The sequence below is a fragment of the Lutispora sp. QWL-02 genome (genome assembly GCF_058315355.1).
Genome location: NZ_CM177762.1, coordinates 2,537,097 through 2,594,767, shown reverse-complemented (window position 1 = coordinate 2,594,767; position 57,671 = coordinate 2,537,097). Strand labels below are relative to the sequence as shown.

The window sequence follows — 57,671 nt, the reverse complement described above, 5'->3', positions numbered from 1 at the left end:
ATATGGGTATATACTTTTGTTTTATTTGCTACTCTTAAATCCGAAATAGTATTGGCAGAAGAAAATATTTTATATCCTATACCGCCAATATCAATTACCACATGATCTTCTTTTGTCTCTGCTATAATACCGTTTAAATAATCAAACATTTTTTTGCTCCTTTATAACTTAAATAAACTAGAAAACCTTGAGGAATTGCCGTGACATATTGCTACAGCAAGTGCATCGGCTACATCATCAGGTTTTGGCGTTTCATTCAAACGCAAAAGCATTTTAACCATTTGCTGTATTTGTTTCTTATCAGCTCTTCCATAACCTACTATTGCTTGTTTTACCTGCAAAGGGGTGTATTCAAAAATTGGTATGCCCAAAATAGAGGCGGCCAATATAGCTATCCCCCTGGCATGTCCTACTGTAAGAGCAGTCTTTATGTTCTTGTTAAAAAACAATTCTTCTATAGCATAGGCATCAGGTTTATATTTATTTAACAGTAAGCTCAATCCGTTATATAGACAAGTAAGGCGATCAGGCATTGGTACATAGGATTCTGTGGTCAAAGCTCCGTAATCTATTATTTTATATTTATTGCCTTCCAGGTCCAGTATTCCATAACCTAATATCGCTATTCCAGGGTCAATGCCCATAATTATCAAGCAAAACACATCCAATCCAAACATATATTCGTTATGAATACTATAACCTTTTTCTGAAAAAAAATAAAGCAGGAAAATCGCTGCCCCATTTTTATAAAGCATACAAGCTGTAAGCAAATTAACTTTGCCTACTATTAATTGCTAAATCCTTCCAATTTCTGTTCCATGTCATCCTCGGTATCTGCAACTATACCGCTTTGCAGCATTATCTGGTCTTCAGGCGTTAGTGTATCAATAATAATATCTGTCTTTTCTTTCAATATTTTTTCACCATTATCATTGTAGACATAAATAGCTATATATTCACCTTCTATGCCAATAATGAAATGCCTGGGACAATAAGTCTCAATATCCTTGGTCAGAGTGATAAAATCTTCATCTATACCTGCCAGGCTCCAGCCGGTATTATTCTTCATAAATTCTTCTTCGCTCAATCCTGTAAATGCAGGTGGCAAATTTATTGTTTTCTCAATTTTATGACCACATATCGTAAATGATGTAACATAATTGATTTTATGATGCTCATTCAGTACAAAATCTTCTTCAATTGCAATCTCGTTTGCATTTATGACATTATCAACATCAACCTTAGTAAAGTTTTTTAAACTTTCTGGAACTTTCAAGTTTTCATTGATTTTATTAAAGCTATTTGCTTCATTTTCTGTGCCCATGTTTATATAGTAGCTTATGGAAAAAGCAATAAAAAGCATTAGTCCCATTATAAATACGATAAACTTTTTCTTCCCTTTTCTTTTATCTTCAAACATAAGTATAACCTCCATACTATTATGGAGGTTATTATTGCCATAATTTTATATTTTATACATTAAAAAGCTATTATCTACTCCTCATCAGGCAGCTCAGCATTATGGTAAACGTCCTGCACGTCGTCGTTGTCGTCGAACATGTCAAGCATCTTGTTAATCTTTTTAGCATCTTCTGCATCAGTAACAGATACAATATTCTGAGGGATCATAGTCACTTCTGCAGATACCATGGGTACCCCTTCCTTTTCGAGCTGCAGCCTTACATCGGAAAAGGCTGCAGGATCAGTTATTATCTCATAGGAATCTTCTTCTGCCGAAAAATCCTCTGCGCCGGCTTCTAATGCTTTCATCATCAGTTCTTCTTCATCAATACTATCTGACCTCTCTACAATTATAAGGCCTTTTTTATCGAACATCCAGCCTACACAACCGGCATTTCCCATACTGCCTCCATTTTTATCAAATATATGCCTTACATCGCCTGCGGTTCTATTTCTATTTTCTGTTAGAGTATTTACAATTACAGCTACTCCTCCAGAGGCATAGCCTTCATAAATTATCTCTTCATAGTTCACATCGCCTAATTCACCCGAGCCGCGTTTTATTGCCCTATTTATTGTATCATTGGGCATATTACAACTTTTTGCTTTTGCTATAACATCACGCAGTTTACCATTACTATCAGGATCAGCCCCGGCTTTCGCCGCTATAGATATTTCCTTTCCCAGTTTGGTAAATATTTTTCCTCTCGCTGCATCTGCTTTACCTTTTTTATGCTTAATATTCGCCCATTTTGAATGACCTGACATAAAAATCCTCCTCTCATGAATTCACAAAAATAATCCTACCATATCTAAACTAGATGTGTAAACGTTAAACACTCGCCCTTTTGTACATCTTGGGCATGTTTCTCTTATGTTTACTTGCATTATGCATTGCATCCACTCTATTTTTGATAGAAGCATCAGCTTCGCCATTTGCAATATAATCATCAAGCTCTTTATAGCTCATTTTCATCTCATCTTCATCAGTTTGATTCTCCCATAAGCCTGCAGTAGGAGCTTTATAGATAAGCTCATCAGGAACGCCTAAATATTTCGCCAGCTCATATATTTCGCTTTTTACAAAGTCGGCAATAGGCATTATATCTACACCGCTATCTCCATGCTTGGTAAAGTATCCAATAGTTAATTCGCTTTTGTTGGTAGGACCTACGACCAGGTAATTGTTTTTCCCCGCATAATAATACAAAGTCACCATGCGAAGCCTTGATTTAATATTACCCAACAAAAGCCTCGAATCAGATTGATCAGAACCGATTGACTTTGACAATATATCATATACAGGGTCTAATAAAACTCTTTCGAGCCTTAATTCCAGCTTTTCAGCGGCTAATCTTGCATCCTCTTCATCCTTTGGATTGCTATGGCAAGGAAGAATCAAGCACAGCGTGTCTTCAGGAAAGGCCCTCTTGCATAAAGCCGCGGCAACGGCAGAGTCAATGCCTCCTGATAAGCCCAAAACCACACCCTTTGCTTTTGCAGCAAATACAGTCTCTCTAAGCCATGAACAGATCTCATTGCACTGCTTATCTATATTTTTCACATAAATCCCTCCAAAATAAAAGCATGTTACATTTATAATATCATTGCAAATTATTGATGTAAATTAATTCTCATGTATATTGTAACCCTTTAATCAAAACCTATATTAACAGTCTCATTATAAGATGAAGCTTATAGTGCTATGTGAACCTCAGATATTATCCATCGGGTAAAAGCACTTCACAAATAAAGGGAGGCATAACAATGAAATTCAAATCAAAAACAGCTCTTACCATAATAGGCTTTATTGCCGGAATAGTCAATGGCCTCTGCGGATCAGGCGGAGGAACCATTCTGGTGCCTTCACTGGTATTCTTAAGCAAGGTTAAAGACCATAGTGCTCATGCCACAGCCATTGCAGTCATATTGCCCCTTACAATCATCAGTTCTTTTATATATGTGAAATCCGGCATAATAGATGTTGACACTACGCTTAAAGTGACAATAGGCTCCGTAACAGGAGCTTATATAGGCTCAAAGCTTCTGAATAAGCTTCCCATAAATATCTTGCGAAAGCTATTTGGAATATTTATGATTATAGCTGCGATAAGGATGGTGATCTAATGGCTAAAGTATTAATAGGCATTGCCGCTGGTGTTATCGGAGGTATGGGAATAGGAGGAGGCACAATTTTGATTCCCGGAATTATTTTTCTGCTTAAAATAGAGCAGCAGACAGCTCAAAGCATAAACTTGCTCTCCTTCATTCCTGCAGCAACCCTAGCAGTGTTTATTCATAATAAAAATAAAAATATAGAAAAAAGCATCCTTGTTCCACTGATCGTGTCAGGTATGCTGGGTGCTGTTATAGGCGCTGTTATTGCCGTGAGATTAAATCCATCATTGCTGAAGAAGTCATTTTCGGGCTTCTTATTCATTATGGGCCTGTATGAGATATTTTCAAAAAAGCATTAAAATTGCATCTTCGCCTAAATACATCGCTCTGTAGTCTCTTATTGCTTAAAGCACATAATTTTTAACCTTTGCTGATGTAACGGCATCAAATTCTCCTTTTATGTATATGCCGTCATCCTTATATTCCTTATGCAATATTTTACCGTTATCATGCAAATAAGCTATTAAGGAACCCTCATTATAAGGAACCAACAATTCCAGGGTTTGAGAATTTTTATTTACATAGTACTCAATTCTATCTAAGAGCTTTTCTAAATTAATTTTATTTTTGGCGGAAATATTTATCACATCAGACTCAAACATCGCGTCTTTATTGTATACTTCGCTTCCGGATATGATTTTATCTAATTTATTTATTGCTAATATAGAAGGCTTACTATCTGCCTTTAAATCTTTCATTACACCATTTACAATATCAATCTGTTCTTCGTAGTTTTCATTGCTTCCATCGACCACATGAACAAGTAAATCTGCATAAGTAACTTCCTCTAAAGTTGATTTAAATGCAACCACCAACTCATGGGGCAACTTTTTAATAAAGCCTACAGTATCTGATACAACTATTTCCTGCCCGCTATTAAGACATACTCTTTTGACTGTGGGATCTAAGGTGGCAAATAATTGATCTTCAACATAAACCTCTGAATTGGATAAAGAGTTTAACAAAGTGGATTTACCTGCATTAGTATAGCCGACCAAACATACATGAAATATATTGCCTGCTCTGCTTTCTCTCCTTAAATCTCTATGTTTTTTAATCTCTGCTACTTCAATTTCAAGTTCGCGCACTCTTTCTCTTATTCTTCTTCTATCTATCTCAAGCTTTTTTTCACCGGGTCCTCTTGTCCCAATACCGCCTCCCGTTCTGGACATCTGTACACCAAATCCTATTAATCTTGGCATCATATATTTAAGCTGCGCAAGTTCTACTTGCAGCTTTCCTTCTTTTGATTTTGCCCTTTTTGCAAATATATCTAATATTATTTGTGTTCTATCTATGACCCTTACTCCAAGCTCTCGCTCCAAATTTCTAATTTGAGCCCCGGATAATTCTTCATCAAAAACTACCAAATTTGCTTCTCTTTTCTGAATTTCCATTTTTATTTCTTCAAGTTTCCCTTTTCCAATCAGAAAGGCACTGTCAATGCTAGTCCTATTTTGTGCAATCCTGCAAACCTGAATGCCACCTGCAGTATTCAAAAGTTCCTCCAGTTCATCTAAATCCTCTATACCGTTTATTCCGACAAGAATGGCCTTCTCCTCATCTTCACATATGTTTACCGTTGTATTCTTTTCTTCCTTGAAATCCGACTCTATCCCGCTTATCAATTCTACTGCATTAATAGAAAGAAGCTTATTTATAGAATATGGCCCTACCTGTATTGCATTATAATCTGACTCCTCTTTTGCCAGATATGCAATATAAGCATCCTTGGGGGAGCCGTCTGATACACCTATGCCCACAATCAAATCCAGTTTTATTGCTTTAAGGGCTGAAGTATCCATATCAGACAGCATACCATGTCCATTTGGATGAGTATGTATGCATCTTATTCCGCTTAAACTTTCCTTAGACCTTCTTTCTGTATACTCTTTTAGCATTGCGGAGGCATAATCCCCAATTACCGCATCTATAATCTCACCCTTTCTATTTATGTAAATAGCGACTTCCCTTTGGGTCTCTCCGGTTATTTCACATATGATGTCCAATATATCACTTGATATTATCGAGCTGTTTTCAATGATTTCCCCTTTAATAGAATCCAGCCTCTTCAGAATGGTCTTTCTTATATAATTTCTATCCAAAGCTTATCTCCACCTTTGCAATTTCATCAGCAATATAATATTTATAATCTCTGATAATCCAAATATTATTTAATATAATTAGATTTGTCAAGTATGAGTCTTTATAGTATAAAATTTCAATGATTTGACTAATATTAAAAGGACTACAACTTACTGAATAGAGGTATTTGAAAAAAGACAACTTTTCTGCCATAATAAAATTATTAGAAGCTTTAAATAGGGAGTGACGCTATGATAAAATTTTCTGAAATATATAAGATGTTCAGCTATACAAAATTATTAGCAATTTTGTTAATAATAATGATAACATTTTTTATTTTTTCATCCATATATACCGTAAAAGAGGGAGAAGTAGGAGTTTTACGGACCTTTGGAAGAGTAACGGACTTTACTAAGCCCGGATTACACTTAAAGTTTCCATATCCGGTTCAGGATATAGATGTAATGAATGTGAGCAGATCAAACCTGATTGAAGTAGGCTTTAAAGATGCTCAGAACGCAAAGCGAAATTCTCAAAACCATGAATCTCAATTAGTTACCGGTGATGATGGAATTATTCTAGTGGATCTGCTTGTGGAATGGAGAATAAGCGATCCCTATGCTTATCTTTTCAAGGTTAAAGACCCTGAAAGCATATTAAAAAACTCCATTCTTTCTTCTTTACAGTCTGCAGCAAGTAAATCTACAGTAGATTCAATATTATCCGATGGAAAAACAATTTTACAGAATGATATAAAAAAAGATATTGAGAAAAATATATCCGGTTATAATTTGGGCATAGAATTATTAAGTGTAAAAATCCTTGATGCAAAGCCGACCGAGGAGATTAAACCTGCCTTTGACGCTGTTTTTGATGCTATTGAGCAAAAAAATATTCTAATCAATAAAGCTGAAGAGTATAGAAATCAAAAAGTTCCGGCAGCTGAAGGTGAAGCGAATAAAATGATAAAAGAAGCCGAAGCTTATAAAGAGGAAAGAATAAATAAAGCTAAAGCGGAAACGGATAGCTTCAATTCCATATATAAAGAATATAAAATGAGCAAAGAAGTAACAAAATCCCGCATGCTTATAGAAGCTCTTGAAGAGATACTGCCAGGAGCTAATATATATATAATGGATACAAAAAATGGGACTTTGAATAATATCCCCACCGAAGAAATAAAAGGAGAAAAGTGATGAGTCAGTTTAATAGCCTAAATGTAAAGAAAAAAGACACTAAATTAATTGCGCTGCTAAAGAAGGTATCTATATTGATTGCCATGGTAGCAGTTGTCCTGACTGTTTTTTTCAACGCACTCATAGTGCAAGAGGATGAAATTGTTTTTATAAGGAGCTTCGGTAAAACAATCAGAATAATTGATAAACCTGGTTTATATTTTAAAATCCCTTTTGTAAATAGTACCTCCACTATCTCAAAAAAGATATTTTGTTATGATTCCCAAAGCTCAAAATTTGTGACCAAGGATAATAAGAATCTCTTATTTGAAAATTATACTCTATGGAAGATAAATGATGCAAAAACTTTCATAGATACATTGCAATCAATTGGGTATGCAGAAGCCAAAATTGAAAATTCTGTCTATACATCTATGCGAGCAAAGCTAATAAACATTGATTATGCCGATATCATTAAGAATATTAATGCCAACGGCGTTAGCCAAGCAATACTGGAAAATGTTAAAGATGAATTAAAGCCTTACGGGATAGAAGTAATCGACATCAGATCAAAAAATATATACTTGCCTCAGGAGAGCCAAGATGCAGTATATTCAAGAATGAAATCTGAAAAAGAAAAAATTGCAGCACAACATCTAAGCTTAGGCGAAAAAGAAGCAACACAGATAAGAGCCGAAACAGATAAGGAAGTAAAAATTATTATTTCTAAAGCTCAGTCTGAGTCTGAAAGAATAAGGGGCTCAGCCGATGCAGAGGCTGCAAAAATATACGCCAATAGTTATAATAAGGACCCTGAATTTTATAAATTCATGCGGACGTTAGAGTCTTATAAAAAAACTCTGATAAATAAGCCGACAATAATAATCCCTATTGATTCACCCTTTGCCAAATACCTAATCGGAAAATATAAATAAATCTCTTATTTGGGACTCAGGATTAAGAACTCAGAGAACATGAAATACCATAGGCAGCTTTATCAGAAGTCATTTTCCAAAAAATAAAAAAAAGACCCGGCGACGACCTACTCTCCCGGGACCCTGCGGTCCAAGTACCATCGGCACTAGAGAGCTTAACTTCTGTGTTCGGCATGGGAACAGGTGTGGCCTCTCTGTTATTGTCACCGGATAATTTGCTATGGGGTATTCCTTTTGGGTCAGCCTCTAGTCTCTGGCTTCTGGCCTCTAGATTAGGGCATTCCCTTGGGGTCTTTTTTTCTAGCTAGCAGCCAGTGGCTAGTAGCTAGCGGCTCGCAGCTTAAGGCTGCGTGCACCTTCAAAACTACACAATATCTGAGCTTTGTTTGTCTGAAGAATATTTTTAGATCAAGCCCTCGACCTATTAGTATCGGTCAGCTGCATACATTGCTGTACTTACACCTCCGACCTATCTACCACGTGGTCTACATGGGGTCTTACCAGATTACTCTGTGGGAAATCTCATCTTGAAGCCGGCTTCGCGCTTAGATGCCTTCAGCGCTTATCCGTTCCGAACTTAGCTACTCAGCTATGCCCTTGGCAGGACAACTGATACACCAGAGGTTCGTCCATCCCGGTCCTCTCGTACTAAGGACAGATCTCCTCAAATTTCCTGCGCCCGCGACGGATAGGGACCGAACTGTCTCACGACGTTCTGAACCCAGCTCGCGTGCCGCTTTAATGGGCGAACAGCCCAACCCTTGGGACCTACTCCAGCCCCAGGATGCGACGAGCCGACATCGAGGTGCCAAACCTCCCCGTCGATGTGGACTCTTGGGGGAGATAAGCCTGTTATCCCCGAGGTAGCTTTTATCCGTTGAGCGATGGCCCTTCCACTCGGTACCACCGGATCACTAAGCCCTACTTTCGTATCTGCTCGAGTTGTCTCTCTTGCAGTTAAGCTCCCTTTTGCCTTTGCACTCTGCGAATGATTTCCAACCATTCTGAGGGAACCTTTGGACGCCTCCGTTACTCTTTGGGAGGCGACCGCCCCAGTCAAACTGCCCGCCTGGCTATGTCCCATGACCAGTTATATGGCCACTGGTTAGAATTTCAGTATCTCAAGAGTGGTATCCCAACGGTGACTCCATTAAGACTGGCGTCTTAATTTCTCAGTCTCCCACCTATCCTGTACATGAAATACCGAAACCCAATGCCAAGCTACAGTAAAGCTCTACGGGGTCTTTCCGTCCAATCGCGGGTAACTAGCATCTTCACTAGTACTACAATTTCGCCGAGCGCGTTGTCGAGACAGTGCCCAAGTCGTTACGCCATTCGTGCGGGTCAGAACTTACCTGACAAGGAATTTCGCTACCTTAGGACCGTTATAGTTACGGCCGCCGTTTACTGGGGCTTAAGTTCATACCTTCGCTTGCGCTAAGCATTCCCCTTAACCTTCCAGCACCGGGCAGGCGTCAGCCCCTATACTTCATCTTTCGATTTAGCAGAGACCTGTGTTTTTGCTAAACAGTCGCTTGGGCCTTTTCACTGCGACTCTATCTCTAGAGTACCCCTTCTCCCGAAGTTACGGGGTTATTTTGCCGAGTTCCTTAACAACGCTTCTCTCGCTCGTCTTAGGATTCTCTCCTCATCTACCTGTGTCGGTTTGCGGTACGGGCACCTAGTTTCTCGTTAGCAGCTTTTCTTGACAGTGTGAAATCAGATGCTTCGTTACTTGGATTTCACTCCCCTTTACACATCAGCCTTATGACATACGGTCTTTCCTGTATGTCAGCCTTTGTGCTTGGACACGGATTACCAACACCGTGCTCATCTTATCCTCCTGCGTCACTGCTTCCTTCATGCGATTCTAGGTGGTATCGGAATGTCAACCGATTGTCCATCGGATACGCTATACGCCTCTCCTTAGGTCCCGACTTACCCTGAGCGGACGAACCTTCCTCAGGAATCCTTAGATTTTCGACGGTTAAGATTCTCACTTAACTTTCGCTACTTATACCAGCATTCTCTCTTCTATGCAGTCCACTACTCCTTTCGGTATAGCTTCAGCCTACATAGAATGCTCCCCTACCCATGTTTCCATGCCATAGCTTCGGTACCAAACTTTAGCCCCGGACATTTTCGGCGCATGACCACTTGACCAGTGAGCTATTACGCACTCTTTCAATGAGTGGCTGCTTCTAAGCCAACATCCTGGTTGTCTGTGTAGTCACACATCCTTTTCCACTTAGTTTGGATTTGGGGACCTTAGCTGATGGTCTGGGCTCTTTCCCTTTTGACCACGGATCTTATCATTCGTAGTCTGACTCCCAATGAGCAAATCTTCGGCATTCGGAGTTTGATAGGGTTCGGTAACCTTAAAAGCCCCTAGCCCATTCAGTGCTCTACCTCCGAGATTCTCCATTGAGGCTAGCCCTAAAGCTATTTCGGGGAGAACCAGCTATCTCCGAGTTCGATTGGAATTTCTCCGCTATCCACAGCTCATCCCCCGTTTTTTCAACAACGGTGAGTTCGGGCCTCCATTGAATTTTACTTCAACTTCACCCTGTCCATGGATAGGTCACCCGGTTTCGGGTCTGCAATAGCTAACTTTACGCCCTATTAAGGCTCGCTTTCGCTTCGGCTTCAGACCAAAAGTCCTTAACCTCGCTAGCCATCGCAACTCGCTGGTCCGTTCTACAAAAAGTACGCGGTCACACTTAAATGTGCTCCCACCGATTGTAAGCATACGGTTTCAGGTTCTTTTTCACTCCCCTCCCGGGGTTCTTTTCACCTTTCCCTCACGGTACTGTGCGCTATCGGTCACCAGGTAGTATTTAGCCTTGGGAGGTGGGCCTCCCGTCTTCCCACTAGGTTTCTCGTTCCTCGTGGTACTCTGGATTCCGGCTTCCATATTTCCCTTTTCGCCTACAGGATTTTTACCTTCTGCGATTGAGCTTTCCAGCTCTATTCGGCTAAGGGTCTTATGGTTTATGCCGGTCCTAACCCCAAAGTGGTTTCCCTCTTTGGTTTGGGCTCTTCCCCGTTCGCTCGCCGCTACTTAGGGAATCGATGTTTCTTTCTTTTCCTCGGGGTACTTAGATGTTTCAGTTCCCCCGGTGTCCCTTCATACAGCTATTTTATTGACTGTATGATACCTAAGCATTACCTTAGGTGAGTTTCCTCATTCGGAGATCTGTGGGTCATGGCCTATTTGCGGCTTACCACAGCTTTTCGCAGCTTGTCACGTCCTTCTTCGGCTCCTGGTGCCAAGGCATCCACCATATGCTCTTATTAGCTTGATCAGTGTTTTTCCTCAGCTTTAGTAGTAGTACAGTATCTACATACTGTTACCTCTTCTTTTCTCAGTATTGTGCAGTTTTCAAGGTGCATGGCGAGCTTCGCTCGCAAGCTTCTGGCTTCTTGCCTCTTGCTTCTGGCATTTTGCCAGCGGCTAGTGGCTAGCGGCCAGTGGCTGAAAGTCCAATGGACTTTCAAAACTAATCAGTATCAGATATAATGTATTCTCTTGGGTAGTTATATTGGGTCAGCTTCTAGCTTCTGGCCTCTTGCTTCTGGCATTTAGGTATTCCTCTTGGGTCTGCCTTGTTTGCCAGCGGCTAGTGGCTAGCAGCCAGTGGCTAGTCCATCGACCATAGGATTATGAGAGTGTTACTTCTCATGTGCTCCTTAGAAAGGAGGTGATCCAGCCGCACCTTCCGATACGGCTACCTTGTTACGACTTCACCCCAGTCATTGGCTTCACCTTCGACGGCTCTCTCCTTGCGGTTAAGTCACCGGCTTCGGGTGCTTCCAACTCCCATGGTGTGACGGGCGGTGTGTACAAGGCCCGGGAACGTATTCACCGCGACATGCTGATTCGCGATTACTAGCAACTCCGACTTCATGTTCTCGGGTTGCAGAGAACAATCTGAACTGGGAGTATTTTTTAGGGATTTGCTTGCCATCACTGGTTTGCTTCCCGTTGTTATACCCATTGTAGCACGTGTGTAGCCCAGAACATAAGGGGCATGATGATTTGACGTCATCCCCACCTTCCTCCGAATTGTCTCCGGCAGTCTACTTAGAGTGCTCAACCAAATGTTAGCAACTAAGTATAGGGGTTGCGCTCGTTGCGGGACTTAACCCAACATCTCACGACACGAGCTGACGACAACCATGCACCACCTGTCTTCCTGTCCCGAAGGATTTCATCCCATTACGGATTATGCAGGAGATGTCAAGTTCTGGTAAGGTTCTTCGCGTTGCTTCGAATTAAACCACATGCTCCGCTGCTTGTGCGGGCCCCCGTCAATTCCTTTGAGTTTCAACCTTGCGGCCGTACTCCCCAGGCGGGATACTTATTGCGTTTACTGCGGCACGGAAGGGGTCGATACCTCCCACACCTAGTATCCATAGTTTACAGCGTGGACTACCAGGGTATCTAATCCTGTTTGCTCCCCACGCTTTCGCGCCTCAGCGTCAGTTATCGTCCAGAAAGCCGCCTTCGCCACTGGTGTTCCTCCTAATATCTACGCATTTCACCGCTACACTAGGAATTCCGCTTTCCTCTCCGACACTCGAGCCCATCAGTTTCATATGCAATCCCCAAGTTGAGCCTGGGGGTTTCACATCTGACTTAACAGGCCGCCTACGCGCCCTTTACGCCCAGTAATTCCGGACAACGCTCGCCACCTACGTATTACCGCGGCTGCTGGCACGTAGTTAGCCGTGGCTTCCTCTTTTGGTACCGTCATTATCGTCCCAAAAGACAGGAGTTTACAATCCGAAAACCTTCGTCCTCCACGCGGCGTTGCTGCATCAGAGTTTCCTCCATTGTGCAATATTCCCCACTGCTGCCTCCCGTAGGAGTCTGGACCGTGTCTCAGTTCCAGTGTGGCCGTTCATCCTCTCAGATCGGCTACTGATCGTCGCCTTGGTAGGCTTCTACCCCACCAACTAGCTAATCAGGCGCGGGCCCATCTTAAAGCGGATTTCTCCTTTGATTACAAAGTCATGCGACTTTCTAATGTTATGCGGTATTAGCACCGATTTCTCGGTGTTATCCCCCTCTTTAAGGCAGGTTGCCCACGTGTTACTCACCCGTCCGCCACTAAAATACGTCAATAGTAAACTACTTCCGCATTTCCGTTCGACTTGCATGTGTTAGGCACGCCGCCAGCGTTCGTCCTGAGCCAGGATCAAACTCTCTAATTAATATCTTAAAATCATTATTTCTAATGCTTTTATACATAAATAGTTGTTCAATCCTACTCAAAAGAATTACATTCTTCATATCTAATACTGTTTAGTTTTCAAAGTCCATTTTACCGTCGGCTCATCGTGCCGACCTTTCCTATATTATCACGCATCAAACGAGATGTCAATATATTTTTTGTCTTTTAATCTTCAAAAGGATTTTTTGTCGGTACTAAATTCAAGAATTTGTCACTGCTTCCCTGCGGCAAATTTATATAGCTTTCGGGAACATCTCCTACAATAATCGTTTCTGAAACGGGTACATTAGTAGAAACATCAATTTTATCCCCCGCAAAAGGAATTATTATTTGAACTTTTGTATCTACCTTTAAATAAATCTTTAATCTTGTCTGGTTTATCCCGGCTTCAGAAAACTCTGTTATGAAATTTACGTTTACAGAGCCCGCAGGCTGAATTTTAATATTAAACCTTGGACCAAAATCAGCAAAAAGTTGGCTGCCCATAACATTACCGATTGGAATTGAGAGATCCCTTGCTGTAATATTTTCGAGCTCATTTTGTATAGATATGGAGGTTTCTACAGCTAATCGGTTCATTTCAATAGCGTTTGCCTGTACCATAGTCACCTTTCCCATATTGTCAGTTTTTATAATTAACAGATTTCCGAAACTATCCATTTCTATCTTCTTGCTCACTGCATCATTGATTGCTTGAGTCGCAAACAATCTCGCCTTTATCTCTGACATTACAATAATCTTGGGCCTAATATTATTTTCTACATATATATAAAAAGATAACATTAAAATAAAGGTTATTAATGCAAAGAAGAATACTCTTCTCTTCTTCCTAAGTGCATGGTTGTTATACCACCTCATTTTTACACCACCATATTTCAAAATTTATTATTTTCATAATTAATATATGAAGGATGTGGTTTGTTCAATGTTTTATTTATTTTTTTAGCTTTAGAACTATTTCCCTTTGAATTCGTCAAATTACCATATGCAAAGCCTTATTTGATAACATTATATCAGTATGATATAATTGGTCTATTAAATAATCCCCTAGGGTCCCTGCTAATCTACTGAGGAGGTATAATATGAGTACCGATGGTAATAAACAAAATACGAATAAGCGTAAGAAGAAAAATAAAAATAAGTCTTTAAACAAAATATTGAAAGTTATAGTTATAGTTCTGCTATTGGCTATTTTTATTGGCACCGGAGCTGCTTTAGGCACTGCTTATGCATGGATAAAAAGTGCTGAACCTCTGGACACAAAAGAGGTATTTAACCTTGATCAAACCTCTTATATAGTTGATGAAAAGGACCGAGTCATCGATAAGCTTCACGCTAATGAAAACAGAAGCATCGTGACTCTTGACCAAATTCCTAAAAATCTTCAAAACGCTTTTATTGCTATTGAGGATAAAAGATTTTACAAGCATAATGGCATTGATCCTCAGCGCATGGTTGGATCGCTCATCGAAGACATAAAGCTCGGCAAACTAGCGCATGGTGCAAGTACTATTACTCAACAGCTCATAAAAAATGTTTATCTTACACAAGATAAACAATGGAAGCGTAAGGTAGTAGAGATGTATTATGCTATACAATTGGAACGTCAATTCACAAAGGACCAAATTCTGGAGGCATACCTTAATACTATTGGATTAGGCGGTAATAATATAGCAGGCGTAAAAGAAGGCGCTCTATATTATTTCGCTAAAGATCTAAAGGACCTTAGTCTGGCGGAGTCAGCTGTAATAGCAGGAATTACCAATTTACCCTCAGCTTATTCACCATATTTAAATTATGATAAATCAATGAAGCGTAAGAACTTAATTCTTGGTGAAATGCTTAAACAAAATATGATTTCAAAAGATGAATATGACAAGGCTATTATTGAAGAGATTAAGCTGGCCAAAGCCGAAAAAGAAGTAGATACTACTTATTTTGCTGATATGGTTATTAAAGATGTTACTCAAGCTTTACAAGATAAATTGGGCTATACAAAAGAGGAAGCCAACAGAAAAGTATTTAACGGCGGATTGAAGATTGTTGCAACAATTGATACTGATTTGCAAAATATCTTAGAAGAATCATTCAACAATCCGGATTTGTTCCCTAAATCAAGTGAAGATGAAAATAACATTTTGCAGCCTCAAGCTGCAATGGTAATTTTAGACAATAAGACAGGCGAAATTAAAGCGGTTATGGGCGGAAGAGATCCAAAAGTAAGAAGGGGGCTGAACAGAGCAAATTCTGATCAGACTCAACGCCAGCCGGGGTCGGCTATAAAGCCGTTAGCTGTGTATGCGCCTGCATTGGATAACGGTTATACTACAGGAACTGTAATAGATGATGCTCCTGTTACATTTGGAACTTATTCTCCAAGAAACTATGACAGAAAGTTCAACGGCTTAGTTACCGTAAGAGAAGCAATTCAACGTTCTCTTAATGTAGTAGCTGTAAAAATTGTACAAGATATTGGAGTGGAACGTTCATATGAATACCTCCAGAAATTCGGTATTACAACATTAGACAAGACAAATGATAAAAACCTTCCTGCTTTAGCTTTGGGCGGTATGACAAAAGGTCTTAAACCCCTTGAATTAGCAGCTGCTTACAATGTTTTTGCCAATAAAGGTGTATATGTTAAACCTATCTCCTTCACCAAGGTATACGACAGATATGGTAATATATTGCTGGACAACGCTCCAGAGAAGCACAGAGTAATAAGTGAACAAGTAGCATATCTTATGGTAGACATAATGAAGGGTGTTGTAAAAGGAGGCACAGGAGGAAGTGCGGCGTTAGCAAATATGCCTGTTGCCGGAAAAACCGGTACGACCTCTGAGCAAAAAGATGCATGGTTTGTTGGCTATACTCCTTATTATACTGCTGCAGTTTGGATAGGCCATGATATGCCAAAGAAAATGAGCTTTACAGGAGGTTCTTACCCTGCTAGGCTATGGAAATCAGTTATGCAGACAATACACAAAGACTTGCCAAGGAAAGACTTTGAAAGACCGGATGGCTTAGTATCTGTACAGATATGCACTGAGTCGGGCAAAAGGCCGTCCGAGCTGTGCGCACTGGATCCAAGGGGCTCCACAATACGTTCAGAATTATTTGTAAAAGGAACAGAGCCGTCTGAGGACAGCATATGTGATATACATGTAATTAAGGATGTATGCATTGAGTCTAATAAACTGGCATCAGAGTATTGTCCTCCTGCTTCCATACAGTCAAAAGTTTTTATACAAAGGCCTGAATCATTAGATCCTAATAACGCTATGCCTGCTGACTATATATATGAAGCACCAACTTCAATATGTGATATACACAAAACTTTTATGCCGAATGAAGGCGATGACTATGAAATAGACAATGATGCAGGGGAAAGCGATAGCAGCGGCAGTGATGATTATTAATTGAGCAAAGATTGTTTTAAAGAGAAGCCAATTTAGGCTTCTCTTTATTCATGCAGAAGCATCCTTGCAGTTCAATCGTGCTTTTTCATAATATTTGCGCTTATCTTCTCTTCAATATCTGATCTTATTTCATTTTCGCCTTCCTGTTCCATGTTGAGAAAAGCTTTGTTGACACGATAATAATTGTTCTGTTTCATACAATTCACCTCAAACTAATATGGTAAACTTAGCTCGCACAAGCTTTGCTTTTTCAGGTATATGATCCAAAGGCTTACTTTTTGTTGCCATCCAAGAAAAATATGAAATTAGTATTATTATTAATACAATGAATAAAAATCGTAACCTTATCATATTTCACCTCAAGTCGCTTCTAATATTAGTATTAATAATTTATTTATAATAATTCATTAATCCAAAAAAAGAAAAGTCTCTAAAAAAATCTCAGAAACTTCCTTTATAAAGGTTAAATTATTATAAATATTAAGTTATTCTTTTTCTTAGCTTGTCGAGAATTTTTTTCTCTATCCGTGATACCTGAACTTGAGATATTCCCAACATATTAGCCACCTGACATTGGGTGTTTTCGCTGAAATATCTAAGCATTATTATCTGTCTCTCTCTAGGTTCCAAAGTAGCAAGAACTTCTCTCAGCGCTATCTTGTCTATTAAATCTATATCCTCCAGACTCTCATTTTGAATTTTATCAATAAGCAAAACCGGTGAACCATCATCCTGATAAATAACCTCCTGCAAGGATTGAGTAGAATTGATAGAATCCATAGCGACGATCAAATCTTCTGCAGGTATATCAAGTTCAGCTGCTAATTCAGATACTGTCGGCTCTCTGCCAAAGTTCTTTTCTATATTTTCTTTATAGGCATTAGCTTTTATAGCAATCTCCTTGATGCTTCTGCTTACTTTTATTAATCCATCATCTCGCAAAAATCTTTTAATTTCACCTATTATCATAGGTATGGCATATGTAGAAAATCTCACATTATATGAGCTGTCAAATTTTTTTATCGCTTTTAGCAGGCCTATGCTGCCGATCTGCACCAGATCTTCATATTCGCAGCCCCTGTTTAAAAATCTCTTCACAACACTGCGCACCAAGCCTAAATTTTGCGATACTATATAGTTTTCAGCACTTGTATCTCCGCTCTGGGCTTTTAAAATAATATCTATTATGGCTTCTTGAGAAAGCTCTGACCAATCCATAAGATACTCCTTCAGTCTTTTTTAAAGTTTTTTCTCATTATGATGGTTGTACCCTTCCCGGGCTCGGACAATATGCTAACCTCATCCATAAATGTTTCCATAACAGTAAAGCCCATACCTGATCTTTCCAGCTCCGGCTTGCTGGTATATAAAGGTTGTCTCGCCATCTCAATATCCTCTATTCCCTTGCCTTTATCACTTATTTCAATTTCTACCATATTATCAATTATCCTGCAGATTATTGTCACGTATCCCTGTTCATATTCGTAACCATGTATTATACAATTGGTTACAGCCTCAGACACGGCGGTTTTAATTTCTGATATTTCCTCAATAGTCGGATCTAGCTGAGCTGCAAAGGCAGCTACTACTGATCTTGCAAAGCTTTCGTTTTGCGATTTGCTTAGAAACTCAAGTTTCATTTCATTGTCAACTCTCATTAAATTACGCTCCTTTACAGTTTTTCTATGGCAGTTTTTTTATTGTCAAAGCTAGGTATGATTCTTTTGAGACCGCAGATTTCGTAGATTCTCTTTATCTGAGGCTTCATCGATGCTATACCTACCTTCCCTCCGTTAGAGGCTATGAACTTATATCTCCCGATTATGACACCAATCCCTGAGCTGTCCATAAAATTGAGATGACTCATATCAAACAAAATATTTTTAGGATTTTTAGCCAAAATTTCATCATCGATTTCATCCCTGGCGTAGCTTGAGCTATGATGGTCTAACTCACCATTAAGCTTTATAATCAATATATTATTGAGTGTCTCAAAGTTAACTTGCATTATTTTCCCCCCATTACCATAGTAGTATTATTATTCTTTACTCAACTTTTTTTTCCTTCAACGAAAAATGTAATATTTTGTATTGTTCATAATTTTAGTCACTTTTTTTTATTTCTTTCTAAAAAAATGAAACCTTAATCTATTTTTGTCGTATAAATACATGAAAACATTGTGAATTATTTTGAAAGCTATGTGTTATACTTGATTTAGATGAGGAGTGATTTGAGTGAATATTCTTATATTTTCAGTTTCTATTGGAAACGGCCACGACCAGGTAGCTCATACCATCAGAAATGAATTTATATCTGCTGACCCCGAGAACAGTGTAAAAATTATTAATACGATAAGTCTGATCAGTCCACTGCTTGATAAGGTGATATTGGACAGTTATCTTAATATATTAAAATTCTATCCAAAGGCCTGGGGTAAAATTTATGAGAAAACCAATAAGCTGGATCCTATAATAGATATTAATGAAATAGCAAATAAGCTGGTTACAGTATGGTTTAAGAAGCCTACTGTGAATTTTGAACCTGATGTAATTTTCTGTACCCATAGTTTTCCTGCTTCAATTATTTCCAATCTAAAGGAGAAGAAAATTATTAATTGTCCTCTTATCACTATTATTACAGATTATAATATACATTCCTCATACATTAATGAACATACGGATTATTATGTTATTCCTCACGAAAGTCTTATATATGCAATGAAGGATTTCGGGGTCCCTTCGAACAAAGTATTGCCTTTGGGCATACCTATAAGAAGAGAGTTTTCTTTTACCATGGATAGAAAAAAGCTCGTTGAAGATTTAAAACTCGCAGACAAAAAAACCATTCTTGTTATGGGAGGCGGCTTAGGATTAGGTTCAATAAATAGAATAGTCAAAGAACTGGATAGAAAGCTCAGCAATATACAGATTATTGCCGTTGCGGGGCGCAACGAAAGATTGGAAGTAAAGCTTAAAAACCTGGATACAAAAAACCTGCTTGTTGTCTATGGCTTTGCAAATAATATGCATGAACTCATAGAAGTGTCTGACCTGGTTATAACTAAACCGGGCGGCGTTACTACGGCAGAAGTTCTATCCAGGGAAAAGCCCTTAATAATATTTTCTCCCATTCCCGGACAAGAATCCGATAATGCAGAATTTCTCTTAAATAGCGGTGTTGCCGCGACCACATCCGATGTGGGAAAGATACCGCCATTGATCAACCAAATATTAAATCATGAAGTAAGGATTGAAAGCATGAAGAAATTATCCTCATGCCTTAAAAAGCCCTATTCGGCTGTAGATATGGTAAATTTCGTAACAAAAACCTACAAAAAATAATTAGATTGGAACCATCTAAAAAAATTTGGAAGAGCGTAAAATATTATTGCATTTTATATTTTTATAACCTATAATGTTATTGAAATTGAATAGGTCTAGAATAAATCGCTCTGCAAAAGCCTCTACTTATTGCATCGAAGTTTAGGCTTTTTTTTAATTCTAAATAATAGCTTGGAAAGGAAGTGTTAATCAAGTTGTATAAATTAGATCAGGCAAAAACACCTTTATTAGACGCACTAATGGAATATGTTAATAATAATACAGTTCCATTTCATGTTCCTGGCCACAAAAAAGGTCAAGGTATGTGGAGTGAATTTAAAAGCTTCGTTGGAGCAAACGTATTATCAATGGATGTAACCGTTTTTAAACAGGTAGATAGCCTTCATAAGCCTACAGGCGCAATAAAAGCAGCACAGGAGCTTGCTGCAGACGCCTACAACACGGACTATACATTCTTTTCTATTCATGGCACTTCAGGAGCTATACAAGCTATGATTATGAGCGTTGTTGGACCGGGGGATAAAATAATTATACCTCGCAATGTTCATAAATCTGTAACTGCAGGTATAATATTAAGCGGCGCATCTCCAGTATACATGCAGCCTGAAATTGATCATACTGTTGGGGTTGCACTCAATGTTACGACGGAAACTGTTGAAAATGCTTTGGAAGAAAACCCTGATGCAAAAGCAGTATTGATTGTAAACCCGACATATTATGGGGTTTCTACAGATATAGAAAAAATCGTAAATATAGTTCATAGTTATAATATTCCTTTAATAGTTGATGAAGCTCATGGACCACATTTGCATTTTAATAGCAAACTTCCTATTTCTGCTGTAGATGCAGGAGCAGATATATGCTCACAGAGTACTCACAAGATAATTGGCTCTATGACTCAAAGTTCTTTGCTCCATGTTAAAAAAGGTTTTGTAGATGTAAACAGAGTCAAGACAGTTTTGAGCCTGCTTCAAACTACGAGCCCTTCATATATTCTTTTAGCATCTCTTGATGCGGCAAGAAAACAAATGGTCATGGACGGCAAGGAGCTTTTAGACAAAACTATTGAATTGGCTAATTATGCTAGGGAAAGCATTAATTCTATTGAAGGGTACTATTGTTTTGGTGAAGAGGTATTGAGCAAAAAAGGTGCTTATGCTTTTGATCCTACAAAGGTTACCATTACTTGTAAGGACTTAGGTTTAAGCGGTTATGAACTGGAACGTATATTAGCTGAGAAATATTATATTCAACCTGAAATGTCAGATTTATATAATGTGCTGTGCGTATTTTCTCTAGGAGATACTGAAGAAAGCGTTGACAAGCTCATCAATGCTCTAAAAGAAATTAGCGATGTTCAATGTTGCTCATTAAGAAGAAAGATTGAAATTATCGATGTTCCTGATATACCGGAGCAGGTATTGACTCCTAGGGATGCTTTCAACAGCATGACAGTTTCTGTTCCATTACCTGACAGCATGGGCCAGATAAGTGCAGAGTTTTTGATGGCATACCCTCCAGGTATACCTATACTATGTCCCGGAGAAATGATTACAAAGGATATCATTGACTATGTCAAAGCTTTGAAAGAAGCTAATCTCTATGTTCAAGGGACCGAAGATCCCGAAGTAAATTATATTAAGGTAGTCAGCGATTTAAATATTTTCAATATAAATGAGTAGAGGTTTTGCAATGCAAAACCTCTACTCATTTATATTATTGTGCTCAATTCTACTCCAGACCTTTTCCCAAATTTCTTTATGTACATGCTTTGATTCTTTTTCTCCATTTACTACAATATAATTATATTTATCTGCTAAATATAGGTAAGATTGCTTTACTTTATCCAAAAAGCTATAGTCTCTTTCGTATACATCTCTTCTTTCTTCATGTTTTCTGGTACTTGAAGTCTGTGAAGATATATCTATCAATACAACTAAGTCCGGTTGGGGCAGTTTGCTTTCCAATTCAAGCATCCAGTTCAGTTCCAGATCGTTTGCCAAGCCATATGCAAGACCTGATGGAATATATCTGTCTACAACTAAAAAATCACTTTGCTCCAAGATATTTAGAAGGGATTCGGCTTTTTCATAGCGATTTGCAGCATAGAGCAACTGCCTGACCTGAGGACTGAAATTCCTTCGGCCTTCCAGAAAAAGCTGAATCTCTTTTCCCAAAGGAGTATCAACATCGTGAAAATGCATATATTCAGCCTTATAGCCTAATTCTCTGAGCTTTTTTACAAACAACCTTGACTGAGTTCCTTTTCCTGATTGATCCATACCTTCAAATACGATTAATATCCCTTTACTCTTCAATTTATCCTCCATCACATGTCAATTATAAGTCAATTTTTTCAATAATATGAAATATCAATTTTTTAACCTTGCTGTTATTCTCATTGAATACCCTAAAGACCTCTTCTTCAGTAACAGGCTTAATATCTTCATCGCCTTCAAGTCCCGCATCATAGTCTGTTATCAGAGCAATGTTTATGTAGGGAATATCTAACTCCTTTGCTAATATGCATTCAGGATATTGAGTCATATTTATTACATCCCAGCCCATTTTGCTGAACCAGCGACTTTCTGACTTAGTAGAAAACCTGGGACCTTGAATTACTACAACGGTTCCGCTATTGTGTGCTTTAATATTCAACTCTTTGCACGCCTCAGTGGCCAATCCCCTCAGCTTAGCATCGTAAGGCTCTGCGCCTGATATATGCTTGGTCTCCGGGCCTTCGAAATAGGTGTCCTTTCTTCCCCAGGTTCTGTCTACAAAGTCATCACATATTACAAAGTCTCCCGGCTTTATATACGGCTTCAAACTTCCCGATGCTGTTGGAGCAATGATACTTTTTACTCCAAGCATTTTCATAGCATATAGATTAGCTCTATAAGGAATTGTATGGGGAGGATAAGAATGATTTTTGCCATGTCTGGGCAAAAATGCAACTTTTTTATCCCCTATCGATGCAATTGATATCTTGTCACTTGGCTTGCCATAAGGTGTATCAATATCTATTTCATCGACCTCAGGCAAAAAAGAATAGAAACCGGAGCCCCCGAATACTCCTATATCAGCTTTATGTTCCACAAAAATTCCTCCTCTTTATCAACTCTATTGTCATGACTGATAACGATTCCAAATGCCCCAGGGCATCTTCTCTTGCTCCTTTGGAGCAATTCGCCTTATGCTCCCAAACTAAGACTTTGTAAGCTTGCACTATTTTATCAGTTATGAAAACAGATTAATACCTACATAAATATTACTATACATATCAACATTTATCCAGATATAAATACCCTGCGTGGTAATCCATGTGGAACCGTGTTCCCAGTTCCCTATTTAATAATTCTCCAAAAACTTAGGCCCTAAATAGCGCTTAATTTTATCTTCATCGCTTTCATAAGACAAGTCAATAGGCTTCCTGTCGTTATCCTCAAAGATCACTCTTACAGTTGCGTCACCTTTTAGAAATTGTTCTGCAACTGTTTTCTCATCCACCTCTCTTTTTTTTACGGCCTTTCTGGATTTCTCACTTTTCTCAAACTCCCTGGCAAAATAGCTGCCGGATATTCTTATTACTTTAATGTATCTCATATTTTTCACCTCAAAAATAATGCTTGAAATTCTAATTCAATCTGATTATCTTGTTTTTTATCAAAACATCAAGGCTTAATTTCTTGATCGTACCGTTGAAGTCCGCTATAATTCTGCATCCTTCCGACGTCTCACTGATTTCCTTAACAGTACCATCACCAAAATGTTTATGATGTATTATATCACCGGATTTAATATTGCATTTATAATCTTTTAGCCATGCATCTATCTCTTCTATAAATCTGGAGGCTGAAGTTTTCTGAGAAAATCTGTGCTTAGGAACAACTATCCATAGTTCGTTTCTCGCCCTTGTCATAGCGACATAAAACAGTCTTCTCTCATCTTCCAGGTCAGCTGATAATATAGCATCATCTCTATAATACGGCACTATACCGTCTACTGCTCCTGATATGAAAACCTGATCAAATTCTAATCCCTTAGCTTTATGCATAGTCATTAAAGCTACGCTGTCACTTTTTTTAGTATCTCTATATTTATTGCGAACTGACTCCGCAATTTTTCTTATATGCTCGATATAATCCAATATATTGGTGAAGCTCTCTGCTGAACTGTTTATTTCTTCTAATATTTCCTTGAACAATTTTAATTCTATAGATTTCACATATGCGTAATCCCTTATATATTCTTCATATCCTGCAAAGCTTCTTATATATCTGACTGCTTTACCCGGAGGCATATCTTTAATTCTTAATAAGCTATCTTTCAATTCATACAGCTTTCTTATCTGAAGGTCGTTTAAAGCACCTGATTTGATAATATTATCTATAAGATCTCCATCTTTATTTAAAGCATTCTCTATAACTGTTCTGGCTATGTAACGATTTGGTTTGTTTATTATCCTTAATATGCTATTATTTTTTTCTATACCTAACGCAGCTTTAAAATAACACAATATGTCCATAAATATCCAGTGATTATATACTGACGCCACCCCATCATAAGATATAAAGGGTATATTACCTGCAATAAAGGCATCAATTAGGGCCCTTGACTGGAGGTTGGTCCTGTATATGACCGCAAATTCCGAATAATTTCCGCCCTTCTTTACTCGGCTTGCTATCTTTTCTCTAATTATCTTAGCTTCTTCCTCAAAATCTTCAACTCTTACCACCGAAGGGTACATGCCCATATCTTTTGTAGTCTTAAAGCTTTTCTGATATCTATTTCTATTATTATTTATTAAGGACATGGCAGAATTTATTATAGCCTTGCTGCTTCTGTAATTATACTTCAACGTTATTTTGGCAGAAGCTTTATATGCATTGGAAAATTCAAACATTATCCCTGGGTCTGCCCCTCTAAACCTATATATAGATTGGTCATCGTCACCTACAATAAAGATATTGTTTAATGGCGACGCAATAATCTTCATAGTTTCAAATTGTACTTTATTTATATCTTGAAACTCATCAATAAGTATATAACCGAATTTTTCCCTAACGCTTTTTAACACATGCGGGTTATTGACAAGTATATGGTAACAATGTGTTAGCATATCGTCATAATCATATTTTCTGTTATTATGCTTATAGTTTTCATACTGTTCTGCAATGCTTTTAAATGCATTCCTATCTATTGAATCAGGCTTATAATCATCAAGGTCCATGAGAGCATTCTGAATATATGACATTTCGCTTATTATGGCTTCTATAACCTGCTCATCCTCGAAAAAGCTATAACCTGAGCTTTTTATTATTGATTTTATTATCATATATCTCTCTTTTTCATCCAGGATATCTTCCAGCCTATAATCTTCATATTTCCTCAATATTCTAAAAAATATGGAGTGAAAAGTACCGAATGTTACAGCATTATATTCTTTTGAATATCCCGGGAGCTTGCAGAACCTTTCTTCCATCTCTTTAGCAGCCGCCTTTGTAAATGTCACTACAAGTATTTTCCCAGGCCCAACTCTATGATGTTTGACCAAATACATCACCCTATGAGTTATCACAGTGGTCTTTCCCGTTCCGGGGCCTGCTATTACCAGGCAAGGACCTTTATAATGCCTGACAGCTTCCAGTTGCTCATCATTCAATTTTTCTAAATTTGCTTTCATATATGACACACCTTAAAAAAGGGGAGAACTAAGTCCCCCCTGAAGTTTTATATTATAATCTCATCCCTTTTTCAAAGGCCTTAATATTAATTTCAAGCATTTTCTCAGGTATAATTTCCTTTAGAATCTCTATCCAATCAATTTCATTAAGCTCAAAAGCTTTAACCAGCGCTCCCAGCAGGACAATATTCTGGGTTTTAATATTTCCCAACTCCATAGCAGTTTTGGCGGCATCAATTTCTATGGTTTTAAAATTCTTTGCTAAAGCTTCCATTACGCCTTGAGGATATTCAGCCTTACCAATAGCTATGGGCAGAGACGGTATCTCATAATTATTTACTACTACTATGCCATCAGGCTTTAGATATTCTATCCATCTTGCTGCTTCCATTTTTTCAAAAGCCACCAAGATATCAGCCATACCTCTGCCTATTATTGGTGAATATACTTTTTCTCCGTATCTGACTTGGGTAGTAACGCTTCCTCCCCTCTGAGCCATGCCGTGGACCTCTGACATCTTCACATCATATCCTGCTTTAACAAGGCCCGAAGTTAGAATCTTGCTCACCAGAATTGTACCTTGACCTCCGACCCCTACAAGAAGAATGTTCTTTACTGCTTTCATCCTATTCACCGACCCTTCCTATAGCATCAAACTTGCATACCTGCATACATACCTCGCAGCCTACGCACATGGATTGCTCTATATAAGATTTCCCGTCTTTGAAAAATATTGCCGGGCATCCTACCTTTAAGCACATTTTGCATTTTTTGCATTTATCTCTATCAACTGCGCACTTTGTCTTTGGAGCTGGCAAGCCTTTTATCAAGACACAAGGGCGTTTTGTCACTATTGCATAGGATTCATCTGCTTCTTCAGCTTCCTTTATGACTTCATCCATGGCCTTCAAGTCGCACGGATCAACAACTTTAACTGTTTTATATCCTATGGCCTTTAATATTTCTACAACATCTATCTCAGGAGCAGGATCACCCATCAAAGTTTTTCCGGTACCCGGGTTCTGCTGGTGCCCGGTCATACCTGTAATCCTGTTGTCCAGTACAATCGGAACCATTTTGCCTTTATTATACAATATATCTATGGCACCCGTTATTCCCGAATGGAAGAAGGTAGAATCTCCTACAACCCCAAATACCTTTCCTTGCCTGCCTGAGGCCTCAAAGGCTTTTGACATGCCCATTCCTGCAGTAAAGCCGGCTCCCATGCAAATGCATGTATCCAAAGCTTCAAGAGGCTGAGCTCCGCCAAGTGTATAGCATCCTATATCGCCGGTCACTACTGTATTTTTCTTTTTTGACATTGTGTAGAAAAATCCTCTATGAGGGCAGCCCGGGCAAAGAACAGGGGGGCGCGGCACCACATTTACTTCCAATGGTTTTGATTCATATGTCTTGTCCAACATGACCTTGGCAATTATTTCAGGATTTAATTCGTATATAATCGGTATAAGCTCCTTGCCTATACATTTAATTCCTGCTGCCTTGATTTGCTCCTCCATAAATGGTTCAAGCTCCTCAACTACATATAGAGTTTCAACATTTTCAGAAAACTCCTTTATGAGGGCCATCGGCAGGGGATAAGTAAAGCCCAGCTTCAGATAGGAAGCATTATCCCCGAATATTTCTTTTACATACTGATATGCTATTCCAGAGGTAATAATTCCGATACTCTTATTATTATACTCAGCTTTATTAAGCGGAGATTTATTTGAATACTCCTCTAAATCCTTTAGCCTTTTTTCTACTCTTACATGTGCAAGCTTTGCATTAGCCGGAGTTGCAACATATTTAGGTATGTTCCTGCTATAAGGTTTAAAAGGAACATCTTCTCTTTCGCCAAACTCAACAATGCTCTTACTGTGACAAACTCTCGTAGTTACTCTGAACAAAACCGGCGTATCAAATTCCTCGCTGATTCTATAGGCTTCCTTTATAAAATCCTTGCATTCCTGACTGTCGGAAGGCTCTATCATCGCCATCTTTGCAAACCTTGCATAGTATCTGTTGTCTTGTTCATTCTGAGAGCTGTGCATGCTCGGATCATCAGCAGTAATCAATACAAAGCCTGCGTTTACTCCAAGATATGCATAGGTAAAAATGGGGTCAGCTGCTACGTTTAAACCAACATGCTTCATAGCTGCCAGGCTCCTTGCTCCACCAATAGACGCACCGATTGCTACCTCGGTTGCCACTTTCTCATTCGGTGCCCATTCAGAGTAAATCTTATCCTTATACTCTACCATATTTTCCAGAATTTCTGTGCTGGGAGTTCCCGGGTAAGCAGCCGCTACTGTAACCCCAGCCTCATAAGCTCCTCTGGCAATTGCTTCATTGCCTGACATTAAATGTCTCACAAGAATTCCCCCTTAGATTATTTTATATTTTTGGCTATAATGCTTCCCATAGCAATAGAAAGTAATTTTGTTTCAGAAGTATCTGCTCTGGACACCAAAACAATGGGTGCCTTAGCTCCCATTATAATGCCTGCAGATTTTGAATCTGCAAAGTAGGTCAATGATTTGCCGAGGGCGTTTCCTACTTCGTAATAAGGCACTAATAAAATGTCTGCATTTCCCCCGCCCTCGCCTTTATATCTTTTATGTTCGCATGCTTCCTTGCTGATGGCCAGATCCAAAGCAACCGGGCCTTCTACAACAGTTTCCAATTTGGTCCATTTATCATGCATATTGGATAATGCATCAGCATCGACAGTCGCTGGGATCTTAACATTAACGGTTTCTGCTCCGGCGAGAACAGAAGCATATATTTTACTCAATCCCATAGCCTTGCATACTGAAATAGCGTTTTCAAGTATTTTCACCTTTTGCTCCAGGTCAGGGGCAACATTGATGCCTCCGTCTGTTAAAAACAATAATTTATGGTAGCTTGGAACCTGATATACCATGACATGGCTTATCAAGCTGTCCTTTCTCAATCCGGCTTCCTTATCCAAAACGGCTCTCATAATATCAGCAGTCTGTAAAATTCCCTTCATCAAAAAATCTGCTTTTCCTTCTCTTACCAAAGATACAGAGATTTTAGCCGATTGTATTACATCTGGTTCATGTATAATCCTGTATTCGTCTGCCATATTGATATCATCCATGATATTTCTTATAGCAGCTTCATCTCCTACTAAGATGGGCTCTACCAACTTCATCTTTGCGGCTGAATTTACAGCCTCCAGCACATCTTTATCCTGGGCAGCTGCCACAGCAAGCTTCATTGTCTTATTGTTTTTTACAGCTGACAGCAGTTCATCAAAGTTTTTTATCATGTCTTCACCTCCGTAAATCCCGTTTTTAATATCCTAATGACTTATTTATTATAATAATCTCAATATCAATCTTTGATGGTTTCTTTTCTAATATGGCAGTCACACTACACATCCTCTGAGGACTGTCACAATCGTTGCATTTCCCGGTTATTGCGCAGGGTGTCTTAAGATTGAGCCTCCTTGCATTTTTATATGTATTTTCTTTAATTCTCTCAATCGCTTTTTCCAAATTCTCTGCCAGTTTATTAATACCACATATTATATAGACTTTTTTAGGGCCGAATATCATAGAAGTCACTCTATTACCAACCCCATCAATATTTACCAGCTGCCCTTTTACTGTAAATGCATTAGTGCTTGTAAGATAGACATCCGCCCTGGAAGCGTTTATTCTGGCATTATCCATGCTTTCAGGAGTAGTTTCAAGCCAATGAAAAAATACCTTATTGCCCCTCTCCAGCAAGAGTTTGGGAAGCTCTAATTCTGTGATCGTCATACTTCCCCCAATTCCAATGGAATCTGTCTCCTTGATTTCTTCCAGCAGAGTTTTAACTGCGGTGTCCGAATCTTCAAAAAATCGGGCCTTAAAGTTATTCTTATTAAGAGCTTTGATTGTATCCTCAATTCTTTTATCCATGAAAACACCCCCTCTCCTTCTCTCATTTTTTATTTTATCACAACATACATATGCTGTCCAAGCGTGAAAAGAACCTCTTTTAATATTGCTGCAGTTTAAAAGAGGTTTGAAGACAATTATTCCTCCGCCATAACCAGGTCTATTTCTTCTTTTAGCTTGTCCTTATTTATTACGAAAAATGAAAGGCCCTCCATAGTCTTAGGATTTCCAGGTACAGTATGGAAAAATATACTCTCAGAGTTTATATCTTTTGCCTTATTGGCAAAATACATCATTTCTTTAGGCGTCATGCTGGTTTTTACGTATTTTGTTATTGGGCTTTGGAGCTTGAGAAAGTTTGCAACAATGTTTCCGTTTATAACCTTTTCCATGCCCAGCTTAACAATTTGCTGCTGCATTTTTATTCTGCCCAAATCCCCTTCTTTATAGCCTCCGCCTTTGTTGTTTTTTCTCCAGCGCAATAGCTTTACGATATCCTCGCCATTCTTTACTACTTGTCCTTTTTTAAAATGAATATGAAGATCATCAGCAGGATCATCATAATTCATGTCATTAGGCACTTCTACTTTTAAGCCGCCCAGCCCGTCTACAATAGCCTTTACAGCTTCATAGTCAAATTGCACATAATAATCAATATCCATCTTGGTAATATATTCTACTGCTTTTACAAGGCCTTCAGCGCCGCTGCTCCCATATACTGCATTAACCTTCTTTTGGGCTGCATGATTATAACCTTTTCTAGGGTAATAGGTATCCCTGGGAATCGAAAAAATGTCTACTTTATCTTTTTCCATATCATAACTTGCCATCATTATTGTGTCGGACAAATTCTTGGCAACCCCTATGACCAGTACATTCACCCTTTTATCCGGCATTGGAGATACTCCATCAGTGGGTTTAATGCTTATACTGTTCAAAAATAAATATAGTACACCATATAATGAAGCTAAAGCTACCGCAAAGCTGATCAAAAATATTTTAAGAAATTTTTTCTTTTTGCTCAAAATCTTACCTCCAAGTTATCAAAAAAAATTTAGAGTATCCTATATATCCTGCTTAATGTATTTTTTTTCTCCGCCAAAGTCTTCTATTCTATATAGATCAGCATAGCTTAATCCTTTATTCTTCACTATCTCCACTATTTCATCATAATTTTCCTGACTGAATTTGACCGCCAAGCCACAGCTTGATGCTATACTTCTGGGAACAGGCATCATTATAATATTAGAATTATTCTCATTTGCTGCTTTTTCAAACATCAATGCATGATGTGTTGAATTAAATGTAAAAATATATTGTTTTTCAGCCATTTTTATCACCTCTTGACGATTATATATTATACTATCCTTTTTCCTCATAATCAAATTAATGTTTTATCTGCCCGGGTTGTTATTTTTAATCAATTATTTTTGACTTAATCCATATAGAGTTGTATCATTTAGATGATATTTAATTTTTCAATATTTATTATGGGGGTAGCAGAAATGGATTTTAAGCAAATAGAAGCCTTTGTTTATGTAGTCCGGCACAAAAGTTTTTCAAAAGCTGCTGATGCTATATATTTAACCCAGCCAACCGTAAGCGCTCATATAAATTCTTTAGAAAATGAAATCGGCACCAAGCTGATTGACAGATCTGCAAAGGAGGTTTTACCTACAGAAGCCGGTAAGATATTTTTTGAATATGCTCTCAATCTTATGAACACAAGAGATGCAGCGGTATTTTCTCTCAACGGCTTCACAAAGGGTTCTTCAGGAAAGCTTGAAATTGCAGCATCTACTGTCCCGGGCCAGTATATAATCCCCGAACTAATCCTCGGATTTCAGAAAAAATATAAAAATATCGTTTTTAATTTAATACAGTTGGACACAAAACAAGTAATTGAAGAACTGCTGGATAACAGCTTTGAGATAGGTGTAGTAGGCTCAATAATCAATAATGAAAAGCTAAAATACGAAAAATTGCTTGAAGATAAAATGGTTATTATAACTCCCAAAAATAAAAGAATTGCAGAAATAGACGGCAATAAGATATCGATGGAAGACTTGAAAAATGAGAATTTCATTTTTAGAGAGACAGGCTCAGGTACTAGAAAGGAATTTGAAAAAAAGCTGATCAAGGCTGATATAGATCCAAAATCAATAAATGTAGTCGCTCAAATGAACAGCACCGAAGCGATAAAGCAAGCGGTGAGCCTTGGGCTTGGGGTTTCTATCGTGTCTTCAATAAGCGCAGAAGATTATGTTAAGTTCGGGTTGATAAATGCCTATGAATTAAAGGAATTCAGTTTGAATAGAGAGTTCTATATGGTTTACCATAAGAGCAGGCCTATGTCTCCAATAACTGATATGTTTAAAGAATATGCTATATCCTATTATGAAAACCATTAGTCAAGATTAAAATGATTGATGCGGCGCTGTCCCGCATCAATCATTTTAGCAAAAATTATAATAAAAATTCATCATTTTCTGTATAAACTTTTATACCGTCATTTATGAACATTTGAGCGCAAAGGCCATTTCCCTTTATCAGCTTTCCGGAAAAAGTCCCATCATAAATCAAGCCATGACCGCAGGACGGACTTTTGGATTTCAGTATTGCATATTTGCACCCATATAAATGAGCTATTCTCAGTGCCTCTTCTGCTCCTTTCCTGAAAAATGAGGTCACATCTTCACCATGATGATTTTTAACAGTACCACTCCCTGCAGAAATTTCTGATGGGTATCTTGGAGTAGACATGCCTCCAAGCTGTTCAGGACATACAGGTATCAAATTATGATATTTTAGCAATGCCTTTACACCTTCATTATTGCAGCTGTCTCCATCATATCTGGTATTTATGCCTAAAAGGCATGCGCTCACTATTATATTCATTTTATCTCTACGATGGTAGCACCAAGTCCACCCTCGTTATAACCTCCTGTCCTAAATGATTTTACATGGGCATGGTTTTTTAAAAAATCTTTTACACCGTTTCTAAGCACCCCTGTACCTTTGCCATGGATTATTGTTACAGTTGGAATGCCGGCGAGATAAACATCGTCAAGATACTTATCTATATCCAGCAGGGTCTCATCCAGAGTTTTCCCTCTGAGGTCCAGTTGATGAGGAACCTGTGAAGCCTTTGCTTTTTCAATCCTGGCATATCTTTGTGTCATAACCTCTTCTTTAACATCTTTATCCAGTTGTATATCTTTAATGTTTACATTTATTTTCATTATCCCCGCTTGAACAGTGAGGTTGCCGTTATCATCCGGCAGGGTAATTATATTTCCCTTTTGGTTTAAATTCAATATTTTCACCGTGTCACCCAGCTTCAATTTTTCCGGAGGCTTATGGCTGATTCTCGTAGTATGCGCAATCCCATAGGTTTTTTCTGTTTCATCTTCTATAGATTTAAAACCCTTTCTGACCTTTTCTATGGTTCTTGCCTTTTCTTCATTATCCTTATCTATTGCATCCCTAAGCTGTTTTATTAAAGAATCAACTTCTTCCTTATGCTTTTCTACCATAAGCCTTGCCGATCTATTAGCCTCTTCAATGACCCTATCCTTTTGTGCCATAATCTTTTCCAAACGCTTATCGGCTTCTTCTTTCGTCTTTTCGATTTCATTTCTCAGCCTTTGAGCAATATATTTCTCTTCATCTGCCTTTTTACGGCTTTCCTCCAAAGCGGCAATTACATCTTCAAACTTTATTTTATCCTTTGTGATGAATTCTTTTGCCTTCTCAACTATTAAGTCGTCAAGGCCAAGCTTTTTGGATATTTCAAAGGCGTTAGATTTTCCCGGAACTCCAATGGATAGTTTATAAGTAGGCTGTAATGTCTCAATATCAAATTCCACACTTGCATTACATACTCCGGGTGTGGTCAAGGCATAAATCTTCAACTCGCTGTAATGGGTAGTTGCTACAGTCCTTACACTTTTTTCATGGAGAAGATCCAAAATTGCCATTGCAAGTGCAGCACCCTCTGTAGGGTCTGTTCCTGCGCCAAGTTCATCCAGTAAAACCAAAGCATTCTCTGATATATTAGCTAATATTGTTACTATATTTTTCATGTGTGAGGAGAAGGTGCTCAAGCTTTGTTCTATGCTTTGTTCATCTCCTATATCCGCATATATCTGATCAAATACAGGAATTTCACTATAATCTGCTGCAGGAATATGCAAGCCTGATTGGGCCATCAGGTTAAGCAGGCCTGTTGTCTTTAGCGTAACAGTTTTTCCTCCTGTATTTGGTCCTGTTATAACTAAAGTATTAAAGCTTTCTCCCGCCCTGATATCTATCGGAACCACAATCTTAGGATCCAGCAGCGGATGCCTTGCCTTTTTAATATTTATTCTGCCCTCTATATTAATGATGGGTTCAGAACATCTATATTTAAGGGAAAACTTGGCTTTGGCAAAAATAAAGTCAAGGGTTGACAGTATCTCCATGTTAGTTTTGATGCCTTCATAATTCTCTGTTATCATTGCTGAAAGGGCTATCAAGATCCTCTCAATCTCTTCTTTTTCCCTCAGCTTCAGCTGCGTCAGATCATTATTCAATTCAACCACTGTCATGGGCTCTATAAATAAAGTAGCACCGCTTGAGGATTGATCATGGACTATACCCGGCACATTGCCCCTATATTCTTGCTTAACAGGCAGTACATATCTGTCCCCTCTCATCGTAACAATTTGTTCTTGGAGATATTTTTGGTAAGTGGAGGAGGTCACCATACTATTTAATTTATCCTTTATCTGGCTATGCTTATCTCGTATCTTCCTTCTGATAGTATTTAATTCCGGGCTCGCATTGTCTGATATTTCTTCATCATTCAATATTGAGTTGTTTATACTATTCTCTATATTCTTATATTCACTCAGCAAATTTACAAGGTCTTCAATTATAGGATAAGCACTTTCACCTTTATCCTCCTTCATGAAAGCCTTGATCTTTCTTGCAGATGCCAGGGTATAGGATGTCAGCAGCAATTCATCCATTCCCAACATTGAACCTATCTCAGCCTTTCTTAAGGCTACTCTTATGTCATGCATGCCTTCTAAAGGAAAATTTCCTCTTTTCAATATTATATCAGTAGCTTCGGTTGTTTCTTGCAGCCATTCCTTTATCTCGTATATATTATTGCTTGGTTTTAAAGATGAAGCGATTTCCCGTCCGAGGCCCGATACCGTCTCATCTGCAACAAGCTTTATTATTTTTTGGTATTCTAAAACCCGCAATGTTTTTTCATTCATTTATATCACTCCATTAATTACTATTAAATCTATTATATTGACTGATAACAATTGACGCGACTGATCCTATGCTTCGCTAACAAACTCTAAGTCCCTTCACAATGCAATTTTATATCAGCCATTAGAACAGCTATTGCAGTGGAATCAATTTTCTGCATAAGAAGGCAGCCAGAAGCAAAATTCAGTTCCCTCTTCCTTTACGCTATTTACTGTGATATCGCAGCCATGTGCATTTATTATGCTCTTTATTATTGACAGCCCCAGACCAATCCCTTCTATACTTTTATCCTTAGATTTTCCTGCCGTATAAAATCTATCCCAGATAAATGGCAGATCTTCTTCGGAGATACCTTCACCGAAATCTCTGACACAGATATATATTCTGTCATTTAATCTATATGAGCTTATCAGTATATTGCTATGATCGTAGGAGTGTTTGGTCGCATTGGTCATAAGATTGATCAACACTTGTTTTATTCTGTTTTCATCTGCCAGGCATAACAACAAGTCATCATCAACCTTGTTATACTTTATGGAGATATCTCTTTTGACTGCCAAAGGCAGTATCTTGTCAATAGTCCGCTTTATAAGAGCATCTATACTGAAGGGAGACAGCTTCAACTGTATGGACCCTGCTTCAATCTGTGAAAGATGCAGTATTTCATCCACCATCTTTCTTAACCTTTCTGATTCCTCCAAAATTATATTCAAATATTTTTCTCTATCACTATCTGTTTCAGCCAGGCCATCGATCAGAATTTCTGTATAGCCCTTGAGATAGCTGAGAGGTGTTCGCAGCTCATGGGACACATTTGCAATAAACTCTCTGCGTATTTGTTCTACCCTCGAAAGTTGTCTGGCCAAATTATTTATGGTTTCTCCCAGTGTAATTATCTCCCTGCTGGACTTAAGATGTATTTTCGTATTATAATTACCCCGGGCTATCTCCTTGGCAGCATCATTAATTTTAATCAATGGGTCGGAAAAGCTATGCGACAATAGAAGAGCAATAAGTGAAGATATTATAATAGCTCCTATAAATATATATAAGAATTGAATCTTTATGGCTTGAATAGTCGTTTCCAGGGGCTCCAGCGGGGTTACTATATATACTGCTCCAATGATTTCTTGAAGTGCTCTGCTTTCAATCTCATTCTCATACAGCTGCTTCTGCTTAACATCCCACAGAGGCTCCTGGCTCCTCTTTATCGGCACGCCTATTATAAGGGAATCAAGCCCCTTAAGCATTTTATTCTCATCTTGAATCTTTTCACCATCTAGTATGTCATCCAAATACTTTAGCCCAAAAACCCACCCTTGCTTATAATCTGCACTTCCTGTAATATATGTTATTCTACCGCTTATGCCGGTAACAATGATCATATCGTTCACATTTCTAATAGCGTCTACATAGGGTATATTAAAATTATATTCATTTCTTCCCAGGGCTCTTGCGATGTCCTGACCAATCTTTTCGACCTCTTTTACTTTTTCATTAAAATAAAATGAATAAAGAAATCTTGTTTGAAAAACCATGCTCATAAAAAGTATGCAAAGTATTGTAACGATAATTCCGCTCCAGAGCTTTATCATAATACTGTTATGCTTCATTTCGGTACCTCAAATTTATATCCTACTCCCCAAATTGTAGCAATGCAGCTGTTCTTGCCTCCTAATTTTTCCCTGATTCTCTTGATATGAGTATCAACTGTTCTCGGGTCTCCGTATTGGTCGTATCCCCATACTTTTAAGAGCAATTGCTCCCTGGTGAAAACAATATTCTGATTTGTCGACAGAAAAAGCAAAAGCTCATATTCTTTATTTGTAAGATTTATAGTATTGCCATTAATTTTAACTTCTCTTGACAAGGTATTAATACTAATACCTCCGATATCAAACTCACTTGATATCTCTTTATTTTTGCTCTCAGCTCTTCTCAATAGAGCTTTTACTCTTGCAACTAATTCTCTGGGACTAAAAGGCTTTACTATGTAATCATCTGCGCCAAGCTCAAATCCAAAAAGCTTATCGAATTCCTCTCCTCTTGCCGTCAGCAATATTATCGGTATATCTGAGTTTTTCCTTATTTCCCTGCATACGGTCCATCCATCTATCTCCGGCAGCATGATATCCAAAATAATGATATCAAAGTGAAAATTCTTGAAAATATTTAGGGCTTGTTTACCATCAACGGCTTCATATGTTTCAAAATTTTCTTTTTTAAAAGCAATCCTAATAAGTTCTCTCATCTTGGCTTCATCTTCCACGAGCAAAATTCTAATAACCTTTTCCAAGAGAAACTGCCTCCTTTAATCAACTCCCCTGAAGTAATGACCTTTTGTATGTCCGATATTTTTTATTCGTTGTATCACATCAACATATTTCCCACCATCTTGATTTCTGAAATCTTTATAAAGCTCTATAATTTCCTTGATTTCTCTTGTCTTCTCCCTATAGAAGTCCATTCTAAACCTCTTGACACCTGTTTCGATGATTCTATTCATATACTCTGCCATAAATAAAATATGACTGTTCAGCAGTTGTGTCTTATGATCATTGCAATATATAGGGAATACAGCTCCTCTTTCATCCTTCAGACCATATTTGCTCTGCTTGCTGCAGTCTTTGCATCCGTCAGATGATGAAAGCGGGCAGTATTCCATGGTCATCAATGGCAATTGGCCGTAAACCATAAGCTCCATTCTGCTTCCATAATATCCAGCCATAGGCTTAATCTGTTTTAGTGCAAGCTCTACAGAGGGGCATATTACATGAGCACCCATTTCCATATATACTTCTAAGCTTCTTTTATTAAAAACATTCAGGCTATAATTGCCTGTTACTTTCAATCCAGGCTTTATATTTGCAAAGCTTAGCTGGCTGATGTTTGATATGACTATTCCGTCAAAATTGTTCTCTTTTATTATTTTGCGGTATTTTTCAATCTCTCCATCCTTTATAATATTCGGAAGAAGAAAAAATATATCCGTATTGTTTTCATGGCAGAATTCCACAGTTTGGGGTATCCTGTCTTGTGTTCCGTAATAAACATAATCAATGCCGGCCTCTATTGCAGGCTTAATATTTTCATACTTCCACAAAGAAGCACCAAATAAAATTTTATTATCATCACGCTTTTCGGGAATGATATCAATCCTAAAATTTGCATTGCTTATATGAATATCTTTGCGCTTATTTCTGCAGGATAAAGCTTCATCCATCGCTTTTAGTGCATCTCTTCTTAATTCGTTCAATACGCTCATGGGTGCATAAACATTGCTGTCCATATGAACTTTTATATCCTCAAATATATATGGAGTGTCGCCGGTTTTTTTCAGTTGTGCGATGGCTTTTTCCTCTGTTATAGACGCTTTTTCCGCTATCTCAGCTATATGCGCACTTTGCAGTTCAACGTTGTGGCCCTCATGATCCCATATTTTAATACTTGGATTATTTCCTGACCTGATAAACAACTCCGCGCTAAGAAATACTTTTCTCCTGTTTTCATAAAAGTATTCTTTGATCGCTTTATCGTTAAGAGCTTTATCAAAAGTCTTATATACCGGCAAGCCCGGAGTTAATTTTTTATCCGCATTAATGATCAAGGCTCCGGCAGCATCTCTTTCCGCTGAATTTATATTAAAACCTGTGCTGACTCCATTTCCCAGCACAATTTCAATGCCATCTCCCTTGTTTATGGTACCCCTGTCAACAGATATTCCCGCTTTGCCGTCTTTTTGCCACAATACCTTGCCTAACAATATTCCCCTATTGCTTGGCTTTGTTGTATTCACTATTTCGGATTTTTTTTCATTGAATAAAAATCCATGTGTAAAACCTCTGTTAAATGCGCTTTCCAACGCCCTATAAACATCATCATCAATTTCTGCTTTGCCTTTTTCTATAATATTATTTAAAGCTTCTTTATAATGCTTCACAACTACGGCTACATACTCAGGGCGCTTCATTCGCCCCTCGATCTTTAAGGATTTAACACCGGCTCTTATTATTTCATCCAAATGCTTTATGGTGTTTAAATCTTTGGTGCTCAATAAATAAGATTTTTTGTATGAATCCGACTTATTATCATCCATGTCAATTAAAGTATATGCTTTCCTGCAGGGTTGGGCACATTTCCCTCTATTTCCGCTTCTTCTCCCAATAAGGCTGCTCATAAGACATTGGCCCGAATAAGATACGCATAGTGCCCCATGGATAAAGATTTCTATCTCTGCAGATGTATCTTTAACTAAGCCGCTGATTTCCTTGATATCCATCTCCCTTGCCAACACAAATCTATCGGCTCCTAGACCTCTAAGTATATTCACACCATCCCTATTATGTATGGTCATCTGAGTGCTGCAGTGCAAAGGCATTTCCGGGAAAAATTTATTTATCAAGTAGAGAAGGCCTATGTCCTGTATAATTATTCCGTCAATATCGTTGTTATATAAGAATTCTGTATATTTCAACGCATCCTCTAATTCATCATCAGATATCAATATATTCACCGTTATATATATCTTAACATTTCTGATATGAGCATATTTTACAGCTTTTATAAGCGTCTCCTCATCAAAATTATTTGCAGAAGCCCTTGCATTATACTTTGTTCCGCCAAGGTATACAGCGTCTGCACCGCTCTCAACCGCTGCAATAAGTGATTCAAAATTACCTGCAGGAGCAAGTAGTTCTATATTCATACAAAGAACACATCCTATAAAAATTAATATAATTATGAGCTGATATTGTTTTGATTTCTGTTGCTTTTATTATGTCTAAAAGATTTAAGTTCATCCAGCTCCTTCTTGGCCTTCAGCAGGTCAATCTGGCTTTCAAATAGTTTGCTCTGCATTTCCTTCAAGGCAGATCTGGAAACATCAAGTTCAACCTTCAAGTCTTTATTCTCTTTTAATAAATTCTTATGCTCCTTATTGATTACACCTAATTCAATTTGGTTTTTGGTAAGTTCATCCTGGATGATCAGGTATTGCTGTTTAAGAGCATCCATCTCCTTACGGATGTTTTCCAGTTCTTCAAAGGGAACAGCTATTTCATCTTTTAACGCTTTATTTTCATCAGATAATACACTGGCTTCTTCTTGAGCCTTATAAAGAAAATCCGCCATATTCAAAGCAGCAAGAACAGCTATCATCGTAGTGCTGTATCTGCTGTTTCTGCTGCCAATATCCCTCATTGTTTCATCGACCTTTGCTGCAATGTAGTTTATATAATCTTCTGAGCTTTCTCCAATTATTGTGTATTCACTGCCAAAAATATTTACTACAACCTTTTTTTTGGTATTCATATAATACAACTCCTATCTTTTAAGAGTTATTGCAATTTTAATATATATTCTTTATAAATCATGTATTTCCTTCAAAATAAATAGAATTAAAAAATATCATTGATTTTAAACCTGATCACAGAAATCAATATTGCCAATGCTAAACAAAAATAACCGTAGCTTAGTATGATGAATATATGTATTATAGAAAACCCGGGCTTTATAAAAACAAAGCTTCCTATGATAAAAGCTGCAATGTAGCCCAAGGCTATGCTGACCAGCAATATCAAAAATCCATGCAGCGAAAGCTTATTAAACAGCTTGATTCTTATTTTATCATCGCTTACGCCGAAGGTTTTCAGCATGTATATTTTTTCTTTTTCAGTTTTTAAATAATTGCTTATGCCAAAAGCATATGTAGTTATACCTATCAACGTACACATTATGATCAATAAGCATGCTGGGTTCAGGTTATCCTTCAGCCAGTCCTCTATAAACAACAGCTGTTTATATTCACGGGCTTCATATATGTCTGATCCATATCTATCATACAATATTTTAGAGAGCTTGTCCCCACTATCATCTTTTTCGGCTTTTGGAACCACTATCGATATCCAATTATTATCATAACTGTCTGAAGAAAATAAATCGTAGGGTATATAACATACAGATTGATCATAGAAATACGGGTCTTTCAGAACTCCTATCACCGAAAGGCTTCTTGTGTTTCCTCCGATATTTATATCTACATTATTGCCTACAGCATTTTTAGTATTAAATAAGTCTAATGAGGCCTCTTCATTGATTACAGCAACAGATTTGAGCGAGGACACATCTTCATCATTTATCAAGCGCCCATATAATATTTTTTTGTTCTCAATGTTCCAATAAAGATGATTTATTCCCACAGCTTTTATCTGAATATCCTTAACATCAGAAGACAGAGAGCCGGAACCTTCACAAGCAAATATCAATTCCTCAACGTTATTGAGCTTTTCTTTGAACTTATCTCCATCTTCCCAGTTCAGCACATTCTTTGATAATGTTAAGCTATCTTTATCCTTAAGCCCTGCCGATAAAATGCTTTTATCATCTTTCTTATAGCAGGCTGTTGCATTTTCAGTTCCTCCCCGGTATATTGAAAAGCTTGCAGTAAGCAAAACCAATGCCGCTATTATTCCTATTGCAGGGAAAAACATAAATATAGTATTGTCATGAATAAACTTAAATAAAGCTCTTTTCATATACATACTCCTTAATAATGAATAACTTTTTTAACCTCAGGCAAATACTCTGTAAAATCTGTAAAAACTATAACAGTTATGCCCTTTTCGACGAATTTCGATATCAATTCTGCTGCTTTGCCGTAATCAGCAGGCCTCAGCCAGAGAAAAATATTATCGACAAGCAGCAATAACGGATTATTTATGGCAGCTCTTGCAAAAGATACAATCATCTTCTCCAATTTGTTCAATTGCTCTATGCCAAACATACATTTTTCTTCCATCCCCAATTCTTTCAATATGTTATGCCCTAATTCTTGAGCTTTCTTATGAGAGCAAATATTCTTCATCCAGAATGTCACGTTTTGGATCACATTCAAATCTTCAAAAAGTATGGGCTTGCTAAACACATAACCTATTTTGCCGGCTCTGATATTATCCAGTCTGCCATATTCCGCTAAATTTATATTTTCATAGTCATATACATATTTCCCCTTGCTTGGCCTTTCAAAGCAGCCAAGCACTCTTATAAAATCTCTTTTATCTTCCGTGCTAAGCCCTGTTATGCAGATCAAATCTCCCTTTTTTACGATAAGATTGATATCCTTTAAGCTGTCATTTATTGTAAGATTATCCGCCCAAATAACCATGTCTTTTATTTGAGTAATCATTTAATCTCATACCTCCACAATCTGAAGGAATTCTTTTCTCTCATCCTTTCAGAAGGATTTACAATATATTGATCTCTGCTTATGACGCCTTTAGTGATCTCAACATCAAAATCGGTCTTAATTCCGGTTTCTACATAAGTTTTGTTAGCTATGCCGTCTTTTAAAATATATATGAACTCATTATCATCTCTATCTTTAACTATAGCCCTATAATCAACCGTTACAGCATTTTCTTTACTGTTGAATATTAGCTTAACACTGGCCTTATAACCTACTTTGGCAACAGGGTCAGGATTATTAATCTGCACCTTCACTTTCAAGCCTATCTCTCTTCCTGAATAAGTATCTGGGCTTGCAATCTCATCAATGCTGTAAACACTGCCGTACAGCTTGTTCTTTTCTACGCCCGGCATTGTAATTTCAGCAATGTCGCCCAGCTTAATATATGATGCATATCTTTGATTTACCACCATATCTATATAAAGCTCCGACAAATCATAGATTGATATATGTGGTCCATTTGAATTGACCTTTTCCCCTTCTTTTAATTCCAGATTAATGACTTTACCATCGATGGATGCAGTATTTGTTTCCTTTGCTTTATTATATAATTCGCGAAGCTGCAGCTTTATCAGCTCTATATTATTTGACAGGCTTTCTTCATCGTTCCTTTTATTCTTATCATAATTCAATGCAAATTCTTCATTTTTTTCTTTATCCAACTCGAATTCTTTCTCCATAAGCTTAAGCTCAGCAGAAGCTTTTTTGTAGTTATACTCCTCAACTTCCAAATCTTTTTTTGACAGATAGCCTTTTTCATACATTGACCGGCTTACATCCAAGTTCTCCTTTATCTCCTCTATATTGGCCCTGAGCTTCATAATGTTTAACTCTGATTCTTCTAAAGCTAACATATTTTGGGCATTATCTTTTTCCAGGTTTGAGGTTCTGGCAGTCTGGAGTTCCAATTCTGCCTTTTTCAGCTCAATTTCTTTGCTTTTTATATTCATTTCAAGGCTGTTGTCATCTATTTCGAATAGGGTATCTCCTTTATTAACAATGCTGCTTTTCTCTATGTATAGCTTTTTTATTAGTTGACCTCCGGCCACGGTTATATCTTCTCTTGCTTTGGCCTCAACAGTCCCGTTTACCACTATGGATTGCACCAGATCTCTTTTCGCTGCATAGGAAACACTAGTCTTTTCTAATCTCATAGCAGGTTCAATTATATATACTACCGAAGTGATAAACAAAATCAGGACCACTGCCAGTACAAATTTAATATAACTTTTAAACTTCATATGATTTACCCCCTACAGCATTTATTTAAATCAATACAACCAGCATCTTACTCTTCTGTCTTCGTTTATCTGTATCAAATCCGGCATTTTGTCTCTGCAAACGGGCTTTGCTTCAGAGCATCTGTCATGGAATCTGCAGCCTGAAGGATAGTTAGAAATGCTTGGCACATAGCCGGGTATGGAAAACAACTCATCCCTCGATATATCAATTCTTGGAATGCAATTCATCAGCCCAATCGTATAAGGATGAAGAGGCTCCTCATATAAGGATTGCACTGATGATTCTTCCATAACCTTGCCGCAATACATCACGATGGCCCTCTCGGCATATTGGGCCACCAATCCTAAATCATGGGTTATGAGCAAAACAGACATTCCTATTCTATTCTTCATATCTTGCAGCGTATTCATGATTTCAGCCTGTATGGACACATCCAATGCAGTAGTCGGCTCATCCGCAATAAGGAGCTTTGGTTTGCAGCTTAAAGCCATCGCAATCATTATTCTTTGCCGCATACCGCCACTGAAAGATCCCGGCAAATCCCTATACCTTTGAGGCGAATCAGGAATGCCTACTTCCTCCATAAGCTCAATAGAAATGTCTTTACTGTCCTTGCGTGAAGCCATCTTATGTATCAACAAACTCTCTCTAATCTGCTCTCCTACTGAAATAGCAGGGTTTAGAGTGCTCATCGGATCTTGATAGATCATTGATATATCCTTGCCTCTTATTTTAGATAGTTTTTTTTCCTTCATATTCAAAATATCCTGTCCATCAAATATGATCTCCCCGTTCATCACTCTTCCGCCTTCATAGCCAATCAAGCCCATTACCGACAATGCTGTAACACTCTTTCCACTCCCGGATTCACCAACTAAGGCGACTATTTTCTTCCTTGGTATATCAAAGCTGACACCATCAACAGCATTTATTAATTTATCCTTCATTAAGAAAGAAACCTGCAGATCTTTTATTTCTAATAGAGACTTCATTGTTTATTTCCTCCCGTGAAAGAATATATGATTGTATCCAGCAGCATCTGACCCGTCTGCCTGAGCTTTACAGAATCTATTTCATCAATGCTGTCTTGCTGTGTCATTGCAATCTCATCTGATATATAACTGTCCAATATCATCGGCTGGCTTTCTCTGCTGGTGAAATCAATTGCTGCAGGGCTATATAACCCTCCGAATAAAAGCTTCACCTCATTTTTTTTGGCGTTTTCTTTCAACATCTTAACAAATTTTTGCTCTTGCTTGTTATTGGGAAAAATTTTCGAATTATCCACAAGCAATTTGTTTGTACCTTTGTAGCCCAAATTCATTAAATCTATATAAAGTATCCTTTTATTTTTATTGATTATATATTTATAAAAAAAGTATTTAGATCCTCGGTCATGGGTCATATTGCCATCCCAAAAAGCAAAAACTATGCTCCGATCCGGCTCAACCCCGCTCTCTGAAATTGCTCTGGCTATCTCCAGAGATACTGCAGCTCCTGCTGCTCTTCCTGCGGCAGGATATTTAATATCCTGATCGTAGCCCACTCCATCCAGATTGCTCCCGATAACAACAAACTCATTATTCTTGCTTTTATCTGCACCGGGAATATATCCAATGACGCTTCTTGCGGCTACATTTTGCTTTTTCTCAATATTAACAGTAATTCGCACCTTGCATTTACCCATCCTCATCAAACGATCTCCCGCCTCCGAAGACAAAGACAATGTTAATACATCATTAAAGGTTTTGTTGATGATATCGCTTTTATATTTTATATCCCTGCTTGTCCAGTCATCAATATATATTATAGCTCCGGGCTTTGCATAAAAGGATAGGGCATCATTTAAGGAAGTAAACATTCTTGGATCCATATATCTTGCATCTATAATAAGAGCCTTTCCCTTGTAACGCTCAGCATTAAGTTCTATTTCTCTGACCTCAAACCTCCTCATTTCAAACAATTCAATATCTAATATGCCATCATAGGAATTACTTGAAGTCACCATATAATCCTCTCTGAATTTAAATAATAATTCTTGAGGCCTATCATCATCTATCAACCTGAACTCTGCATTTTTTATATTAAATACTTCTTCAACCACATTTTCATGTACATATTCCCCGTCAAAAGCTTCTAAACCGTATTCTTGAAGCTTACCGGCAATATAACCGGAAACATGGCTGTCTTTATCGCTGAAGCCTGTCAAGCGGCCTTCGTACTTCTCTGAAGTAAGCTCAGATACAATCCTCATCACATTATTATCATCGAATTTATACGGGCTCTTAAACTGGGGAAAAAACACTATTAAAAGAACAAAACAATAAAAAGCAAGTTTTCGTATAACACATTTTCTATATTTGTCGAAATTTCTTATTTCATGGACCAGCCTTATAGGTGATAAAAAAGAAGGAATTGCTCTGATAAATGTGATCACTTTTGAGTTTTCTTTTTCAAACTCTATTTTTAAACCTTCTCCTGTCATATTAAAGCCAATTATACTCAATGCAAAGGCTATAGACGGAAATAATACAAGGTAGCTGTTTTCTCCCCTGTAGAAATATTTCGAAAAAGCCAGCATAGAAGTCCAATCAAACTCTAAAGGAACTCTTAAATCCCCTTCTGAATTTTCATAGCCCCCGCTGAATGCCAATCCAAAAACGCCTAATTGGCATAGAGTCAGCAATATTAAAGCAGTTTCAAGGAAAAATAATACAAACATTGAAGGTATTAAATGGGGCAAAATATTTTGCAATGCAATCTCTAATTTATTCTTTCCAATGGCAATTTCTCCTTCGATAAAGTCCTGATGGAGTATTTCATCTATCCTCGCCCTGAGCATATGAGCTAACTTGCTCCAGCCCAGCACCGAAAGCAAAACCATATTTGTATAGCTGGTGCTTTTGAATATCTCTTGAAATAAACTGATCCGCGATAAAACAATGATTACTATTATCAGCGGAAAGGCGCTGAACATGGTGTTGAAGAAGCTTATAAAGTTATTGGCAAATCTTACCTTGTATGCGGCTGCTATTGATAAGGGCAAAGCTATCATAAGCCTTATTGCCGCTATGCTCAATGCTGAGAATATAGTCAATCTGCTCCCATATACTATTAAGCTTTTCACATCTCTGCCTCTGTGATCTGTTCCAAAAGGATATTCTTCGTTGGGCGGAATAGGAGGCACGATTATTGTGCCCTTGCCGTTTTCATTTGAATATTGAAGCCTTTCTCTCCCATAGGGATCTGCATCGGAGAAATGCTCCGGGTAAAAACACATTGAAAGAAAGAATAATAAAATTGCTGCACCAATAAAAAGGGATACATTTATCCTTCTCATACCGCTTCCTCCCTATAGGATCTCTTTATAATCATATTTATTAAACCGAATAACCCGTTTAAGGCAAAGTAAATAAAACCGATTAAAATAATAATAATTGCAGAGCTTCTGGCATCGCGCATGGTGATATGATTCATAAGAGCAGTAGTTAATCCGGGGTAAGAAAAAACATATTCTACAATCAAAGTGTTGCTTATTATAAATGATGATATGTTCGGCAATCCCTCGACAATAGTTCTTATTGCATTTCTCATGACATGGTTCCATAGAATTCTGTGTGAAGAGCACCCTTTGCCTCTTGCAGCAAGTATATAATGTTTTTTAAAGCAATCCTCCACCGCCAGCGCAGTGATTCTTGCAATATAAAAAGCAGGTAGTATTGACAATACGATTATAGGCAGAAAAGAATGGCTTATTGTTTTTGAACCAGCAACTTTGAATATGTGTATGCCTTTTTGATTTAACCAAATCGCAAAACCCTGCATGATTGCAGCTATCAAAACATCGGGAAGAGATATGGGCAATATAGAGGTAAGGATTTTTAGTGAAGAATTGGTTTTTTTGCCTTTATTGCTGTCTATTATTCCTTTTAATATTCCAAAAATCAATGCTATGGTTATGGAGGCAGAAAGAAGTAAAGCAGTTTTCCCGGAAGCTCTATACAGCAGCTCCACCAATGATTTCCCCTTAATATTCTCTCCAATATTAAATTCCAAAAGAGAAACAAATATAGAATTGCTCCTTTTGAGAATCATACTGACAGGATAATTATAAACAATCCTGCCGTTTTTAATTTCCCATTTATAGCCGGTCGGAATAGAAAAGATAAAAATACTTATGTAAGTGAAAGCTATTAGGATAGTTATCCCATAAAACATTTTTTTAATAATATGTTTCACTCTATTCAATGTAAAACCACCTTTAACTGTAAGTAAGATGACATGCCACTGCATGGCTTGATGAAACATTCATCAAAAAAGGTTTTTTGTTTTTACATATATCTGCAGCTTCATAGCATCTGGGGTGAAAAGGGCATCCATCGGGTACATTGACCGGACTCGGTATCTCATCCTTTAACGCAATGGTATTATTTCTTCTGTTAGGATCAGGAATGGGAGCCGAAGAAATTAATGCCTTTGTGTAGGGATGCTTGCATTCATCAAACAGCGTCTTTACATCTCCGTATTCGACAATATTGCCTAAGTACATCACGGCAACCTTATCAGAAACGTGCCTTATTACGTTTAAGCCGTGAGCAATAAATAAATAGGATACCTTTATTTCTCTTTGGAGCTCACAAAGCAAATTTAGTATTTGGGATTGAACTGATACGTCCAAAGCAGAAACCGGCTCATCACAAATAATAAATTTGGGTTTTACGGCTATGGCTTTTGCTATGCCAATCCTCTGCCTTTGACCGCCGCTGAATTCGTGAGGGAACTTGTCCATATCGCTTTCGCTCAGTCCCACCATATTAAGAAGCCTCTTAACTTCATTATTGTAATCATATTTGGATACGATCTTATGTATGCTCAGCGGCTCAGTCAAAATATCTCTTATTGTCATTTTCGGATCTAATGCTGCATATGGATTTTGAAATACAACTTGAATGCTTTTTCTTAATTCTCTCATCTCTTTATGATTTAGGCTGCTCAAGCTTTTACCTTCCAGAAAAATTTCGCCTGAGGTGGGTTTTATAAGGTTTAATATGAGCTTTCCCGTGGTCGTTTTGCCGGAACCGCTTTCGCCTACCAAGCCCAAGGTTTCACCCTGACGGATGGAAAATGATATGCCATCTACAGCCTTCACAAACTTGCTTTGCTGAGCCTTGGCATCATAAATCTCATAATATTTTTTTAGATCGACTACTCTCACTATTTCCTGCAAAGCACTTCACCTCTCACCATAAGCAGGTGACATAGATGCTGCTCATCCATGCCACCTTAATAATACTAGCTCCTTAGCACTGCTCCAACCTGATTAGTCAGAGAATTCAATATTTTATTATGGACCTTTGTAATATCTTCTTCGGTAAGCGTTTTCTCATCAGAGCGGTAAACTATGCTATAGGCCATGCTCTTATAGCCCTCTTCTATCTGTGAGCCTCTATATATGTCAAACAGCTTTACCTCATCAACAAGCCTTCCGCCCTTATTTCTTATTATTTCTTCAATTTGGCCTGCAGTAACTTCCTCTTCAACTACCACTGCTATATCTCTCTCAATGGAGGGATATTTGGGAAGGGGCTTATATTTTATGGTCAGGTCAATCTGACGGAAAATTTCCTCAAAATCCAGTTCAGCGATATATACCCTGGATGGAATATCATAGTTATCCAGCACATCCGGATGTATTTCTCCCAAATAGCCTATCCTCTTATTATTTATCAGCAGCTCAGCTGTCCTGCCCGGATGAAAGCTTTCATGATTGGAGGGAAGGACTCTGTACTTGCTGATATTTAAAATGGACAACATGTTCTCAATAATACCCTTCAAATCATAAAAATCTACATTGCCATAAATTCCTATGGTCAAAGTATCTCGCTCATAAGCTAAATCCTTCAAGGGCAACTCTTCTGACAGATATACCTTGGATAATTCATAAAACATTCCTTCTACTATCTTTCTATTATAGTTCCTGCTTATAACCTCAAGGATGTTTGGAATCATTGTAGTTCTCATTATGCTTTGTTCTTCTCCAAGAGGATTTAATATTTTTATCGCCTTTCTCAAGGGGTTCTCTGCCTTCAGGTTTATCTGGTTGAATACGGCCGGACTCACAAAGGAATATGTGTAAGCTTCATATAAGCCCTGAGCTTCCATATTACCTCTGATAATATTTCTGATCTGCTGCTTAGCATCCCTTCCGCCTTGGGTAAAGGTTGTATCCATAAGCTTAGACGGAATATTATTATATCCATATAATCTGGCTATCTCTTCAATCAAATCAGCTTCCATCGCCACATCATCTCTGAAAGTCGGAACTTTTATTTCTAATACTTCTTCACCAGCAACCTCAAATTCCAGAGATTCCAACATTTGTTTGACCCTGGCAACAGATATGTCTACGCCTAAAAGCCACTTTACCCTGTCGTTCCTTAAAGTGATCATCCTTTTTTCTTTTTTAGCAGGGTAAATATCTATTGTACCTCCTACAACCTTTCCGGCATCCAGCGCTCCAACAAGATGGCAGGCTCTGTCCATCGCAAGGGATACGATCTCCATATCCAGACCCTTTTCAAACCTTGAAGAAGCCTCTGTCCTCAAGCCCAATTTTTTCGATGATAATCTTATATTAACCGCATCAAAATTAGCACATTCGAAAGCAATGGTTTTAGTATCTTCTTTAATTTCGGTGTTATAGCCGCCCATAATCCCTGCAATGCCTATTGCCTTCTTCCCATCTGCTATAACCAGGATTGAATCATCCAAATTTCTTTCATTTTCATCAAGAGTGGTGATCTTCTCATCCTTTTCCGCTCTTCTCACAACTATTTCTTTGTTTTCAAGCATATCAAGATCATAGGCATGCATCGGCTGCCCTGTTTCCAGCATAACGTAATTGGTTATATCAACTATGTTATTTATTGGCCTTACTCCAGCCTTTAAAAGTCTTTCCTGCATCCATGGAGGAGAGTTTTTTATCTTTACATCTTTTATCACCCGTATTGCAAATCTAGGGCATAAATCAGCATCCTTCACGCTGGCAGATATATAATCGGATGCTTCTCCATCCTTTACAGATATTGCGTCGCTGGGGTATTTCATTTTCAACCCAAAGGTTGCAGCAGCTTCTCTTGCTATGCCCAATATGCTAAGGCAATCCGGTCTGTTATTTGTAATCTCAAATTCGATTATTTTATCGTCCAGACCCAGTACTCGCTTAATATCTTTGCCGAGAGGGTATGCCTGGTCCAGTATATATATACCGTCAACCATATCAACGCCGCTTGGAAGGCTTTCTGCATCCAGTCCAAGCTCATCCGGCGAGCATAGCATGCCGTTTGATTCAAGACCCCTTAATTTGCCTCTCTTAATTTTTATACCGTTGGGCAAGCTGGCTCCATGAAGTGCAACGGGCACATAATCATTTTCTCTTATATTTGTTGCTCCGGTGATTATTTGGATAATTTCACCGCCTACATCGACCTTTGTCACCAATAGTTTATCTGCATCGGAATGAGTGCTGATTTCAAGTATCTTGCCGACAACAACCTTATCTATATTCTGGCCTACCTCTTCCACACCTTCAACCATGGAGCCGGACATGGTCATTCCGTCTGCAAATTCTTTTATATCCATATCTATATCAACATAATCTTTAAGCCATTTTATTGGTACAAGCATCTATATTCTCCCCTCCTAAAACTGATCTAAGAATCTCTTATCATTTTCAAACATAAGTCTTAAATCGGAAATATCATATTTCAACATTGTGATCCTATCCAATCCCATACCAAAGGCAAAACCGGAATATACTTCAGTGTCTATGCCGCAATTTGCAAGCACATTGGGGTGAACCATGCCTGCGCCCAATATTTCAATCCACCCGGTGTATTTGCATATGCGGCAGCCGGCTCCTCCGCAGGCAGAGCAAGTGCAATCCATCTCAGCACTGGGCTCAGTAAAAGGAAAATGGTGGGGCCTAAATTTGGTTTGAGTCTTTTCACCATATAACTTCTTAGCAAATATCTCTAAAGTACCCTTAAGATTCGCCATAGTTATTCCTTTGTCAACGACCAGGCCTTCTATTTGATGAAACATCGGTGAGTGTGTAGCATCGATCTCATCTGCTCTGTACACTCTGCCAGGTACAATAACTCTAATAGGCGGTTTTTGCTTTTCCATAGTCCTAACTTGGTTGGGGGAAGTTTGAGTCCTTAACAATAATTCTTCAGTTATATAAAATGTATCCTGCACATCTCTGGCAGGGTGATATTTGCTGTGATTAAGAGCATCAAAATTATAGTAAGCCTTCTCAATTTCCGGCCCTTCAACCACAGTAAAGCCCATTCCGATAAAAATATCCTCAATTTCATTTAATACCTTGGTCATCGGATGCCTGTTCCCCAGCTGCTTCTTTTTGCCGGGCATAGTAACATCTATAAATTCGCTGCGCAACCTCTTTTCCAGGTCTTTTCGCTTTAAACAATATGCTGTTTCCTCAATCTTGTCATTGATCTGATCTCTGACCTCGTTTGCCAGTTGACCCATGAGGGGCCTCTCCTCAGGGCTCAATTGTCCCATGCCGCGAAGCAGCTGAGTCAATTCTCCCTTTTTCCCAAGATATTTGATCCTGATTTCTTCAAGCTGCTGCGAATTTTCCACATTATCAATTTCGACAATGGATTCACTTTTAATCTTAGCCAGCTTATCTTTCATATATAAAACTCCTTTCAATAAATCATTCAACAAAAACAAAAAAACCTCAACCCCAAAGGGACGGAGGTTTCCGCGGTACCACCCTAATTGCCTTACGTACAGGCCACTCATAAATTAACGGTTAACACCGTCAGAGCTTACTGAATTTCAACTCTGAATCTCCGGACCGAACTTCAGATATATATGGTAAACGGTACTCCCAGCCATGGTACCATATCTCTTGTACCTTGATATAACCTACTTTTTCCTTCATTGACTTTCTTATCTAGTTTTGTATTCAGCTTATTCTGAATTATAACATATGGTATTCTTTATTACAATAATGGTAATTTTTTTTTAATCACCTTGCAAGCCTGTGCCTCATAATTTCATACATCAATATGGATGCGGCCACACCTGCATTTAAAGATTCCGCTCTGCCGATCATAGGTATGTTTACCTTTAAGCTTGCTTTATCCATAACAGCATCAGTCAGCCCCTTGGATTCATTTCCTACAATTATCACATTTTTGTCTTTATATCTGATATCATAGCAAGGCATACCGTCATGGGGAGCTGCGGCTAACGTCAAGGCCCCCACGCTTTCTAAAATTCCCATCACATGTTCAAAATCCATATCAGGAATGATGGACATATGGAATAAAGAGCCCATAGTTGACCTTATAGTTTTACCAGAATATATGTCCGCACAGCCTTTTGACAGAATAGCCATATCAAAGCCGCAGGCATCTGCAGTCCTGATTATAGTACCTACATTGCCCGGGTCCTGCACTTCTTCCAGCATTACAATATTGAAAGATTTCTGCTTGATGAGCGAGGTCATATCATAATCTCTCTTCTTTCCTATGCCTATTACCCCTTGAGAGGTTCTTGTTTCACTTATGTCTAGAAATAACTTTTTTTCCATCCCATAAACCGGAATTTTTCTTTTGGTACAGGTATCAATAATATATTGTATATCCGGATTGTACAAAGCTTCATCATGATAAAATACGTGGCCAATATCCGCATTATATCTTATAGCCTCCTGTAAGAGCTTAATGCCTTCCAATAAATACTCCCCGGCTGCATCTCTATATTTCTTTAATTGTAAAGATTTAGCATGCTTAATCACTTTATTCTGACTGCTGGTTATAATTTTCACTGCAATTCACCTTTAATCAATTTTTTTCTCTAATTTCAGCAAATCTTCGTTGCTTCCTACAACGACGAGTATATCCCCTGCCTCGATAGTGTCCTGGGCCCTTGGAGAAACATTTATGCTTCCGTTGTCATTATTATTTTTAATCGCTAAAACGTTAATGCCATACTTTGCTCTCAGGTTCAGGTCTTTTAGGTTTTCTCCAATCCATGAGGGAAATACTTCGAATTCAAGGAGGCTATAATCCGGCGATAACTCAATTATATCGAGTATATTTGTAGCAATAAGATTGTGAGCTACCCTTATGCCCATATCTCTTTCGGGAAAGACGACCCTATCGGCGCCAAGCTTTTTTAATACCTTGGCATGTACCTCATTTTGAGCCTTTGCTACAATATATTTCAAGCCCATTTCTTTAAGCATTAAGGTAGTTATTATGCTTGACTGAATATCATCGCCTATTGCAACGACGCCGACATCAAAATTTCTTACCCCCAGGGAGCGTAGTACGCTTTCATCTGTGGCATCGGCAGCAATAGCGTGAGTGACCTTATCCGATATCTTCTGGATCAATTCTTCATCCATATCAACAGCCAACACCTCATGTCCTATATCATATAGTCGTTTTGCAAGAGCGCCGCCAAAACGCCCTATTCCGATAACAACAAATTGTTTCATTATTAACCTCCTTAGCCCACCAATATTTTATCTTCTGGGTACTTTAGATTGCTTTTATGCCTGGATGCTCTTTGAGCCAGTGCCACTACCAAAGTCAGAGGTCCTACTCTTCCTGAAAACATCGTTGCAGATACTATTAGTTTGCCAATAAGGGAAAGATTCGGACTATAATTTAAACTTAATCCAACGGTTCCAAAAGCAGAGGCAGATTCATACATAAGAGTAAGGAAATCCGCATTCTCAGCGATGGATAGAATCATAGTTACGCCTGTGACAATAAACAAGCCTGCAGCAGTAACAGCGAGAGCCCTATAAACAATGGTTTTGGAAATCCTTTTTTCAAAAACCTCCGCATCTTCGCGCCCTGTGATTACAGATACTACAGTGAGGAAAAGTATCCCTGCAGTAGTAGTTTTAATACCTCCGGCCGTTGAACATGGAGAACCTCCGATAAACATCAATATTATGGTCAAAAATTTAGATGATGAAGTAAAGGCGGCATTATCAATTGTATTAAAACCTGCAGTTCTTGGAGACACAGAGTGAAACAGAGAGGAAAGAATCTTTCCTGACAAAGGTAAGCCCCCCATCGTGGCAGGGTTATTATATTCAATCATAAACAAGAATAATGCTCCGACAGTGATTAAAAATCCGGTTACGCTCAAAACCACCTTGCTGTGAAGAGATAATCTTCCAAAGCTCCTGTTGTTATATATGTCCATCCAAACGGTAAATCCTAACCCGCCGATTATGATCAACAGCATTGTGGTAAAGTTGATGACAGCATTATTTACATATGGGCTAAAACTCTTAAATCCGCCTATCAAATCAAAACCGGCATTGCAGAAAGCTGAAACGGAATGAAAAAGCCCCATGATCATACCCTTCTTCATTCCGAACTCAGGAACAAAAACTGTAGAATACATCACGGCTCCTGCAGCTTCAATTGTAAAGGTGGCTATAATAATGCTTTTAGTCAGCCTGACCAAGCCTTCAAGCTCATCCAGGTTTAAGGCTTCCTGCATCATAATTCTTTCCCTTAGTGTTATTCTCCTCCCAACAAGCAGCGATAATAAAGTTGACATGGTCATGAAGCCCAGCCCGCCAATTTGTATTAATGCAATTATAATCACCTGGCCAAAAGGGGTCCAATGTGTAGCAGTATCTACGACAACCAAACCCGTCACACAAACAGCAGATGTGGCTGTAAAAAGAGCATTTATGAAGCCAACACTATTTCCATCTTTCGAAGCCATCGGTAGGTTTAAAAGAATAGCCCCGGACAATATTATAGCAGCAAAGCCTATGACTAAAATTTGTGACGGTGATGCGTTAATTGACTTTTTAAGAAAGCTCAACTTTATAATATCTTTCACCTCTTACAGACGTCTTTTATGCTCTGTAATAATATAATTCATAATACTCATAATAAATATTCCTAGGTCCTCAGTTTGTTAATAATTATATATATTTTAAACTTTTCCACTAAACATTTCAATCTTGATCCTATATGCCAAAATAAGATCAAAGTCTTAAAAATGAAAAAGACCTTTCGGTCTTTTATGCATTTATTTTTTCTTTAGCTATATCGATCAATTTGGCAAAGCCTGCTTCGTCATTAATCGCCATTTCAGAAAGCATCTTTCTATTTATCTCAATGCCTGAAAGCTTAAGTCCATTTATGAATTTGCTATAGGATAATCCATTGTTTCTAGCTGCTGCATTTATTCTTGCTATCCATAGCTTTCTGAAATCTCTCTTTCTGAGCTTTCTCCCTATATAAGCAAATCTTAATGCTCTGATAACCGTTTCATTGGCTATTCTATATTTTTTGCTTCTGGCACCTACATAACCCTTAGCCAGTTTCAATGTTTTTCTACGTTTTTTATGGGCATTTACCGCTCTTTTTACTCTTGCCATGTTAATGCTGCCTCCTTATGGAATTATTTATATGGTACTAATTTTCTGATAATCTTTGCCTCAGCTGGGCTGGCATAGCCTGTTTTTCTAAGATTCCTTCTTCTCTTCGAAGTTTTCTTAGTCAAAATATGTTGTTTAAAAGCCTTAGCTCTTTTTACTTTTCCTGATTTAGTAAAGCTGAATCTTTTTGCCGAAGCTCTATGGGTTTTCATTTTTGGCATTACAAAGTCCTCCCTTTTCTACTATTGTTTAGGCGCTAAAGTTAAAGAAAGATTTTTACCTTCCAGTTTTGCCGGTTTTTCAATAACACAATAATCCTTCAAAATTTCATAAAAACGTTCCAGGGCTTTTTCACCGTATGCTACATGGTCTACTTCCCTGCCTCTGAATCTTATGGTCACTTTAACCTTGTCACCATCGTGTAAAAACTTTTGAGCATTTTTTGCTTTTACATTAAGATCATGTTCCTCTATCTTTGGAGAAAATCTTATTTCTTTGATGTTAACAACTTTTTGGTTTTTGCGAGCTTCTTTTTCTCTCTTGCTCTGTTCAAAAGTAAATTTGCCATAGTCCATTATCTTGCATACCGGCGGTTTAGCCTGCGGAGCTATCTTAACAAGGTCTAATTCTCTTTCCGCGGCAATTTCAAGAGCTTGCCTGGAAGACATTATCCCAAGCTGTTCTCCATTAACATCAACTACTCTTACCTCTTTATCTCTTATATCTTCGTTGATTTGAACATCCTTATTGTTACTTATAGTTGATCACCTCCATAATATAATTGGGCAGGTAGAAAAATCCACCTGCCCATAATAATCAATAAACATGGACTATTTTACCTTACCAGCATCACTGTAAGGTGAGAAGCGGACCTTCTACTTAAATGCAAATCAAATGCAAAAGCTTATAATAATTAATTAAATCTTTTATATATTGACTAATATAGGATAGCATTATGCATTAAGATTGTCAACATATAAATTAAATTTTTACTAGAGCTTTTCTTTTTCTTTAGCATTCATATATTTCTGCCAAGCATGAAGTACCAGTGATAATGCAATTACTCCATAGGCTATAAATGACCTGAAGTATTCGCCCATTTGTGCATCTCCAAACAAATTCTTACCTGCTGCTGGTGATACGGAAAACAAAGTATGGAACAAAATTGTACCTAAGATAGCTTGACCTATTGTTGCTTTGGTAACAGTAGCACCTCCGATAACCAAAGCAGCTACGGCAAACCTTCCAACCTGTTCATGTGCTGTGTAGGTTTGTAATGTTCCTATATTTTGAAGGAAGATAATCTGTCCCCATGCAGCCAGCACTGTAGACATAATCATGGCAATAATTCTTGTCTTATCAACATTGATTCCTGCCACATCTGCTATATGTATATCCTGGCCCAATGCCCTGAAATTCTGGCCCAGCTTTGTTTTAAGAATAAACTGATTAAAGACACATAGCAATCCAATAAGTATAAATGTAAAGACCGGTATCTTGACACCCATAATAGGAATATTGATTATATTATCCAAAGAGTTCTGAATAATATCTAACTCCAAGGCATTCTTTAATCCAATACCCCCCGGAAGTATTATTTGAGGATTGTTTACCGGTATGATAGTGCCCATAAATAGTAAGAACACCAATTGATATAAACCATTTGAGAAAAATCCCATAATTATTCCTGTGATCATTTCACGGCCTTTGGTCTTGTTCAAGATCTTACCTACTCCGTAACCGAAAAGAACGGCAAAAGGAGTAGCAAATGCAACCGCGGCAAGAAGCCCCAGTACGCCACCAATATTCATTATTATAATAAAAATAAGCCCTATCTGTCCGGCAATTGCCCCAACCACTATAGCAAAGTTAAGGCCCATCCCGGCCAGCACAGGAATTATCAGTGCAATTACCAGGAATAGATTCCTATTTAACCTTAGAATTACATCTGAAATAATATATTTTAAAGAGAGTTTAGATAAAACAGCACCCGCAATACATACTACTGCAAATAATAGTGGAACTGAATACTT

The 57,671-nt window shown here is 38.1% G+C and carries 51 protein-coding genes, 3 rRNA genes and 1 other annotated feature (2 of these 55 cut by a window edge); of the genes, 8 read left to right on the top strand and 46 right to left on the bottom strand.

Features of this window, described 5'->3' with window-relative positions:
* From ruvA to nadE, 5 genes are all read right to left on the bottom strand, one after another.
* Positions 1-149: the start of a Holliday junction branch migration protein RuvA gene (gene ruvA, locus AC4HCY_RS12110; protein ID WP_323433499.1), read on the bottom strand. It extends 436 nt beyond the left edge of the window; only the first 149 of its 585 coding nucleotides appear in the window; its start codon is at positions 147-149; its stop codon lies beyond the left edge, outside the window.
* 12 nt (positions 150-161) lie between these two features.
* Positions 162-653: a crossover junction endodeoxyribonuclease RuvC gene (gene ruvC, locus AC4HCY_RS12105; protein ID WP_491094340.1), complete on the bottom strand. Its 492-nt coding sequence runs from the start codon at positions 651-653 to the stop codon at positions 162-164.
* 134 nt (positions 654-787) lie between these two features.
* Positions 788-1,420 carry a BofC C-terminal domain-containing protein gene (locus AC4HCY_RS12100; protein WP_323433501.1) on the bottom strand — a complete coding sequence of 211 codons (633 nt, stop codon included), beginning with the start codon at positions 1,418-1,420 and terminating at the stop codon, positions 788-790.
* A 74-nt stretch (positions 1,421-1,494) separates the two neighbouring features.
* Positions 1,495-2,229: a YebC/PmpR family DNA-binding transcriptional regulator gene (locus AC4HCY_RS12095; protein WP_323433502.1), complete on the bottom strand. Its 735-nt coding sequence runs from the start codon at positions 2,227-2,229 to the stop codon at positions 1,495-1,497.
* A 64-nt stretch (positions 2,230-2,293) separates the two neighbouring features.
* Entirely contained in the window at positions 2,294-3,025 is a 732-nt protein-coding gene (gene nadE, locus AC4HCY_RS12090; RefSeq protein WP_491094339.1) for an NAD(+) synthase, read from the bottom strand.
* A 203-nt stretch (positions 3,026-3,228) separates the two neighbouring features.
* Here nadE and AC4HCY_RS12085 point away from each other — a divergent pair, with 203 nt between their 5' ends.
* Both AC4HCY_RS12085 and AC4HCY_RS12080 read left to right on the top strand, forming a co-directional pair.
* Entirely contained in the window at positions 3,229-3,588 is a 360-nt protein-coding gene (locus AC4HCY_RS12085) for a sulfite exporter TauE/SafE family protein (RefSeq protein WP_323433504.1), read from the top strand.
* Positions 3,588-3,938, top strand: a complete 351-nt coding sequence (locus AC4HCY_RS12080) for a sulfite exporter TauE/SafE family protein (RefSeq protein WP_491094338.1) — start codon at positions 3,588-3,590, stop codon at positions 3,936-3,938. Before AC4HCY_RS12085 ends, AC4HCY_RS12080 begins: the two co-directional genes overlap by 1 nt.
* 45 nt (positions 3,939-3,983) lie before the next feature.
* Here AC4HCY_RS12080 and hflX read toward each other — a convergent pair whose 3' ends face one another.
* Positions 3,984-5,744: a GTPase HflX gene (gene hflX / locus AC4HCY_RS12075; protein WP_491094337.1), complete on the bottom strand. Its 1,761-nt coding sequence runs from the start codon at positions 5,742-5,744 to the stop codon at positions 3,984-3,986.
* Positions 5,745-5,975: 231 nt separating this feature from the next.
* Between hflX and hflK the strand changes: the two genes are divergently transcribed.
* Both hflK and hflC read left to right on the top strand, forming a co-directional pair.
* Positions 5,976-6,920: an FtsH protease activity modulator HflK gene (gene hflK / locus AC4HCY_RS12070; RefSeq protein WP_491094336.1), complete on the top strand. Its 945-nt coding sequence runs from the start codon at positions 5,976-5,978 to the stop codon at positions 6,918-6,920.
* Positions 6,920-7,834, top strand: coding sequence for a protease modulator HflC (gene hflC, locus AC4HCY_RS12065; protein ID WP_323433508.1), 915 nt, complete (start codon positions 6,920-6,922; stop codon positions 7,832-7,834). The genes hflK and hflC overlap by 1 nt, the downstream gene beginning before the upstream one ends.
* Before the next feature lie 94 nt (positions 7,835-7,928).
* Here hflC and rrf read toward each other — a convergent pair.
* The 4 genes from rrf to yunB all read right to left on the bottom strand — a co-directional run bounded on the left by rrf (position 7,929) and on the right by yunB (position 13,950).
* A 5S ribosomal RNA gene (rrf, locus tag AC4HCY_RS12060) occupies positions 7,929-8,045 on the bottom strand.
* 193 nt (positions 8,046-8,238) lie between these two features.
* Positions 8,239-11,139: ribosomal RNA gene (locus AC4HCY_RS12055) — 23S ribosomal RNA — on the bottom strand.
* 389 nt (positions 11,140-11,528) lie between these two features.
* Positions 11,529-13,051 (bottom strand): 16S ribosomal RNA (locus tag AC4HCY_RS12050).
* The 16S, 23S and 5S rRNA genes sit together here, the layout of an rRNA operon.
* Before the next feature lie 185 nt (positions 13,052-13,236).
* On the bottom strand, positions 13,237-13,950 hold the full coding sequence (gene yunB, locus AC4HCY_RS12045) for a sporulation protein YunB (RefSeq protein WP_323432488.1): 714 nt from the start codon (positions 13,948-13,950) through the stop codon (positions 13,237-13,239).
* A gap of 203 nt (positions 13,951-14,153) precedes the next feature.
* Here yunB and AC4HCY_RS12040 point away from each other — a divergent pair, with 203 nt between their 5' ends.
* The gene (locus tag AC4HCY_RS12040; RefSeq protein WP_323432487.1) at positions 14,154-16,490 is read left to right on the top strand and encodes a transglycosylase domain-containing protein; all 2,337 of its coding nucleotides are present in this window, start codon (positions 14,154-14,156) and stop codon (positions 16,488-16,490) included.
* A 71-nt stretch (positions 16,491-16,561) separates the two neighbouring features.
* Here AC4HCY_RS12040 and AC4HCY_RS12035 read toward each other — a convergent pair whose 3' ends face one another.
* From AC4HCY_RS12035 to spoIIAA, 4 genes are all read right to left on the bottom strand, one after another.
* Complete coding sequence (locus AC4HCY_RS12035; RefSeq protein WP_323432486.1) at positions 16,562-16,687, bottom strand: hypothetical protein; 126 nt, start codon at positions 16,685-16,687, stop codon at positions 16,562-16,564.
* 283 nt (positions 16,688-16,970) lie between these two features.
* A complete protein-coding gene (sigF, locus tag AC4HCY_RS12030) occupies positions 16,971-17,708 on the bottom strand; it encodes an RNA polymerase sporulation sigma factor SigF (protein ID WP_323431465.1) in 738 nt (245 codons plus the stop codon).
* Positions 17,709-17,719: 11 nt separating this feature from the next.
* Entirely contained in the window at positions 17,720-18,148 is a 429-nt protein-coding gene (gene spoIIAB, locus AC4HCY_RS12025) for an anti-sigma F factor (RefSeq protein ID WP_323431464.1), read from the bottom strand.
* Between the two features lie 14 nt (positions 18,149-18,162).
* Entirely contained in the window at positions 18,163-18,498 is a 336-nt protein-coding gene (gene spoIIAA / locus AC4HCY_RS12020) for an anti-sigma F factor antagonist (RefSeq protein ID WP_323431463.1), read from the bottom strand.
* Positions 18,499-18,724: 226 nt separating this feature from the next.
* On the opposite strand from spoIIAA, the gene AC4HCY_RS12015 reads away from it, so the two are divergent.
* Positions 18,725-19,831, top strand: coding sequence for an MGDG synthase family glycosyltransferase (locus AC4HCY_RS12015; protein ID WP_323431462.1), 1,107 nt, complete (start codon positions 18,725-18,727; stop codon positions 19,829-19,831).
* A gap of 194 nt (positions 19,832-20,025) precedes the next feature.
* Complete coding sequence (locus AC4HCY_RS12010) at positions 20,026-21,513, top strand: aminotransferase class I/II-fold pyridoxal phosphate-dependent enzyme (RefSeq protein ID WP_323431461.1); 1,488 nt, start codon at positions 20,026-20,028, stop codon at positions 21,511-21,513.
* Positions 21,514-21,534: 21 nt separating this feature from the next.
* On the opposite strand, the gene tmk is transcribed toward AC4HCY_RS12010, so the two are convergent.
* The 10 genes from tmk to AC4HCY_RS11960 form a co-directional block, all read right to left on the bottom strand.
* Positions 21,535-22,149 (bottom strand): dTMP kinase, encoded by a 615-nt coding sequence (gene tmk / locus AC4HCY_RS12005; protein WP_323431460.1) that lies wholly within the window; start codon positions 22,147-22,149, stop codon positions 21,535-21,537.
* 22 nt (positions 22,150-22,171) lie between these two features.
* Complete coding sequence (locus AC4HCY_RS12000; protein WP_323431459.1) at positions 22,172-22,927, bottom strand: S-methyl-5'-thioadenosine phosphorylase; 756 nt, start codon at positions 22,925-22,927, stop codon at positions 22,172-22,174.
* A gap of 252 nt (positions 22,928-23,179) precedes the next feature.
* A complete protein-coding gene (locus AC4HCY_RS11995) occupies positions 23,180-23,434 on the bottom strand; it encodes a hypothetical protein (protein WP_323431458.1) in 255 nt (84 codons plus the stop codon).
* A 31-nt stretch (positions 23,435-23,465) separates the two neighbouring features.
* The gene (locus AC4HCY_RS11990) at positions 23,466-25,514 is read right to left on the bottom strand and encodes an ATP-dependent helicase (protein WP_491094335.1); all 2,049 of its coding nucleotides are present in this window, start codon (positions 25,512-25,514) and stop codon (positions 23,466-23,468) included.
* A 52-nt stretch (positions 25,515-25,566) separates the two neighbouring features.
* Positions 25,567-26,139: an indolepyruvate oxidoreductase subunit beta gene (locus AC4HCY_RS11985; protein WP_323431470.1), complete on the bottom strand. Its 573-nt coding sequence runs from the start codon at positions 26,137-26,139 to the stop codon at positions 25,567-25,569.
* A gap of 1 nt (position 26,140) precedes the next feature.
* Complete coding sequence (gene iorA / locus AC4HCY_RS11980; protein ID WP_323431456.1) at positions 26,141-27,889, bottom strand: indolepyruvate ferredoxin oxidoreductase subunit alpha; 1,749 nt, start codon at positions 27,887-27,889, stop codon at positions 26,141-26,143.
* A 17-nt stretch (positions 27,890-27,906) separates the two neighbouring features.
* Complete coding sequence (locus tag AC4HCY_RS11975) at positions 27,907-28,812, bottom strand: bifunctional enoyl-CoA hydratase/phosphate acetyltransferase (RefSeq protein ID WP_491094334.1); 906 nt, start codon at positions 28,810-28,812, stop codon at positions 27,907-27,909.
* Positions 28,813-28,837: 25 nt separating this feature from the next.
* A complete protein-coding gene (locus AC4HCY_RS11970) occupies positions 28,838-29,449 on the bottom strand; it encodes a lactate utilization protein (protein WP_323431454.1) in 612 nt (203 codons plus the stop codon).
* A 116-nt stretch (positions 29,450-29,565) separates the two neighbouring features.
* On the bottom strand, positions 29,566-30,453 hold the full coding sequence (locus tag AC4HCY_RS11965) for an LCP family protein (protein ID WP_491094333.1): 888 nt from the start codon (positions 30,451-30,453) through the stop codon (positions 29,566-29,568).
* Positions 30,454-30,492: 39 nt separating this feature from the next.
* Positions 30,493-30,759: a putative Se/S carrier protein gene (locus AC4HCY_RS11960; protein WP_323431452.1), complete on the bottom strand. Its 267-nt coding sequence runs from the start codon at positions 30,757-30,759 to the stop codon at positions 30,493-30,495.
* Between the two features lie 174 nt (positions 30,760-30,933).
* Between AC4HCY_RS11960 and AC4HCY_RS11955 the strand changes: the two genes are divergently transcribed.
* On the top strand, positions 30,934-31,839 hold the full coding sequence (locus AC4HCY_RS11955) for a selenium metabolism-associated LysR family transcriptional regulator (RefSeq protein WP_323431451.1): 906 nt from the start codon (positions 30,934-30,936) through the stop codon (positions 31,837-31,839).
* 55 nt (positions 31,840-31,894) lie between these two features.
* Here the strand turns inward: AC4HCY_RS11955 and AC4HCY_RS11950 are convergent, their stop codons facing one another.
* The 22 genes from AC4HCY_RS11950 to AC4HCY_RS11845 all read right to left on the bottom strand — a co-directional run.
* Positions 31,895-32,326 carry a 2-thiouracil desulfurase family protein gene (locus tag AC4HCY_RS11950; protein WP_323431450.1) on the bottom strand — a complete coding sequence of 144 codons (432 nt, stop codon included), beginning with the start codon at positions 32,324-32,326 and terminating at the stop codon, positions 31,895-31,897.
* A complete protein-coding gene (locus AC4HCY_RS11945) occupies positions 32,323-34,695 on the bottom strand; it encodes an endonuclease MutS2 (RefSeq protein WP_491094332.1) in 2,373 nt (790 codons plus the stop codon). The genes AC4HCY_RS11950 and AC4HCY_RS11945 overlap by 4 nt, the downstream gene beginning before the upstream one ends.
* Positions 34,696-34,839: 144 nt before the next feature.
* Positions 34,840-36,306: a sensor histidine kinase gene (locus AC4HCY_RS11940; RefSeq protein ID WP_323431448.1), complete on the bottom strand. Its 1,467-nt coding sequence runs from the start codon at positions 36,304-36,306 to the stop codon at positions 34,840-34,842.
* On the bottom strand, positions 36,303-36,977 hold the full coding sequence (locus AC4HCY_RS11935; protein WP_491096113.1) for a response regulator transcription factor: 675 nt from the start codon (positions 36,975-36,977) through the stop codon (positions 36,303-36,305). The genes AC4HCY_RS11940 and AC4HCY_RS11935 overlap by 4 nt, the downstream gene beginning before the upstream one ends.
* A 27-nt stretch (positions 36,978-37,004) precedes the next feature.
* Positions 37,005-39,398 carry a U32 family peptidase gene (locus tag AC4HCY_RS11930; protein WP_491094331.1) on the bottom strand — a complete coding sequence of 798 codons (2,394 nt, stop codon included), beginning with the start codon at positions 39,396-39,398 and terminating at the stop codon, positions 37,005-37,007.
* Positions 39,399-39,430: 32 nt separating this feature from the next.
* Positions 39,431-40,003 (bottom strand): cell division protein ZapA, encoded by a 573-nt coding sequence (locus AC4HCY_RS11925; RefSeq protein ID WP_491094330.1) that lies wholly within the window; start codon positions 40,001-40,003, stop codon positions 39,431-39,433.
* A gap of 86 nt (positions 40,004-40,089) precedes the next feature.
* On the bottom strand, positions 40,090-41,226 hold the full coding sequence (locus AC4HCY_RS11920; protein WP_323431444.1) for an ABC transporter permease: 1,137 nt from the start codon (positions 41,224-41,226) through the stop codon (positions 40,090-40,092).
* A gap of 11 nt (positions 41,227-41,237) precedes the next feature.
* Entirely contained in the window at positions 41,238-41,876 is a 639-nt protein-coding gene (locus AC4HCY_RS11915) for an ATP-binding cassette domain-containing protein (RefSeq protein WP_323431443.1), read from the bottom strand.
* The gene (locus tag AC4HCY_RS11910; protein WP_491094329.1) at positions 41,873-43,177 is read right to left on the bottom strand and encodes an efflux RND transporter periplasmic adaptor subunit; all 1,305 of its coding nucleotides are present in this window, start codon (positions 43,175-43,177) and stop codon (positions 41,873-41,875) included. The genes AC4HCY_RS11915 and AC4HCY_RS11910 overlap by 4 nt, the downstream gene beginning before the upstream one ends.
* 30 nt (positions 43,178-43,207) lie before the next feature.
* Complete coding sequence (locus AC4HCY_RS11905) at positions 43,208-44,170, bottom strand: ABC transporter ATP-binding protein (RefSeq protein ID WP_323431441.1); 963 nt, start codon at positions 44,168-44,170, stop codon at positions 43,208-43,210.
* Complete coding sequence (locus tag AC4HCY_RS11900; protein WP_491094328.1) at positions 44,167-46,518, bottom strand: ABC transporter permease subunit; 2,352 nt, start codon at positions 46,516-46,518, stop codon at positions 44,167-44,169. The genes AC4HCY_RS11905 and AC4HCY_RS11900 overlap by 4 nt, the downstream gene beginning before the upstream one ends.
* Positions 46,515-47,417, bottom strand: coding sequence for an ABC transporter permease subunit (locus AC4HCY_RS11895; RefSeq protein WP_323431469.1), 903 nt, complete (start codon positions 47,415-47,417; stop codon positions 46,515-46,517). The genes AC4HCY_RS11900 and AC4HCY_RS11895 overlap by 4 nt, the downstream gene beginning before the upstream one ends.
* Positions 47,418-47,439: 22 nt before the next feature.
* Positions 47,440-48,405 (bottom strand): ABC transporter ATP-binding protein, encoded by a 966-nt coding sequence (locus AC4HCY_RS11890; RefSeq protein WP_323431439.1) that lies wholly within the window; start codon positions 48,403-48,405, stop codon positions 47,440-47,442.
* Between the two features lie 65 nt (positions 48,406-48,470).
* Complete coding sequence (gene pheT / locus AC4HCY_RS11885; protein ID WP_323431438.1) at positions 48,471-50,864, bottom strand: phenylalanine--tRNA ligase subunit beta; 2,394 nt, start codon at positions 50,862-50,864, stop codon at positions 48,471-48,473.
* A gap of 15 nt (positions 50,865-50,879) precedes the next feature.
* On the bottom strand, positions 50,880-51,899 hold the full coding sequence (gene pheS, locus AC4HCY_RS11880) for a phenylalanine--tRNA ligase subunit alpha (protein ID WP_323431437.1): 1,020 nt from the start codon (positions 51,897-51,899) through the stop codon (positions 50,880-50,882).
* A gap of 53 nt (positions 51,900-51,952) precedes the next feature.
* Positions 51,953-52,161, bottom strand: a binding site (T-box leader).
* A gap of 78 nt (positions 52,162-52,239) precedes the next feature.
* Complete coding sequence (locus AC4HCY_RS11875) at positions 52,240-53,043, bottom strand: TrmH family RNA methyltransferase (protein ID WP_323431436.1); 804 nt, start codon at positions 53,041-53,043, stop codon at positions 52,240-52,242.
* Between the two features lie 12 nt (positions 53,044-53,055).
* Positions 53,056-53,718, bottom strand: coding sequence for a potassium channel family protein (locus tag AC4HCY_RS11870; protein WP_323431435.1), 663 nt, complete (start codon positions 53,716-53,718; stop codon positions 53,056-53,058).
* Positions 53,719-53,729: 11 nt separating this feature from the next.
* Positions 53,730-55,076 (bottom strand): TrkH family potassium uptake protein, encoded by a 1,347-nt coding sequence (locus tag AC4HCY_RS11865; RefSeq protein WP_491094327.1) that lies wholly within the window; start codon positions 55,074-55,076, stop codon positions 53,730-53,732.
* Between the two features lie 202 nt (positions 55,077-55,278).
* Complete coding sequence (rplT, locus tag AC4HCY_RS11860; protein WP_323431434.1) at positions 55,279-55,638, bottom strand: 50S ribosomal protein L20; 360 nt, start codon at positions 55,636-55,638, stop codon at positions 55,279-55,281.
* A gap of 23 nt (positions 55,639-55,661) precedes the next feature.
* Positions 55,662-55,859, bottom strand: coding sequence for a 50S ribosomal protein L35 (gene rpmI, locus AC4HCY_RS11855; RefSeq protein WP_323431433.1), 198 nt, complete (start codon positions 55,857-55,859; stop codon positions 55,662-55,664).
* 21 nt (positions 55,860-55,880) lie between these two features.
* Positions 55,881-56,396, bottom strand: a complete 516-nt coding sequence (gene infC, locus AC4HCY_RS11850; protein ID WP_323431467.1) for a translation initiation factor IF-3 — start codon at positions 56,394-56,396, stop codon at positions 55,881-55,883.
* Positions 56,397-56,630: 234 nt separating this feature from the next.
* Positions 56,631-57,671, bottom strand: partial view of an ABC transporter permease subunit gene (locus AC4HCY_RS11845; protein ID WP_491094326.1) — the 3' portion only. Its footprint extends 66 nt past the window's final position; 1,041 of the gene's 1,107 nt are visible here — the last part of the coding sequence; its start codon lies beyond the right edge, outside the window — the gene reads right to left on this strand; its stop codon occupies positions 56,631-56,633.

Bases quoted from the DNA above. Each gene is read 5' to 3' on its own strand.
- AC4HCY_RS12100 (WP_323433501.1), bottom strand. From the start codon at position 1,420: ATGTTTGAAGATAAAAGAAAAGGGAAGAAAAAGTTTATCGTATTTATA.
- AC4HCY_RS12095 (WP_323433502.1), bottom strand. From the start codon at position 2,229: ATGTCAGGTCATTCAAAATGGGCGAATATTAAGCATAAAAAAGGTAAA.
- AC4HCY_RS12085 (WP_323433504.1), top strand. From the start codon at position 3,229: ATGAAATTCAAATCAAAAACAGCTCTTACCATAATAGGCTTTATTGCC.
- AC4HCY_RS12080 (WP_491094338.1), top strand. From the start codon at position 3,588: ATGGCTAAAGTATTAATAGGCATTGCCGCTGGTGTTATCGGAGGTATG.
- hflK (WP_491094336.1), top strand. From the start codon at position 5,976: ATGATAAAATTTTCTGAAATATATAAGATGTTCAGCTATACAAAATTA.
- hflC (WP_323433508.1), top strand. From the start codon at position 6,920: ATGAGTCAGTTTAATAGCCTAAATGTAAAGAAAAAAGACACTAAATTA.
- AC4HCY_RS12040 (WP_323432487.1), top strand. From the start codon at position 14,154: ATGAGTACCGATGGTAATAAACAAAATACGAATAAGCGTAAGAAGAAA.
- AC4HCY_RS12035 (WP_323432486.1), bottom strand. From the start codon at position 16,687: ATGAAACAGAACAATTATTATCGTGTCAACAAAGCTTTTCTCAACATG.
- sigF (WP_323431465.1), bottom strand. From the start codon at position 17,708: ATGGATTGGTCAGAGCTTTCTCAAGAAGCCATAATAGATATTATTTTA.
- spoIIAB (WP_323431464.1), bottom strand. From the start codon at position 18,148: ATGAGAGTTGACAATGAAATGAAACTTGAGTTTCTAAGCAAATCGCAA.
- spoIIAA (WP_323431463.1), bottom strand. From the start codon at position 18,498: ATGCAAGTTAACTTTGAGACACTCAATAATATATTGATTATAAAGCTT.
- AC4HCY_RS11995 (WP_323431458.1), bottom strand. From the start codon at position 23,434: ATGAGATACATTAAAGTAATAAGAATATCCGGCAGCTATTTTGCCAGG.
- AC4HCY_RS11990 (WP_491094335.1), bottom strand. From the start codon at position 25,514: ATGAAAGCAAATTTAGAAAAATTGAATGATGAGCAACTGGAAGCTGTC.
- AC4HCY_RS11985 (WP_323431470.1), bottom strand. From the start codon at position 26,139: ATGAAAGCAGTAAAGAACATTCTTCTTGTAGGGGTCGGAGGTCAAGGT.
- AC4HCY_RS11975 (WP_491094334.1), bottom strand. From the start codon at position 28,812: ATGATAAAAAACTTTGATGAACTGCTGTCAGCTGTAAAAAACAATAAG.
- AC4HCY_RS11970 (WP_323431454.1), bottom strand. From the start codon at position 29,449: ATGGATAAAAGAATTGAGGATACAATCAAAGCTCTTAATAAGAATAAC.
- AC4HCY_RS11960 (WP_323431452.1), bottom strand. From the start codon at position 30,759: ATGGCTGAAAAACAATATATTTTTACATTTAATTCAACACATCATGCA.
- AC4HCY_RS11955 (WP_323431451.1), top strand. From the start codon at position 30,934: ATGGATTTTAAGCAAATAGAAGCCTTTGTTTATGTAGTCCGGCACAAA.
- AC4HCY_RS11950 (WP_323431450.1), bottom strand. From the start codon at position 32,326: ATGAATATAATAGTGAGCGCATGCCTTTTAGGCATAAATACCAGATAT.
- AC4HCY_RS11945 (WP_491094332.1), bottom strand. From the start codon at position 34,695: ATGAATGAAAAAACATTGCGGGTTTTAGAATACCAAAAAATAATAAAG.
- AC4HCY_RS11940 (WP_323431448.1), bottom strand. From the start codon at position 36,306: ATGAAGCATAACAGTATTATGATAAAGCTCTGGAGCGGAATTATCGTT.
- AC4HCY_RS11930 (WP_491094331.1), bottom strand. From the start codon at position 39,398: ATGAATATAGAACTACTTGCTCCTGCAGGTAATTTTGAATCACTTATT.
- AC4HCY_RS11925 (WP_491094330.1), bottom strand. From the start codon at position 40,003: ATGAATACCAAAAAAAAGGTTGTAGTAAATATTTTTGGCAGTGAATAC.
- AC4HCY_RS11920 (WP_323431444.1), bottom strand. From the start codon at position 41,226: ATGAAAAGAGCTTTATTTAAGTTTATTCATGACAATACTATATTTATG.
- AC4HCY_RS11915 (WP_323431443.1), bottom strand. From the start codon at position 41,876: ATGATTACTCAAATAAAAGACATGGTTATTTGGGCGGATAATCTTACA.
- AC4HCY_RS11910 (WP_491094329.1), bottom strand. From the start codon at position 43,177: ATGAAGTTTAAAAGTTATATTAAATTTGTACTGGCAGTGGTCCTGATT.
- AC4HCY_RS11905 (WP_323431441.1), bottom strand. From the start codon at position 44,170: ATGAAGTCTCTATTAGAAATAAAAGATCTGCAGGTTTCTTTCTTAATG.
- AC4HCY_RS11900 (WP_491094328.1), bottom strand. From the start codon at position 46,518: ATGAGAAGGATAAATGTATCCCTTTTTATTGGTGCAGCAATTTTATTA.
- pheT (WP_323431438.1), bottom strand. From the start codon at position 50,864: ATGCTTGTACCAATAAAATGGCTTAAAGATTATGTTGATATAGATATG.
- pheS (WP_323431437.1), bottom strand. From the start codon at position 51,899: ATGAAAGATAAGCTGGCTAAGATTAAAAGTGAATCCATTGTCGAAATT.
- AC4HCY_RS11870 (WP_323431435.1), bottom strand. From the start codon at position 53,718: ATGAAACAATTTGTTGTTATCGGAATAGGGCGTTTTGGCGGCGCTCTT.
- rplT (WP_323431434.1), bottom strand. From the start codon at position 55,638: ATGGCAAGAGTAAAAAGAGCGGTAAATGCCCATAAAAAACGTAGAAAA.
- rpmI (WP_323431433.1), bottom strand. From the start codon at position 55,859: ATGCCAAAAATGAAAACCCATAGAGCTTCGGCAAAAAGATTCAGCTTT.